We start from the raw sequence: 55,336 nt of genomic DNA on the forward strand, positions 1-55,336 counted from the left end.
GACCCGCCCACCCCCTCTATCAAACCCGCTACTGTTACACTCTTTCCATACCCCCCGCTCTTCCGCTGTGGGGGGGGCGCGTTGGGGGGGGGGGGGACCGCCGCTTCGCGGCGGAGTTTTGCCCACCCGACCCGCCCGTCTCGCCGGGTTGGTTTGCGAGGAACAGGCGGCCAATTCGTCCGTCTCGCCGCGTTCGGTCCCCTGAGGGTGGTCAGGTGCGGGTGATGTTTCGTTCGTAGACCAGGCGGAGCCCTATCAGGGTCAGCCACGGTTCGTGTTCGTCGATGACCGCCGCCTCGCCCAGGACCATCGGCGCGAGGCCGCCCGTCGCGATGACCGTCACGTCGTCGGGGTCGCCGCCCGCGCCCGCCAGCTCCCGCGCCATGCGGTTCACGACGCCGTCGACCTGGCCCGCGAAGCCGTACAGGATGCCGGCCTGCATGGCCTCCACGGTGTTCTTGCCGATGACGCTGCGCGGCCGGGCCAGCTCGATCTTGCGGAGCTGTGCGCCGCGTACGCCGAGCGCCTCCACGGAGATCTCGATGCCGGGGGCGATGACGCCACCGGCGTACTCCCCGCGCGCGGAGACCGCGTCGAAGGTGGTGGCCGTGCCGAAGTCGACGACGATGGCCGGCCCTCCGTAGAGCTCCACCGCCGCGACCGCGTTGATGATGCGGTCGGCGCCGACCTCCTTGGGGTTGTCCATCAGGATCGGGACGCCGGTCTTGATGCCGGGCTCGACCAGGACGGCGGGGACGTCTCCGTAGTAGCGGCGGGTGACTTCGCGCAGCTCGTGCAGGACCGAGGGGACCGTCGAGCAGATCGCGATGCCGTCGATGCCGTCGCCCAGCTCCTCGCCGAGCAGCGGGTGCATGCCCATCAGGCCGTTGAGCAGGACGGCCAGCTCGTCGGCCGTGCGCCGCGCGTCGGTGGAGATGCGCCAGTGCTCGACGATGTCCTCGCCGTCGAAGAGGCCGAGGACGGTGTGGGTGTTGCCTACGTCGATCGTCAGCAGCATCAGTCGCGCACCGCTTCCCGCAGGTCGAGGCCGACGTCCAGGATCGGGGAGGAGTGGGTCAGCGCGCCCACCGCGAGGTAGTCGACGCCCGTCTGCGCGTACGCGCGGGCGTTGTCCAGGGTGAGGCGGCCCGAGGACTCCAGGAACGCGCGACCGTCCACGATCGCCACGGCCTCCGCGGTCTCGCCCGGCGTGAAGTTGTCCAGGAGGATCAGGTCGGCGCCCGCGTCCACGACCTCGCGCAGCTGGTGGAGGGTGTCGACCTCGACCTCGATCGGCACGTCCGGGAAGCGCTCGCGCACGGCCGCGAAGGCCTGCGCGACGCCGCCCGCGGCGACCACGTGGTTGTCCTTGACCAGGGCGGCGTCGGAGAGCGACATGCGGTGGTTGACGCCGCCGCCCATGCGCACCGCGTACTTCTCCAGGGCGCGGTAGCCGGGCGTCGTCTTGCGGGTGTCGCGGACCTTCGCCTTGGTGCCGTCCAGGGCGTCGGTCCACGCGCGCGTGGCCGTCGCGATGCCGGAGAGGCGGCACAGGATGTTCAGCGCGCTGCGCTCGGCGGTGAGCAGGTCGCGGGTGCGGGTGGTGATGCTCAGCAGCGTGTCGCCCGCCTCGACGCGGTCGCCGTCCTCGACGTGCCGCTCGACCTCGAACTCCTCCTCGCACACCACGGACATGACGGCCTCGGCGATGCGCAGGCCCGCCACGGTGCCCGCCTCGCGGGCGGTGAAGTCGGCGGTGGCGACGGCGTCCTCGGGGATGGTGGCGACCGTGGTGACGTCCACGCCGCCCGCCAGGTCCTCCTCGATGGCCATGTGCGCGATGTCCTCGACCTGGAGGGGGTCGAGGCCCGCCTCGGCCAAGAGGCGGGCGAGAGCGGGGTCGAGACCGCACTCCAGGGGGTCGAAGGTGTTGTCCCCGCCGCAGCCGCAGGCGTCGCCGCAGCCACCGCCTGCGGCTGAGGGGGCGGCGAGGTGGAGGTCGTCGGGGGTGCTCACGGTCACTGCTCCTGGGGACTGGGGCGGGTGGGAGGGAAGTCGGCGGTGCGGGTGGTGTGGGTGGCCAGGGTCCTGTCCGGGTTCAGGCGTACGACGATGTGGCGCCGCCAGGAGGCGTCGTCGCGGTCGGCGTGGTCCTCGCGCCAGTGGCAGCCCCGGGTCTCCTCGCGGCGCTGGGCGGCGGCCACCAGGACCCGGGCCACGCACAGGAGGTTGGTGGTCTCCCAGGTGTCGACGCCGGGCTCGGCGGTCTTGCCGTCCACGGCGAGGGCGCCCGCCGCCTCGGCGTGGATCCGGGCGAGGCGGGCCGCGGCCTCGCTGAGGGATTCGGCGGAGCGGAGCACGCCGGCGCCCTCGGTCATGACGCGCTGGATGGTGAAGCGGGCCTCGGGCGGCAGCAGGGGGTGGGACGGCGTCTCCGGCTGGGCGACGGGCTGCGGCACGCGCGCGTGCAGGGTGTTCCGCGCGTGCTTCGCCGTGATGTCGGCGACGATGCGCTCGGCGTAGACGAGGCCTTCGAGCAGGGAGTTGGAGGCGAGGCGGTTGGCGCCGTGCACGCCGGTGCAGGCGACCTCCCCGCAGGCGTACAGGCCGGCGACGGTGGTGCGGCCGTGGAGGTCGGTGCGGACGCCTCCGGAGGCGTAGTGCGCGGCCGGGGCGACCGGGATCGGCTCGGTGACCGGGTCGATGCCGTGGGCGCGGCAGGCGGCGAGGATCGTCGGGAAGCGGTGGGCCCACATGTCGGCGCCGAAGTGCCGCCCGTCGAGGTACATGTGCTCGGCGCCCTGTTCCTGCATGCGGCGCGTGATGCCCTTGGCGACGATGTCGCGGGGGGCCAGCTCGGCCAGTTCGTGCTGTCCGACCATGAAGCGCACGCCGTCGGCGTCCACGAGGTGCGCGCCCTCGCCCCGCACGGCTTCGGAGACCAGCGGCTGCTGTCCCTCGGCGTCCGCGCCGAGGAAGAGCACGGTGGGGTGGAACTGCACGAATTCGAGGTCGGAGACCTCGGCGCCCGCGCGCAGGGCGAGCGCGACGCCGTCGCCCGTGGAGACCGACGGGTTGGTGGTCGCCGAGAAGACCTGGCCCATGCCGCCGGTGGCGAGGACCACGGCGGGGGCGTGGACGGCGCCCACACCGTCGTGCTGGCCCTCCCCCATGACGTGCAGGGAGACGCCGGCGGTGCGGCCGTCGGCGTCGGTGAGCAGGTCCAGGACCAGGGCGTTCTCGACGGTCGGGATGCCGCGTGCGCGGACCGCCTCGACCAGGGCGCGGGAGATCTCCGCGCCGGTCGCGTCGCCCCCGGCGTGCGCGATGCGGCGGCGGTGGTGGCCGCCCTCGCGGGTCAGCTCGATGGCGCCCCCGGGGCCGGTGTCGAAGCGGGCGCCGGTCTCGATCAGGCGGCGCACGGCGTCGGGGCCCTCGGTGACGAGGGTGCGCACCGCCTCCTCGTCGCACAGACCGGCGCCCGCCACGAGGGTGTCCTCCTGGTGCTGTTCGGGGGTGTCGCCCTCGCCGAGGGCCGCGGCGATGCCGCCCTGGGCCCAGCGGGTGGAGCCGTCGTCCAGGCGGGCCTTGGTGACCACGACCGTCCGCAGGCCGGCGGCGGCGGCGCGCAGTGCCGCGGTCAGGCCCGCGACCCCGGAGCCGACGACGACGACGTCCGCGTCCAGGGACCAGCCGGGGGCGGGGGCGTGCAGCCGTATTCCGGTGGCAGTCATACGGCGGCTCCGAAGGTCAGCGGGATGTTGTCGATCAGCCTCGTGGAGCCGACCTTGGCGGCCACCGCGAGGATGGCCTCCCCGGTGTGGCCGGGGCGGACCTCGGTGAAGTCGGCCGGGTCCACCAGCGCCACGTAGTCCAGCTCCAGCGGGGGGCGCAGGCGGGCGGCCTCGTCGAGGAGCTGGCGGGCCGCGGCGACGACGGCGGCGGGCCCGCCGGACGCGGCGGGTGCCGCGGACTGGGCGACGGCGTGGGCGTCGGCCGCGGCGCGGGTCTCGCCGAGCGCGCTGAGGGCGGCGGCGCGCGCGTGGGTGGCGGGCTCGCCGGCGGCACGCGCGCGCAGCGCCTCCTGCGCGGCATGCCGGTCGCGGCCCGCGAAGAGGGCCTGGGAGAGGGCGAGGGCGGTGTGCCGCTCGTCCGGGGAGAGGTAGCGGTTGCGGCTGGAGAGGGCCAGGCCGTCGTCCTCGCGGACGGTGGGGACGCCGACGATCTCCACGGGGAAGTTCAGGTCGCGGACCATGCGGCGGATGAGGGCGAGCTGCTGGGCGTCCTTCTGGCCGAACAGCGCCACGTCGGGCCGGGTGAGGTGCAGCAGCTTGGCGACGACGGTGAGCATGCCGTCGAAGTGGCCGGGGCGGGTGGCTCCTTCGAGGACCGTGCCCATGGGGCCGGCGCTCACCCGCACCTGGGGTTCGCCGCCGGGGTAGACCTCGTCCACGCCGGGGGCGAACACGGTGTCCGCGCCGGCCTGTTCGGCGATCTTGAGGTCGGCGTCGAGGGTGCGGGGGTAGCGGTCCAGGTCCTCGCCCGCCCCGAACTGCAGGGGGTTCACGAACACCGTGACGACGACCTCGCCGTCGGGGCCCGCGATGCGGCGCGCGGCGCGGATGAGCGAGGCGTGCCCCTCGTGCAGGGCGCCCATGGTCATGACGACGGCCCGGCGGCCTTCACGCGCGCGCGTGCGCAGCGGTTCGGCGGTGTGCAGGAGGGTGGTGGTCATCGGCTGCTGCCTCCTTCGGTTCCGCCGGGTCCGCCGGTGCCGCCCGCGCCGGGGACCCCGCCGGAGAGGACGCCGAGGAGGTCTTCGGCCAGCTCCGGCTTGAGCAGGCCGTGGGCGAGGGCGCGGTCGGCGGTGGCGCGGGCCATCGCGAGATAGCCGGGGACGGTCTGCGGGGCGTGCGCGCGCAGCTCGGCGACGTGGGCGGCGACGGTGCCCGCGTCGCCGCGCGCGACGGGGCCGGTGAGGGCCGCGTCGCCCGAGCGCAGGGCGTTGTCCAGGGCCGCGCCGAGCAGCGGGCCGAGCATCCGGTCGGGGGCGGCCACGCCCGCGGCGCGGAGCAGGTCCATGGACTCGGCGACCAGGGTGACCAGGTGGTTCGCGCCGAGGGCGAGCGCCGCGTGGTAGAGCGGGCGCATCTCCTCGGCGATCCACTCGGGCTCGCCGCCCATCTCGATGACCAGCGCTTCCGCGGCGAGCCGCAGCTCCTCGGGCGCGGTCACGCCGAAGGCGCACCCGGCCAGGCGCTGGACGTCGACGGGGGTGCCGGTGAACGTCATGGCGGGGTGCAGCGCGAGCGGCAGGGCGCCGGCCCGCAGGGCGGGTTCGAGGACCTTGGTGCCGTGCCGCCCGGAGGTGTGCACGAGGAGCTGGCCCGGGCGCACCGCGCCGGTCTCCGCGAGGCCTTCGACCAGGCCCGGCAGGGCGTCGTCGGGCACCGTCAGGAGCACCAGGTCGGCGCGGTCCAGCACGTCGGCCGGGGGGACGAGGGGGACGTCGGGCAGCAGGGCGGCGGCCCGGCGCACCGAGGTGTCGGACACCCCGGACACGGCCACCGGGCGGTGCCCGGCGAGCTGGAGCGACGCGGCGAGCGCGGGGCCCACGCGGCCCGCTCCCACGACTCCCACCGTGAGCCTCGCGGGGCGCTCCCGCGGGTCCGGCTGATGCGATGCGTTCACGCGATGACGCCTTCCGTTCCAGTCCGCTCGGGGTACCGGACGATTTCTCGTCATGCTAACGCGATCGGCCTCCGCCGCGTCCCGCGCTGTCCACAGGCTGTGGTTATTCATATGACTGGCGGGAGCGGGCGGGCCATGCTCGGGGGATGACTGCCGATGACACGGACCAGACGCGCCCCGAGGAGCCGGCCACGTCGCCGGGCGAGGAGGCGGACCCCCGGGCCAGACGGGTGGCGGCCGCCCGGGGCGCCACCCGGATCCTGCACCGCTCCCCCCTGCACCTCCCGCTCGTCGAACGCCTCGCGGCGCTCGCGGCGGCGGCCCCCGAGGTCGTCGGCGCGGACGAGCCCGTCGACGTCTACGGAGACGGCGTCGTCGCCGCCTTGGAGGAGGAGGTCGCGCGGCTGCTCGGCAAAGAGGCGGCCGTCTTCTTCCCGACCGGCACGATGGCCCAGCAGGTGGCCCTGCGCTGCTGGGCGGGGCGCACGGGCAACGCGACCGTGGCGCTGCACCCCCAGGCACACCCCGAGCTGCATGAAGGCGGCGCCTTCGGCGCGGTCAGTGGTCTGCGCCCGGTGCACCCGACGCGTGAGCCGCGCCTGCCCACGGCCGGTGAGGTGCGGGACTTCCCGGAGCCCTTCGGGGCGCTGATGCTCGAACTGCCGCTCAGGGAGGCCGGCTTCGTCCTGCCGACGTGGGAGCAGCTCGAAGCCGTCGTGGAGGCGGCGCGGGAACGGGACGCGGTCGTGCACGTCGACGGCGCCCGGCTGTGGGAGTGCACGCGGCACTTCGGCCGCCCGCTCACGGAGATCGCGGGGCTCGCGGACAGTGTGTACGTGTCGTTCTACAAGTCTCTGGAGGGGCTGAGCGGGGCGGCGCTCGCCGGGCCGCGGACGCTCGTCGAGGAGGCGAGGGTGTGGCGCCACCGGTACGGCGGGCAGTTGTTCCAGCAGTTCCCGGCCGCCGTGTCCGCCCTGCTCGGCCTGGAGCGCGTCCTGCCGCGGCTGCCCGATTACGTCGCCCACGCGCGCGTGGTGGCCGAGGCGCTGCACGAGGGATTCGCGGCCGCCGGGGTGCCCTGGTCGCGCGTGCACCCGCGCCCGCCGCACACCCATGAGTTCCAGGTCTGGCTGCCGTACGCGGCCGACGTGCTGGACGAGGCGTCGGTGGGGCAGGCCGAGGAGACGGGCACCTGCCTGTTCGGCCGGTGGTTCGCGGACGGGCCGCCCGGCCTCTCGGTCACGGAGGTCACCGTGACCGAGGAGGGCCTGAAGTGGACGGCGGCCGACGTCAAGGAAGCGGTCGCGGAGTTCGTGCGACGGCTCCCGCGCTGAGGCGGCCGCCGTGCAGGAGGCGGGCCAGGGCGGCGCGGACCCTGCCGTGGGCGGGGCGTTCCTCGACGACGGCACGGAAGCGGCCGTAGTCGCGCACCTCGCGGACGGCCTGCCAGTCCCGCAGGCCGGGGGCGGGCGGCGTCCGCTCGCCGTGCTGGGCGGCGCGGTAGGTGTCGAGCAGGTACTGCTGGGTGACGCTCATGACGTATCGCCTCTCGGGATAAAGGGTACTTTCCGGGCGCCATAGGGGCACGGGGTCCCAGCGGCGCGGGATGCGGAGGCGGCGGGGGATGTGGTGGTCGTCCGGAGGCTTCGGCGGCTCCGGACGATGACCTCAGCCTGCTCCCGCGGGGCCGCCCCCGTCGCGTCGATTGACGGTGCTCGTCAATCGGCGGCGGCGCTGTCGGTGGCGCGGTGCACCATGGGGCCATGAGCGTGAGCATCGACATCAGCGGGCTGTCCCACCAGCGGATCCACGTCGTGCCCTCGCCCCTGGCGGAGCTGGGCATGGCGCTGCACGCGCTGTCCGAGCCGGGCCATCATCCGGGCCTCCAGGGCTGGGCGACGGCCGTCTCGGCCCGCCTGGACCCCTGCCTGGCGGACCGCTTGTGCGAGGCCGACTTCCTGTGGCGCTCGACGTTCTCGGACGTGTTCGCGCCCTTCGCGGGCCTGCCCGGGCAGAGCGCGCTGCCCGGGGCCACGCTCGCCGAGGAGCTCGACCAGCTGGACAAGCTGACGGACGAGCAGTTCGTGGACGCCGCGCTGGAGTTCACCTGCCAGTCGACATACTCCGAGCCGGAGCGCGACATCCTGGCCGATCCCGCCGTGCAGCGGCGCGCGCTGGACCTGGCCGCCGCCCGCGGCCCGCAGCAGGTGCGGTTCACCCGGCGGCTGTTGGAGGAGCCGCCCGCCGTGCGCGCGTGGCTGCGCCAGCTGCTGCAGGACTGCGACGAGGCGTTCTTCGCCGACACCTGGGCCCGGCTGAGCCACCAGCTGGCCGCGGACGCCCGCCACAAGACCGAGCTGCTGCGCCGCAAAGGCCTGGCGGAGGCCCTCAAGGCGATCTCCGGGGCGGTGTCCCTGGACGAGAGCGGCCGGCGCATCGTCGTCGACAAGATCTCCACGGGGCACACGACCACGGGCGCCGGCGGACTGGTGCTCGTCCCGACCAGCCTCGGCTGGCCGCATCTGATGGTGCTGCACCGCAAGGGCTGGCAGGCCGCCATCACGTACCCCGTCAGCGCTCCGGGCCTCACCGCCCCGCCCACCGTGGAGCAGCTGACCCGCCGCATGTCCGCGCTCGCCCACCCGGTGCGGATGCGCCTGTGCCGCCACCTCGCGCGCGGGGCGTACACCACGAGCGAGCTGGCCGACGCGCACGGCATGACGGCGCCCGAGATATCCCGGCACCTGAGCGTCCTGAAGAAGGCCGAGCTGATCACCACGCGCCGCCGCGGACGCTATGTGCAGCATCAGCTGGACATCGGCGTGGTGTCCCGTCTGGGCAGCGACTTCATCGAGGGAGTACTGCGCTAGGACGCGCTTCGTGAGCCCCGCCGCGGGACCCTCGGGTCACGCTTTCAGGAACCGCCCCCGGCCCGTACGAGCCCCGTCTCGTAGGCGAGGACGACGACCTGCACGCGGTCCCGCAGGTCGAGCTTGGTCAGGATGCGGCCGACGTGCGTCTTGACCGTGGCCTCCGAGAGCACGAGCCGCGCCGCGATCTCGCCGTTCGACAGGCCCTGCGCGACGAGCACCATCACCTCGCGCTCGCGGCTGGTCAGGCGCTCCAGCCGCTTGTGCTGCGGCTGGCCGCCCGCGTTCGGCAGCATCGGCGCGAAGCGGTCCAGCAGGCGCCGTGTGGTGGACGGCGCGACCACCGCGTCACCGCTGTGCACGGCGCGGATCGCGGCGAGCAGGTCCCCCGGGGGCACGTCCTTGAGCATGAAGCCGGAGGCGCCCGCCTTCAGCCCCGAGAAGGCGTACTCGTCCAGGTCGAAGGTGGTCAGGATCAGCACCTTCGGCGGGTTCGGGTCCTGGCAGACGCGCCGGGTCGTCTCGACGCCGTCCAGCTTCGGCATGCGGACGTCCATGAGCACCACGTCGACCTTGGTGGCGCGGAGCACCTCAAGGGCCTCGACCCCGTCACCCGCCTCGGCGACCACCTCCATGTCCGGCTGCGCGGCGAGCACCATCCGGAACCCGGTGCGCAAGAGCGCCTGGTCGTCGACGAGCATGACGCGGATCGACATCTTGGGGTGTCCCTTCGAGGGTCAATGCGGGGGGAAAGCACCGGTGACAGGTGTCATCGCCGGACATGATCGAGTTCAGTGTGCCGGTTTGAGGGGCAGCAGCGCGCTGATCCGGAAGCCGCCGCCCGGGCGCGGACCGGCGTCCAGGGTGCCGCCGACCATGCCGACGCGCTCCCGCATGCCGATCAGCCCGTGCCCGCGGCCGTCGGCGCCGCCGTCCTCGTACAGCTCGTGGGGGGCGCCCTTGCCGTCGTCCTCGACGAGCAGCCCGAGGCCGTCGTCGAAGTAGACGAGGCGCACGCTCGCGCCGGCGTGCTCGCCGCCGTGCTTGCGGGTGTTCGTGAGCGCTTCCTGCACGATGCGGTACGCGGTCAGCTCCACGCCGCTGGGCAGCGGGCGCGGGGTCCCCTCGACCTTGTAGTCGACGGGCAGGCCCGCCGTGCGCACCTGCTCGATCAGCTCGTCGAGCTGCTCCACGTCGGGCTGCGGGACGTACTCGGAGCCCTCCTCGGGCTCTCCCGTGCGCAGCACGCCGAGCAGGCGGCGCATCTCGGCCAGCGCCTGGCGACCGGTTCCCGAGATGGTCTCCAGGGCCTTCTTGGCCTGATCGGGCGCGGCGTCCATGACGTAGGCGGCGCCGTCCGCCTGGACGACCATCACCGAGACGTTGTGCGCGACGACGTCGTGCAGCTCCCGCGCGATGCGGGCCCGCTCGGCCGCCACCGCGACCTTCGACTGGGCCTCGCGCTCCTTCTCCAGGCGGGCGGCGCGCTCCTCCAGTTCGGCGAAGTACGCGCGGCGGGTGCGGATGGAGTCGCCGAGGACCCAGGCGAGCGCGAAGGGGACGATCTGGAAGATCGTGTAGAAGACGTTGCCGAGGACGGAGGTGCCCGTCACGGGCCAGCGCAGCGACGCCAGGGGGGCCGCGCACAGGCCGCCCACCAGGGCGAACCGCGAGGCCCACTGCGGCCCGTCGGCGGCCGCGGTGTAGATGACCACCAGCATGGCGAAGTTCGCCGGCATGATCTCCAGGTCGATGACGAGCTGGCAGGCGCCGAGGACCGCGGCGAGCACGAGCATCGGCCCGGTCATCCTCCGGCGCAGCGCGATCACCAGGGAGTAGCCGAGGACGAGCGGGATCGCCGGAATGACCGGCAGGTCGTCGTCCACACCGGACATGGACACCAGACCGATACCGGAGACGCCGAGGAGGACGACGGCCCAGAAGGCGTCGACCCATGTCGGGTGTCTGCGGAGAAAGTCATAGAGGCGCTGCACGTAACCCAGCGTAGGCAGGCCCGCGGTGCCCCGGGGTCAACCGGAGGGGCGATCCGCGGGGAGCACGTGTACTCCCCAAGGTGGAGGCCCCCTTAGCCTGCGGTCTGTGACGAACGACGAGCACGGTGACGCGGCGGGCGGTCCGCGCGGCTGGCGCGAGGCCGCCGAAACGGCCCTGTACGGCCCCGGGGGCTTCTACCGCCGCCCCGAAGGGCCCGCCGGCCACTTCCGCACGTCCGTGCACGCCACGCCCCTCTACGCGGCGGCGGTGGCCCGCCTCCTGTGCCGGGTGGACCGGCGGCTCGGCCACCCGGAGGAGGTCGCCTTCGTCGACATGGGCGCGGGGCGCGGCGAGCTGACGGCGGGCGTTCTCGCCGCGCTCCCCGCCGACGTGGCGGCACGCGTGCGCGCGTACGCGGTGGAGCGCGCGGAGCGCCCCCGGGGGCTCGATCCGCGCATCGCCTGGCGGGACACGCCCCCGGCCGGCGTGAGCGGCCTGCTCTTCGCCAACGAGTGGCTGGACAACGTCCCCGTGGACGTCGCCGAGGTGGCCGCCGACGGAACAGTGCGCCATGTCCTCGTGCGCGAGGACGGTTCCGAGGCGCTGGGCGGGCCCGTGGCCGGGCCGGACGCGGCGTGGCTGGCGCGCTGGTGGCCGCTGGCGGACGAGCCCGGCCTGCGCGCGGAGATCGGCCGCCCGCGCGACGAGGCGTGGGCGGCCGCCGTGGCGTCCTTGGCGCGCGGCCTCGCCGTCGCCGTCGACTACGCGCACGCCAAGGGGAACCGGCCGCCCTTCGGGACGCTCACGGGCTTCAGGGCGGGCCGCGAGACGCCTCCCGTGCCGGACGGCAGCTGTGATCTCACGGCCCATGTGGCGCTGGACGCCTGCGCCGGGGAAGGCGCCGAGCTGCTCACCCAGCGGGCGGCGCTCGCCGCGCTCGGGGTGAGCGGCGGCCGCCCCCCGCTCGCCCTGGCCTCCACCGACCCGGCGGCGTACGTGCGCGCCCTGTCGCGCGCGGGGCAGGCCGCCGAACTGACGGCGCCCGGCGGCCTCGGGGACTTCGGGTGGCTGCTCCAGCCGGTCGGCCTGCCCGGCGGCGCGGCGCTACTTGTCGATGTCGCCGACCACGAAGAAGAGTGACCCGAGGATCGCCACCATGTCCGCCACGAGCTGCCCCGGCAGCAGTTCGGCCAGCGCCTGGATGTTGTTGTACGACGCCGAGCGCAGCTTCAGGCGGTAGGGGGTCTTCTCGCCCTTGGAGACCAGGTAGTAGCCGTTGATGCCGAGGGGGTTCTCCGTCCACGCGTACGTGTGGCCCTCGGGGGCCTTCAGGACCTTCGGCAGGCGCTGGTTGATCGGGCCCCGCGGGAGTTCGACGAGCCGGTCCAGGCAGGCGTCGGCGAGGTCCAGGGCGTTGTGGGTCTGCTCCAGGAGGCACTCGAAGCGGGCCAGGCAGTCGCCCTCCTGGCGCGTGACGACCTTCAGGGTGTCCTGGAGTTCGCCGTAGGCCAGGTAGGGCTCGTCGCGGCGCAGGTCGAAGTCGACGCCGGAGGCGCGGGCGATGGGGCCGCTCACTCCGTAGGCGTGCACCGCCTCGGCGCTCAGGACGCCGACGCCGCGCGTGCGGCCCCGGAAGATCTCGTTGCCGAGCACGAGCCGGTCGTAGACGTCCATGCGCGAGCGCACCGAGGCGACGGCCGCACGCGCGCGGGAGGGCCAGCCGGCGGGCAGGTCCTCCTTGAGGCCGCCCACGCGGTTGAACATGTAGTGCATGCGGCCGCCGGAGATCTCCTCCATCACGTTCTGCAGCTCCTCGCGCTCGCGGAACGCGTGGAAGACCGGGGTGATGCCGCCCAGCTCCAGGGGGTAGGACCCGAGGAACATCAGGTGGTTCAGCACGCGGTTCAGCTCCGCGAGCAGGGTCCGCGTCCACACCGCGCGCTCGGGGACCTCCATGCCCAGCATCCGCTCGACGGCCATCACCACGCCCAGCTCGTTCGAGAACGCCGACAGCCAGTCGTGGCGGTTGGCCAGCATCACGATCTGCCGGTAGTCCCGGGCCTCGAAGAGCTTCTCCGCGCCACGGTGCATGTAGCCGATCACCGGCTCCGCGTGCTGGATGCGCTCGCCGTCCAGGACGAGGCGCAACCGGAGCACGCCGTGCGTGGACGGGTGCTGGGGGCCGATGTTGAGCACCATGTCGGTGCTCTCGGCCGCGCCGCCGATGCCGAGCGTGGTCTGCGTGGTGGTCTCCGCCGTGGGACTCATGCGCACAGTCTCTCGTACGCGCTCTCGTACGCGCTCCCCGCGCGGACGCGGCCATCGGGCCTACGCGGCTGTCGGAGGGCGTACGTACGCTGGGGGCATGGAAACGGGGACGGCAGGGACCGCTGGACCGGCGGGGGCACGGGTCGAGCAGGTGTGGACGGGGCTGCCACGGGGCCTGCTGAGGATGCGACGGCTGCTGCTGGTGGCCTGGCTGGTGCCGCTCGCGGCGGCGACCGGCGTACTGCTCGGCCTCTTCGCGGGCCCGGTGTGGGCGGCCTGCGCGCTGCTGCCGCTCGCCGTCGTGGCGGGCGGCTGGCCGCTGCTCGGGCGCAACTGGCGCTCGTGGCGCTACGCCGAGCGCGCCGACGACCTGCTCATCAGCCGGGGCGTGCTGTGGCGCGAGGAGACCGTGGTGCCCTACGGGCGGATGCAGCTCGTCGAGGTGACGTCCGGGCCCGTGGAGCGGCACTTCGGCCTGGCGAGCGTGCAGCTGCACACCGCGGCCGCCGCCACCGACGCCCGCATCCCCGGGCTGCTCCCCGAAGAGGCCGAGCGGCTGCGCGACCGTCTGACGGAGCTGGGCGAGGCCCGATCGGCGGGGCTGTGAGCGGCGAGGGGGCGGCCGAGGGCGGCGCGGCGCCGCACGACGCACGGGACGCCCCGGACGCCGGCGGGCCGGTGGAGACCGGGGCCGTGGCCGAGCGGCGGCTGCATCCCGTGACGCCGCTGCGGCGCGCCTGGGCGCCCTTCGCGGTCCTGGTGGGCTGGTCCGTCCACGACCCGAACGGCACCCAGCAGCGCCTGACCGAACTGACCGCCACCACGCTGCTGCTGGGCTGCCTGGCCGTGGTCCTCGGGGGCGCCGCGTACGGCTTCCTGAGCTGGTGGTTCACCCACTTCGCGGTCACCGAGACCGAACTGCGCATCCGGACCGGGCTGTTCTTCCGGCGCACCGCCCACATCCGGCTCGACCGGCTCCAGGCGGTCGACGTGACGCGGCCGCTGCTGGCCCGGATCGCGGGGGTCGCCAAGCTGAAGATGGACGTCGTCGGGGCGGACACCAAGGACGAGCTGGCCTATCTCGGCGAGCGCGACGCCGCCGAACTGCGGGCCGAACTGCTCGCGCGCGCCGCCGGTTTCACCCCGGCGCGGGCCCGCGAGGTCGGCGAGGCGCCGGTGCGGGGCCTTCTGCACGTACAGCCGCGCATGCTGGCCCTCTCCCTGATGCTGACCGGCGCCCCCTGGGCGATGCTCGTCGCCGCGGCCGTCGTACCGGCCTTCCTGTGGTTCGCCACCCACAACCTGTGGACAGTACTCGCCACCGGGCTGCCGATCCTGGGCGGCGCGTTCGCCGGCAGTGTCGGCCGCTTCGTCAAGGAGTACGACTGGACGGTGGGCGAGTCCCCCGACGGCCTGCGCATCGACCGCGGGCTGCTCGACAAGGCGCACGAGACGGTGCCGCCGGGCCGCGTGCAGACCGTGCACATCGTGCAGCCGCTGCTGTGGCGGCGGCGCGGCTGGGTGCGGGTGGAGCTGGACGTGGCGGGTTCGGCGGGCGGGGTGCTGGTGCCGGTGGCGCCGCGGGAGCACGCCGAGGCGGTCATCGGGCGGATCCTGCCGGGCACGCGCGTGCCGGACCCCGCGGAGCTGTCCCGGCCTCCCGCGCGGGCGGCGTGGTGCGTGCCGCTGTGGTGGAAGGGCTACGGCCTCGCGGTGACGGACACGGTGTTCGCGGCGCGGCACGGTCTGTTCAAGCGCCGCCTGTCGCTGGTGCCGCACGCCAAGGTGCAGAGCGTACGGCTGTCCCAGGGGCCCTGGGAGCGGTTCAGGGGCGTGGCCGACGTACGCGTCGACACCGGGGCCGACAAGACGGTGACGGCCCGCCTGCGGCCCCTCGCCGAGGCGGCCGAACTCCTCCACTCCCAGGCGGACCGCTCCCGCACGGGCCGCAAGGAGGCCCGCGCGGACCGCTGGATGACCCCCTAAGGGGCGCCTGCCTCGTGCGGAGGCCGGGCCCCGCAAGACCGACGAGGCCGGTACCCCGCACGCTGCTCGACGGATCCCTGCCCCGCCGCGAGGCGCCCCCGCACCATCAGCGAAGCGCCTACGCGCGAAGCGCCGTCCGCAGGCCCGCGACGTCGATCTGTTCCGTCTCGTCGTGCGCGGTCAGGTCGATGACCTGGCCGACGCCCCGCGCCGCGTCGTCCTCGGGCGCGTCCTTGAACTCCGCCTCGGTCTGCGCCTTGTGGACCGCCAGGGCCTCCTCGCCCACCACATCGGCGAGGTCCTCGTTCTGCACCGACTCCAGCGCGGCCGGGGCCGCGCCCTTCGTGCCGAAGAAGTCGAACTCTCCCTGGGGCGCCGTGCGCCGCGCCGGTACGGGCGGCGCGACGGCGACCGCGCGCTCGTGCCCGCCGAATCCATCGGCCGCCCCGGACTTCCCCCGCGACTCGTCCTCCGCTTCCCGCCGCGCCTCGGGCACCGGTGCCGCCCTGGGCGCCAGCCGGTCGAGGGCCGCGTTGGCCCGCAGGAAGAGCGACGCCGCCGGACGCGCGTCCGCCCCGGCGGCGGACGGCCCTGCGGCACGACCACCGCGCGCACCGGCACCCTCATCCCGCGAGGCCGACCTGCCGGCGGCACTCGTGGCGCGCCCCGCCGGCACCGGCGCTCCCGCCCGTACGGCGGGCACCAGTTCGGACGCTCCCGTACCGCCGCCCTCGGCAGGACCCTCGTCGGACGCCGACAGTTCGGGCGTGGCCGAGGTCGCCTCGATGGCGAGCAGCCGCCGCCCCTCCAGGGCGCTGGCCCGCTCGGTCTCGGCGGTCGCGTACCGCCGCAGCAGCGCGGCGTGTTCGTTGCGCAGCGCGGCCAGCTCGGCCCGCTTGGCGCGGAGCTTGGTCTCCAGCCTGCCCCGCAGCTCGCGGGACTCCTCGAGGTCGGACTCGGCCTCGGCCAGCCGCTCCTCGTAGCGCCACTCGTCGCTCGCTCGCGCGCGCGTGAGTTCGGCGACGCGCCGTCCTGCCGCCTGGTCCCAGCGGCGCATGACGACCGAACCGACGACGGCGGCGGCCGCCGCGGCCGCGACGAGCCCGCGGAGCACGACCGGTTCCGCGAACATCCAGGCGCCGCCGGCGCACAGAACGGAGACGCCTGCGACCGTCGAAGGGGGAAGCAGCCTGTGCAGGGGTGGGGAATGGCGGTGACGTCCACGTGGCATGGCCAGAAACTTACCGCGCGTAGGCGAAGTATGGTGCCCCGCCCGCCAAAAAGCAGGTCTCTCCTCGGTGACTCGCCGCAACTCCCCGCCCCTTCCCCGGTTTACCGCCGTCTGATCGACTTCCTGATCCAGATCCTGATCGGGTTGCTGACCGGGTGCCTGATCAGGATCTCGACCGGGTTCCTCGTCAGCCTTCGATCAGACCCTTGGACTTCAGGTACTCCTGGGCGACATCCGCTTCCTTCTGCCGCTCCTCGTCGACCTTCCGGTTGAGTTCGACGAGGTCTTCCGTCGTGAGCGTCTTCGTCAGCTTCGCGAGCGCGGCGGCTATCTCCTTGCCGCCCGCCTCCTCGGCGTTGACCACGGGAAGGATGTTGTCCGCGTTCTGCAGCTTCTTGTCGTCCTCGAGGATCACGAGGTCGTAGTTCTTCAGGGTCGCGTCGGTCGTCGTGGTCAGCACCAGCTGGTCCGTGCCGTTCTTGACGGCCTGCTTGGACTGCGTGGTGCCGACGCCCTTGGGGTCGATTCCGGCGACATCGATCCCGTACTTCTTCTTCAGGCCGGGCGCGCAGAACGGCCGCGACTCGCATTCGTCGCCCGCCGCGATCTTGACCTTCTCGCCCGACCTGCCGAGATCCGAGAGCGTCTTGAGCTTGTGCTTGTCGGCGTATTCCTTGGAGACCGCGAACGCGTTCTGGTCGACCGCCTCGCCCGCCGGCAGGACCTTCAGCCCCTGCGGCTTCGCGAGCTTCTCCAGGGCGCTCACCGTGGCGTCGAGATCACTGGAGGCGACGGCCTCGGCCTTCGGGCCGTTCTTCTCCAGGTTGAGGAATTCCGCGAGGGTCGCCGCGTATTCGGGTGCGACGTCGATCGAGCCCTTCTTCAGTTCGGGCTTGTAGATCTCGCGGTTCTGCACGGTCTTGACCTGCGTGTCATATCCGGCGTCCGCGAGAACGCCCGCGTACAGCTCGGCGAGCACCTTCTGCTCGGTGAACCGCGCCGAACCCACCACCAGCGAGCCCTTCTTGCCCCCGCCCACCTTGTCCGCGCCCTTGCCGTCGTCCTCCAGGCTGTCCCCGCCGCACGCGGCGAGCCCCGCGGTCAGCGCCACGACGGCCACGGCCGCCCCTGCCATCCGTCGCGCGCGACGCGTTGTGCTGTTCATCGGTGAACCACCATTTCGAAAAGGAGAGAAGTCGGTACTCGGGTAGTCGGAACTCGGGTAGTCGGAACTCAGGCGGACGGCACTCAGCGGGTCGCCCCGCCCGACCGCCGCATGGGGTCGAAGACGCGTCCCGCCAGCGCGAGGACGCCCTCCACCAGGAGCGCGAGCAGCGCCACCAGGAAGGCACCCGCGACCACTTGCGGGGTGTCCTGGAGGTTGAACCCGGCGGTGATGATCCGGCCGAGGCCGCCCTCGCCCGCCATCGCGGCGAGCGTGGCCGTCGCGACGACCTGCACCCCCGCGGACCGCACCCCCGTCATGATCAGCGGATACGCGAGCGGCAGCTCTACCCCCACGAACAGCTGCCGGCCGCTCATGCCCATCCCGCGCGCGGCCTCCACCACCGCCCGGTCCACCTCGCGCATGCCGAGGTAGGCGTTGGTCAGCAGCGGCGGCACCGCGAAGAGGACCAGCGCGATCAGCGTCGGGGCGTCGCCGTGCTCACCGAGCGGGGTGAGCGTGAGCAGGATCAGCAGGGCCAGCGTCGGGACCGCGCGGCCGACGTTGGAGATGTTGACCGCGAGCGCGCCGCCCTTGCCGATGTGCCCGAGCCACAGCGCGAGGGGCAGCGCGATCAGGCAGGCGACGGCGAGGCAGACTCCGCTGAAGTAGAGGTGCTCGGCGAGGCGGTGCCACACGCCCTTCTCGCCCTGCCAGTTGGCGCCCGTGGTCAGCCAGTCGTACGCACCGGTGATCGCGTTCATGCGGGTTCAGCCACCTTGGCCGCGCCCGCGTCGCGCGCGGGGCGGTTCGTCCGTATGTGATGGACCCGCGTCCATGGCGTCAGCCAACGCTGGAGTCCGAGCAGCAGCAGATCGGCGACGACGGCGAGGAGCACGCACAGCACGGAGGCCGTGAGCACCTGGGCCTTGAAGGTCGTGTCCAGGCCGTCGAGGATGAGGGTGCCGAGCCCGCCGTAGTCCACGATGGCGCCGACCGTGGTCAGCGCGACCGTGGAGACCGTGGTGATGCGGACGCCGGCCAGCAGCGCGGGCAGCGCGAGGGGCAGTTCCACCTCCCACAGCAGGCGCAGCGGGCCGTACCCCATGCCCCTGGCGGCGTCACGCGCCTCGTCGGGGACGGCCTCCAGGCCGGCCAGGATGTTGCGCACGAGGACCGTGAGGGAGTAAAGCACCAGGCCCGTGACGACCAGCGAGGCGGAGAGGCCGAAGAACGGCAGGAGCAGCGAGAACATCGCGAGCGAGGGGACCGAGTACAGCACGGTCGTCACGCCGAGGATCGGGCCCGTCAGGAAGCGCCAGCGCCGGGCGAGGAGCGCCAGCGGCAGCGACACGGCGAGGCCGATCGCCACCGAGGCGAGCGTGATGCCCACGTGCTGGAGGGTCGCGTCGGTCAGCTCCTGGCTGCGGGTGCGCAGGTACTCCCCGCAGATCCAGTCGTTCGTCACGAGACAGTTCCGCTCGGCCACGCGCCCACACCTCCCCCGAATACGCGAACGTATGCCGCACACACGTCCCCCCGTGTCTGGCGACCCTAACGCGCGGCACCGACAATCGCCGAGAGTCGTCGTACGGCCGCAACACCGCCGTCACGCGCAGCCCGCCGCCGCCCGCCACAATGGGGAAACATGATCCGGTTCGAGCACGTCACCAAGCGCTATGCGGACGGCACCACCGCCGTCGACGATCTGTCCTTCGAGGTCGCCGAGGGCGAACTGGTCACCCTCGTCGGCCCTTCGGGCTGCGGCAAGACGACCACCATGAAGATGGTGAACCGGCTCATCGAGCCGAGCGAGGGCCGGATATCCGTCGACGGCGACGACATATCCGCGATCGACCCCGTGCGGCTCAGGCGCCGCATCGGCTACGTCATCCAGCAGGTGGGCCTCTTCCCGCACAAGACCGTCCTGGAGAACACGGCGACCGTCCCGCACCTCCTCGGCGTCAAGCGCGGCAAGGCCCGCGAGCGCGCCGCCGAACTCCTCGACCTCGTCGGCCTCGACCCCGCCGTCTTCGGCGACCGCTACCCCGAGCAGCTCTCCGGCGGCCAGCGCCAGCGCGTCGGGGTGGCCCGCGCCCTGGCGGCCGATCCGCCGGTGCTGCTGATGGACGAGCCGTTCGGCGCGGTCGACCCGGTGGTGCGCGAGCACCTGCAGAACGAGTTCCTGCGGCTCCAGCAGGCCGTGCGCAAGACCGTGCTCTTCGTCACGCACGACATCGAGGAGGCGGTCCGCCTCGGTGACCGCATCGCCGTCTACGGCCAGGGCCGCATCGAGCAGTTCGACACCCCCTCGACGGTCCTCGGCGCCCCGGCCAACGCGTACGTGGCCGACTTCGTCGGCGCGGACCGGGGCCTGAAGCGGCTCTCCGTGACGCCCATCGAGGAGGGCGACCTGGAACAGCCCCCCGTCGTGCACCTGGACGACGCGCTGCCCAGGGAACTCGACGCCCGCTGGGCGGTCGTCCTGGACGGTGCCGACAACCTGCACGGCTGGATCTCCGCCGAGCACGCGCGCGCGGGCAAGGGCACGGTCCGCGAACACGCCCGCCGCATGGAGGCGTGGCTGCCGGTGGGCGCGAGCCTGAAGCAGGCGTTCGCGACGATGCTCCAGCACGACGCGGGCTGGATCGCGGTCATCGACAAGGACAGCGAGGGCCGCTTCCTCGGCGTGCTCACCCCGGCCCGGCTGCACGAGGCGCTGCGCCGCTCGACGGCGGCGGACGCGCGGGACATCGCACGGGCGGAGGTGGAACTGGAGACGATCGCGGCCATCGCCGCCGACTGACCGCCGCTCACCTCGGCCGCCCGGCGCGTCAGTTGTCGTTCAGGCGCCCGCTCAGCCACTGCAGGGTGGCGGGGATCTCCCTGCGCCAGGTGTTGAAGTTGTGCCCGCCGCTGTTGAGCGTGATCGACGACACGCGCGTGGGCGCCTTCACCTTGTCGATGAACCTCAGGGTGTCGCGGTAGTTGTCCTCGCCCTTCTTGCTGCTGGTCACCAGGAGGGACGTCTTGGGCGCCGGCTTGTGGTCGAGGTACCACATGAGGTCGGCGTCGCGCTCCAACTGCTCGTCGCCGTGGAAGAGATCACCGGTGGTGACGTCGATGGGCGCCTTGTAGTACGCGGACAGGCCCGCGGCGGCGCCGTACCGGTCGGGGTGGTGGACGGCGAGCTTCAGGGCGCAGTAGCCGCCCGTGGAGTCACCGATGACGCCCCAGTTCTGGGCCTTGGTGCCCACCCTGTAGTGCTGCGAGATCGCGTCGGGCAGGTCCTTGGCGAAGAACGTCTCGGTCTGCGGGCCGCCGGGGATGTCCACGCACTCCGTGTCGCGCGGCGGTGCCACGGTGGGCCGCATCATGATCAGGATCATCGGCTGCATCCTGCCCTCGCCGGCCAGCCGGTGGGCGGTCTGGGGGTAGTGCAGCCCTTTGATGAGCGCCTCGGCGGTGCCCGGGTAGCCGGTCAGGGCCACGGTCGCGGGGAACGTGCGGTTGCGGTACTGCGGCTGGAAGTACTCGGGGGGCAGGTAGACGTAGGCGGGGCTGCCTATCTTCGACTCCCGGCCGCCCACCTCGATCTTCTGGATCTGGCCCCCGGTGACGGGCCGGTTGCCCCCGGGCACGTTCACCGTCTGGGTGTCGACGACCTTCACGGGGCCCGAACCCCCTTTGGCCGGATCGTGGTCCACCACTATCCCCGGACTCGTCTCCTGCCCGAAGAGGTCGGCCCAGGTGGCGTAGAAGCCGAAGGCCTGGTTGGCCGCCAGGCCCACCGCGGCGAAGACCATGACCTGGGTGGCCAGGAGCAGGCCGACCCGGCCCGTGACCGCCTTCCAGGTACGGCCGGCGAGCCGCGGCCAGAGCCAGATGGTGCCGACGAAGAGCACTACGGCCAGCAAGACCGCAAGGGCGAGGACCTTGTTGCTCGTGAGACCCATGGGGTGTTCCTGCCTGCGCTTTCTACGTGCCGTCGCCCCGGGCGGACCGCGGCGTCACTTACCGTCGCCACGGACGTGCCGCGGCGTCACCTATCATTGCCCCGGGCCTGCCGCGGCTTCTCCTCACGATGCCCCGGGCCTGCCGTGGCGCGACCGACCGGAGCCGAGGCCTCGTCGGCACCCGCCGAAGGCCGTGCCCTACTTTTCCAGCGGTTTCCGGTCGGGAATGAACCCGTTCCCCTGAAGGACCGTCCTAGAGGGCGCAATGGTGCCGGATGCCGCTTTGGCACCGGATTCAAGCTCTCTCGCACAACTACGGGATGCGATGTCTGTCAGGATAGATGGGGAAATGTCGGGTGGGGTTCCGGGCGGTGACACCCGCCACCGCGACGGCCGCCTCCACCGGATCACGCGCGGCCCGCGCCCCGAGGCCGTGCCGACCCTCGTCGCCAGAGCCTGCACGCTCGTAGGGCTGCTGAACGTCGCGGCGGGTGTCTTCCCGCGCTTCAGGTACAGCCGCATGCACGCCCTCGCCGAGGTGCTCCCCGGCGCGCTCGGCCCCTTCGCCGCCGCGCTCGCGCTCAGCTCCGGCATCCTGCTGCTGCTGCTCGCGCACGGCCTGCGCCGCCACAAGCGCCGCGCCTGGCGGGCCGCCGTGGTGCTGCTGCCCGCGGGCGCCGTGGCGCAGTTCGCCTACCGCCACTCGGTGATCGGTGTGGTGATCTCACTGGCGCTCCTCGCCCTGCTGCTGCGCCACCGGAGTGAGTTCACGGCCCTGCCCGACCCGCGCAGCCGCTGGCGGGCGCTCGCCAACTTCGTGCTCCTCGGCGCCGGGTCGATCCTGCTCGGCCTGGTGATCGTGAGCGCCCACCCCGGCAAGGTCATCGGGGACCCCAGCATCACGGAGCGCCTGGAGCACGTCCTGTACGGGCTCTTCGGCTTCGAGGGCCCGGTCGGCTATTACGGCAACACGTCCTGGACCGTCGGCTTCTCGCTGGGCGCCCTCGGCATGCTCACCGCCCTCACCACCATCTACCTGGCCTTCCGCCCGGAACACCCGGCCGCACGCCTCACCGAGGACGACGAGACGAAGCTGCGCGCGCTGCTCGACAAGCACGGCGCGCGCGACTCGCTCGGCCACTTCGCGCTCCGCCGCGACAAGGGCGTCGTCTTCTCCCCCAGCGGCAAGGCCGCCGTCACCTACCGCGTCGTCTCCGGGGTGATGCTCGCCAGCGGTGACCCCATCGGCGACGTCGAGGCCTGGCCCGGCGCCATCGAGCGCTTCATGGACGAGGCCAAGGCCCACTCCTGGACGCCCGCCGTCATGGGCTGCTCCGAGACGGGCGGCGAGGTCTGGACCCGCGAGACCGGTCTGGACGCCCTCGAACTGGGCGACGAGGCGGTGGTGGACGTCGCGGATTTCTCCCTGTCCGGGCGTGCGATGCGCAACGTACGCCAGATGGTCAAGCGGATCGAGCGCAATGGCTACGAGACGCGCGTACGGCGCATCCGTGACCTCGGTGAGCGGGAACTCGCCAAGATCCAGCGGGCCGCCGACGACTGGCGCGGCACCGACACCGAGCGCGGCTTCTCCATGGCGCTCGGCCGCATCGGCGACCCCAACGACGGCGACTGTCTGATCGCCACCGCCCACAAGGCCGACGAGGCACCGGGGCCCTACGGAGACCTCAAGGCCGTCCTCCACTTCGTCCCCTGGGGCAAGGACGGCGTCTCCCTGGACCTCATGCGCCGCGACCGCTCCGCCGACCCCGGCATGAACGAACTGCTCATCGTGGCCGCCCTCCAGGCCGCCCCGAAACTGGGCATCACGCGCGTGTCCCTCAACTTCGCGATGTTCCGCGCGGCCCTGGCCCGCGGCGAGAAGATCGGCGCGGGGCCGGTGCTGCGCGCCTGGCGCGGCCTGCTCGTCTTCCTCTCCCGCTGGTTCCAGATCGAGTCCCTGTACAAGTTCAACGCGAAGTTCCGGCCCCACTGGGAGCCCCGCTTCGTCGTCTACCGCTCCAGCAAGGACCTGCCCCGCATCGGCTTCGCCGCCATGCAGGCCGAGGGCTTCGTGACCCTCGCGCTGCCCCGCTTCCTGCGCCGGGGCACCCCGCAGCGCCGCCCCTGCCCGCACCAGAGCGCGGAACGCGAGATGCAGGCGGCGTAACCCGCCGCCGTACGGGCCTACGCTGGAGGCATGAGTACGTTGAGCGGGCGGGGAACGGTCCAGGGGCTGCCGGAGTGGGACCGCTGTGCGGTGATGGGCGTCGTGAACGTCACGCCCGACTCCTTCTCCGACGGCGGCCGCTGGTTCGACACCACGGCCGCCGTCAAGCACGGGGTCGACCTCGTCGCCCGGGGCGCCGACCTGGTCGATGTCGGCGGCGAGTCGACCCGCCCCGGCGCCACCCGTGTCGACGAGGACGAGGAGCTCAGGCGCGTCGTCCCCGTGGTGCGGGGCCTGGCCGCCGAGGGCGTCACCGTCTCCGTGGACACCATGCGCGCCACCGTCGCCGAGCAGGCGCTCGCCGCGGGCGCCGTCCTGGTCAACGACGTCAGCGGCGGCCTCGCCGACCCCCGCATGGTCCCCGCGGTCGCCGCCGCCGGCGCCCCCTTCGTCGTCATGCACTGGCGCGGCTTCCTCACCGACATCCACGCCGAGCCGGTGTACGAGGACGTGGTCAGCGAAGTCGTCGACGAGCTGCACGCGCGCGTGGCGGCCGCCATCGAGGGCGGCATCGCCCCCGAGCGCATCGTGGTGGACCCCGGCCTCGGCTTCTCCAAGGAGGCCGAGCACGACCTCGCGCTCCTGGCCGGTCTGGACCGGCTGCGCGGACTCGGCCACCCCGTCCTGGTCGCCGCCTCCCGCAAGAGGTTCCTCGGCCGTGTCCTCGCGGGCCCCGAGGGCGCCCCGCCACCGGCCCGCGAACGGGACGCCGCCACCGCCGCCGTCTCCGCCATCGCCGCCCACCAGGGCGCCTGGGCGGTCCGCGTGCACGAGGTGCGGGCCACGGCGGACGCCGTGCGCGTCGCCCAGGCCGTGACGGACGCCGGCGGCCACCGGTGACCGGGACGGCGCGCACCGACGTCGAGCAGGTCGAGCTGGCCAACACCGCCTTCTACGAAGCGCTGGAGCGCGGTGACTTCGACAAGGTCTCCGAGCTGTGGCTGGACTCCCCGCCGGACCCCGGGAGCGAGACCCCCTCGGCCGACGACATCGCCGACGAGAGCGCGGACGACGGCGACGGGGACGCGGTCTCCTGCGTCCACCCCGGCTGGCCGGTGCTCACCGGCCGCGGCGAGGTCCTCAGGTCGTACGCGCTGATCATGGCGAACACCGAGTACATCCAGTTCTTCCTCACCGACCTCAGGGTCGGCGTGTTCGGGGACACCGCCCTGGTGACCTGCACCGAGAACATCCTGAGCGGCGGTCCGCCCCCGGCGGGCGGCGGTGAGCTGGGCCCGCTCGTGGGGCAGCTCGTGGTCGCCACGAACGTGTTCCGGCGCACCCCCGACGGCTGGAAGCTGTGGTCGCACCACGCCTCGCCCGTCCTGGCCGAAACCGACGACGAGGAGAGTGACGAGACTCCCTCCTGAATGGGTAGGGGCGAGGGGAGAGCGGGGACCAGGGGGCCGGCGGGCCTCTTCGCGAGGCCCCGCGGGCGGGCGCTGTCAGTGCCCGCAGGTAGATTCCATCGAGGCCGGTGTGCCGACCGCACTCGGCGCAGGCCTGCCGATACCGACGATTGCAGGAGTGATTCGCGTGGATCGTGTCGCGCTGCGCGGCCTCAAGGCCCGCGGGCACCACGGTGTCTATCCGCGGGAGCGCGAAGAGGGTCAGACCTTCATCGTGGACCTGGTTCTCGGCCTGGACACGCGAGCGGCCGCGGCCGACGACGACCTGGCGAAGACCGTGCACTACGGCATCGTGGCCGAGGAGGTCGTGGCCGTCGTCGAGGGCGAGCCCGTCGACCTCATCGAGACCCTCGCCGAGCGCATCGCCCAGACGTGTCTGAGGCACGAAGGGGTCCTGGAGGTCGAGGTGTGCGTGCACAAGCCGGACGCCCCGATCACCGTGCCCTTCGACGATGTGACCGTCACCATCACCCGGAGCCGAGTATGACCGCGCCTTTCACGGGTCAGAGCGACCCGACCGTCCAGCCGGTGCCCACCTCCGTGGTCGAGCAGGTGGACGCCGCGGACAGTACCCTGTCCAACCCCCAACGTGCCGTGATCGCCCTCGGCAGCAACCTCGGCAACCGCCTGGAGACCCTCCAGGGCGCCGTCGACGCCCTGGAGGACACCCCCGGCCTGCGGGTCAAGGCGGTCTCCCCGGTGTACGAGACCGAGCCGTGGGGCGTCGACCCCGGCACCCAGCCCTCGTACTTCAACGCCGTCGTCGTGGTGAAGACGACCCTGCCGCCCGCCTCGCTCCTGGAGCGCGCGCAGGCCGTCGAGGAGGCCTTCCACCGCGTCCGCGACGAGCGCTGGGGCCCGCGCACGCTCGACGTGGACATCGTGGCGTACGCGGACGTCGTCTCCGACGACCCGGCGCTCACGCTCCCCCACCCCCGCGCGCACGAGCGCGCCTTCGTCCTCGCTCCCTGGCACGACGTCGAGCCCGAGGCCCGGCTGGCCGGCCGCGGCCCGGTGGCCGAGCTGCTCGCCACGCTCACGCGCGAGGGCGTCGCGCCGCGCGCCGACCTGGAACTCCGGCTGCCCGAATAGTCGTTAGGGTCTACAAGATCCGTACGACGATGAAGGCGCCGAAGGCAATGAAGGGTCACCCGTGAAGCAACTGCGCATCAGGACACTGGCCGGCCTCTTCGTCGTGGCCGCGGTGCTGTCCTGGTCGGGCGCCCGGCTGTGGGACTCCGTCGGCACCCTGCCCCGGGTCCCACTGGCCGCGCCCGTCGTGCTCGCGGTGATCGCCGCGGTGCTCCTGGCGACGGCGCTCTCGCTGCGCTCGCGCCTGCGCGCCCAGCGTGAGCGCCGCCCCGGCGCGAAGGGCGTGGAGCCGCTGATGGCGGCCCGCGCCGTCGTCTTCGGCCAGGCCAGCGCCCTGGTCGCGGCGCTCGTCGCGGGGATGTACGGCGGCGTGGGGGCGTTCCTGCTGGAGTTCCTCGACCTGCCGCCCCGCCGCGACCAGGCGATCTACGCCGGGCTCTCGGTCCTGACCGGCATCGCGGTGATAGCGGCGGCCCTGTTCCTGGAGCGGGTCTGCCGACTCCCCGAGGACGACGACGAGAGCGGCGGCGGCCAGGCGGCCCCGGCGGCGTAGAGCCACCGAGGACCGCCCTGGGGGCCGTGGGCGCGGTTCAGAGCAGCGTTCCGCCCTCGACCTCGTATCCGAGCGCGGAGACCTCCAGGCCGCCGAGCATGCGGGTGGGCAGCGGACGCTCGCCGGCGGGCGACTGTGTGTTCGCATTCGTCATGCGCACAGTCTTTCGGCCGGAGCCGACGGGCGTCCGGGCATTCCGCGACAACGTCCGATCACCCGGGGGAAGTTGAGCGGATCAACCGAATCCGGGGCCGTTCAGCGGGCCATGATCAGACTCATCGCCTCATTGCGGGTGGCGAGGTCCCTGAGCTGACCGCGCACCGCCGAGGTGATCGTCTTCGCGCCGGGCTTGCGCACCCCGCGCATGGTCATGCACATGTGCTCGCACTCGACGACCACGATCACTCCGCGCGGCTCCAGTATCTGCATCAGGGAGTCCGCGATCTGCGTGGTCAGCCGCTCCTGGACCTGCGGGCGCCGGGCGTAGACGTCCACGAGCCTGGCCAGCTTCGACAGGCCGGTGATCTTGCCGTCGGTGGACGGGATGTACCCGACGTGGGCGACGCCGACGAAGGGGACCAGGTGGTGCTCGCAGGAGCTCATGACCTCGATGTCCTTCACCAGGACCATCTCGTCGTGCCCCAGGTCGAAGGTCGTCGTCAGCACCTCCTCCGCCGTCTGCCGCAGCCCGGAGAATATTTCGCGGTACGCCCGCGCGACGCGTGCCGGGGTCTCCACCAGGCCTTCCCGGTCGGGGTCCTCCCCCACGGCGATCAGCAGCTCGCGCACGGCGTTCTCGGCCCGCTTCTCGTCGAACTCGCCGATCGAGTGCCCGCCGTCCAACGTCACCGGGTCGGTCATGTTGTGCCTCGTTCCTGTGCGTCCCACGCGGGAGTACGAAAGTGCCGCGCCCCCCAAGGCTAAAACCTGGGGGGCGCGGCATTCATTCCGGGCCTGACGAGGCTCGCGGATCAGCTCTCGGGGCGGTCCTCCGGGGCCACCTCGAGGGACTTCTCCGGGCCACTCGACGTCACCGAGGGGGTGGCGCCGTTCGCACCGTTCGTCAGTGACAGCTCCTTGGGGGAGAGCACCGGCGGGCGGGTCGAGGGCGTGCGCCGCGAGGAGCCGGTCCACGCCGGGCGGGCCGGGCGCTTCACGATCCCCGCGAAGACCTCGGCGATCTGCTCCTTGCCGAGGGTCTCCTTCTCCAGGAGCTGGAGCACCAGGTTGTCGAGGATGTCGCGGTTCTCGACGAGGATCTCCCACGCTTCGTTGTGCGCGGTCTCGATGAGCTTCTTGACCTCTTCGTCGACCAGCGCGGCGACCTCTTCCGAGTAGTCCCGCTGGTGCGCCATCTCGCGCCCGAGGAACGGCTCGGTGTTGTCCCCGCCGAACTTGATCGCGCCGAGCCGCTCGGTCATGCCGTACTGCGTGACCATCGCGCGAGCGGTGGCCGTGGCCTTCTCGATGTCGTTCGCCGCGCCCGTCGTCGGGTCGTGGAAGACGAGCTCCTCGGCCGCGCGCCCGCCCAGCATGTACGCCAGCTGGTCGAGCATCTCGTTGCGCGTGGTGGAGTACTTGTCCTCCTCGGGCAGGACCATGGTGTAACCCAGGGCCCGGCCGCGGGACAGGATCGTGATCTTGTGGACCGGGTCCGAGTTCGGCAAGGCCGCCGCGACCAGGGCGTGTCCGCCCTCGTGGTACGCGGTGATCTTCTTCTCCTTGTCGGACATGATCCGGGTCCGCTTCTGCGGGCCCGCCACGACGCGGTCGATCGCCTCGTCCAGCGCGTGGTTGTCGATGAGCTTCTTGTCGCCGCGCGCCGTCAGGAGCGCCGCTTCGTTCAGCACGTTCGACAGGTCGGCGCCGGTGAAGCCCGGCGTGCGACGGGCCACCGCGCCGAGGTCCACGTCCGGGGCGACCGGCTTGCCCTTCTGGTGGACCTTGAGGATCTCCAGACGGCCCTGCATGTCCGGGCGGTCGACGGCGATCTGCCGGTCGAAGCGGCCGGGGCGCAGGAGCGCGGGGTCGAGGATGTCCGGGCGGTTCGTGGCGGCGATCAGGATGACGCCGCCCTTCACGTCGAAGCCGTCCATCTCGACGAGCAGCTGGTTCAGCGTCTGCTCGCGCTCGTCGTGGCCGCCGCCGAGGCCGGCGCCGCGGTGGCGGCCGACCGCGTCGATCTCGTCCACGAAGACGATCGCCGGGGCGTTCGCCTTGGCCTGCTCGAAGAGGTCGCGCACCCGGGAGGCGCCGACACCGACGAACATCTCGACGAAGTCGGAGCCGGAGATCGAGTAGAACGGCACCCCGGCCTCGCCGGCGACGGCGCGGGCCAGGAGGGTCTTGCCCGTACCGGGCGGGCCGTACAGGAGCACGCCCTTGGGGATCTTGGCGCCGACGGCCTGGAACTTCGCCGGCTCCTGGAGGAACTCCTTGATTTCGTGGAGCTCCTCGACGGCCTCGTCCGAACCGGCCACATCGGAGAACGTCGTCTTCGGGGTGTCCTTGGTGATGAGCTTGGCCTTGGACTTGCCGAAGTTCATGACCCGGGAGCCGCCGCCCTGCATCTGATTCATCAGGAACAGGAAGACGACGACGATGAGGACGAAGGGGAGGAGGGAGAGCAGGATGCCGACGAAGGGATTCTGCTTCGACGGGGAGACGGTGTACCCGTCCTTGATCTGCTTGTTCTCGAACTTGGCCTGCAACAGCTTGGCGAGGTCGACGCCCTGGTCGCCGATGTAGCTCGCCTGGATCTTGCTGCTGTCCTTGACCTTCTGGCCGTCCTTGAGCTCCACCTTGACGATCTGCTCGTCACCGGTGGTGAGCTTGGCCGATTCGACCTTGTTGTCGTTGATCGCCTGGACGACCTCGCTGGTGTCCACCGTCTTGTAGCCACCGGACGAGCCGACGACCTGCATCAACACGACCACGGCAAGGACGGCCAGCACGATCCACATGACTGGCCCACGGAAGTATCGCTTCACGTCCATCCATACGGAGCGAAGACGCCCCGTCCCTCCTGCCATAGTGAGTTTGATAAAGACTGTTCTTCGGACGGTACCCCAGCATTGTGACCCGAAGCCGCACGGGACGGCTGGCAAACCCGCCTTCGCAGTGTCCAACGCCGGGAAACGGGTGAGGGTTCCCCGGCGCCGTACGCACTCCCGCGGCCCGTGGCCCCGGCGGGGTCAGCCGCCGTAGACGTGCGGGGCCAGCGTGCCGACGAAGGGGAGGTTGCGGTACTTCTCCGCGAAGTCCAGGCCATAGCCCACGACGAACTCGTTGGGGATGTCGAAACCGATCCACTTCACGTCGATCGCGACCTTCGCCGCCTCCGGCTTGCGCAGCAGCGTGCACACCTCCAGGGAGGCGGGCTCGCGCGAGCCGAGGTTGGACAGCAGCCAGGACAGCGTCAGACCGGAGTCGATGATGTCCTCGACGATCAGGACGTGCTTGCCCTTGATGTCCGTGTCCAGGTCCTTGAGGATCCGCACCACGCCGGAGGACTGGGTGCCCGCGCCGTACGACGAGACCGCCATCCAGTCCATCGTGACGGGGGTGGACAGCGCACGCGCCAGGTCCGCCATGACCATCACGGCGCCCTTGAGCACACCGACGATCAACAGGTCCTTGCCCGCGTACTCCGTGTCGATCTTCGCGGCCAGCTCGGCCAGCTTCGCGTCGATCTCTTCCTTGGTGATGAGCACCGACTTGAGGTCGGTGCCCATGTCTTTCGCGTCCACCCGCATCACTTTCGGTCGTCCCACCGGCCGACCGGCCCGCGACGAGCACGGGCCTCCGGTCAGCCTTGCCGGATCACCAGTCTGCCACCCTGGCGCCGGGCCACGACTTTGCCCGGGAGATTGATGGCTCCCTGGCCCCGCCACCCGGTGATCAGACGGTCGACCTCTTCGATGTGCCGGGCGAAGAGCGAACCGGCGGGCGCCCCCGCCTCGATGGCGGCTCTGCGCACGACGCGGCGGCGCACGGCGGGCGGCAGGGCGTAGAGCCTGGCGCACTCCAGGCCGCCGGTCTCGTCCCGTACGGACGCCTCGGCCCGGGCGGCCCAGGCGTCCAGCGCGTCGGCGTCGTCCCGGGAGAGCTGGGCCGTGCGGGCGAGGGCTTCGACGACGCCCTTGCCCAGCGCCTTCTCCAGGGCGGGCAGCCCTTCGTGGCGCAGCCGGGAGCGGGTGTACGCCGGGTCGGCGTTGTGCGGGTCGTCCCACACGGGCAGCGACTGGACCATGCACGCCTTGCGGGCGGTCTGGCGGTCGATGTGCAGGAAGGGGCGGCGGTAACGGCCCGCGACCCCCGAGGTCGCGGCCATTCCGGACAGGGAGCGGATGCCCGAGCCGCGGGCGAGGCCGAGCAGGACGGTCTCCGCCTGGTCGTCGCGGGTGTGCCCGAGCAGGACGGCGGCCGCCGCGTGCCGTTCGGCGGCGGCGTCCAGGGCCGCGTAGCGGGCGTCGCGGGCGGCGGCCTCGGGGCCTCCGTCACGGCCCACGTGCACGGTGACGGCCTCGACCGGTTCGAGGCCGAGGGCCGTCATGCGCACGGCGACCTCGGCGGCGCGCAGGTCGGAGCCGGGCTGCAGGCCGTGGTCGACGGTGACGCCGCCGGCGCGGATGCCGAGCTTGGGGGCTTCGAAGGCGAGGGCGGAGGCGAGCGCCATGGAGTCGGCGCCGCCGGAGCAGGCGACGAGCACGAGCGGCGCGGGGGGGTGCTCGCTCGCGGCACGTGGGGGGACGTGTTCGGAGCTGCGCTGTACGTCGGTCAGTACGTCATGGAGCACGCGGCGGACCGCCAGGCGTATCGCCGCGACCGCAGGATGGGGACCCATGTCCGGTTCCCTTCGTGAAATTCGGGGGGTGAGCCTCGGACCAATCACTCAGGACCCACTCCGGAGACCGGGTCCGGTCGCCCGGACCCCGGAAACCCGAGCGTTCAGTCACTCAGAGTGTGTCGATGGTGACAGAGCCGAGCCGTTCCCCGAGCATTGCACGCCTACCCCTCGCCCACGGTCCCTCGGACGGGTGATTACGGGGGCGTCCTCCTGCCATCGGCCGCATCCGGACCCTCAGTCTCCCTTACGGTGCACCCTCGCGACCCAGTCCGCCGGTTTGGCGATCTCCGCCTTCGTGGGCAGGGTGTTCGGCGAAGTCCACACACGGTTGAAGCCGTCCATCCCGACCTCCCGCACGACCGCCCGCACGAAGCGCTCGCCGTCGCGGTATTGGCGCAATTTCGCGTCGAGGCCCAGGAGCTTGCGCAGGGCCTGGTCGAGGCGGCCCGCGCCGCGCGCCCTGCGCTCGGCGAACTTCTCCCGGATCTCCGCGACGGAGGGCACCACGTCGGGGCCGACGCCGTCCATCACGAAGTCCGCGTGGCCCTCCAGGAGGGACATCACGGCCGTCAGGCGGGCGAGGATCTCGCGCTGGGCGGGGGTCTGCACCAGCTCCACGAGGGAGCGGCCCCCCTCGGCGGCCTCCTCGTCCTGCGCCTCGGAACGACCGCCGGCGAACGTCTGGGCGGCCTCCCTGACGCGCTCCAGGACCGTCATCGGATCGACCTCGGTCTCGCCGAGGAACGACTGGATCTCGCCTTCGAGGTGGTCGCGCAGCCAGGGCACGGCGGTGAACTGGGTGCGGTGGGTCTCCTCGTGCAGGCAGACCCAGAGCCGGAAGTCATGGGGGTCCACTTCCAGTTCGCGCTCGACGTGCACGATGTTCGGCGCGACGAGCAGGAGCCTGCCGCCGCCGTTCTCCCCGGCGGGCAGGTCGCGGGTGGCCGGGGCGAAGGTCTCGTACTGCCCGAGGACGCGGGAGGCGAGGAAGGACAGGAGCATCCCCAGCTCCACGCCCGTCACCTTGCCGCCGACCGCGCCGAGCACCGCGCCGCCGGGGCCGGAGCCCCGCTTGTCCTGCATCTTCTCCAGGAGGGGCTTGAGGATCTCGCGGAAGCCCGCGACGTTCGCCTTGATCCAGCCCGCTCTATCCACGACGAGCACAGGGGTGTCGTGGGTCTGCTCCGTGCCCATCCCCGTGAAGGAACGGACGTGCTCCTGCGAGGACTTGGCATGCCGCCGCAGCTCGGCGACGACGGCGCGCGCCTCGTCCCGGCTCACCTCCGGGCCCGGCCGCACGAGCCGGGTCGCGGTCGCCACCGCGAGATTCCAGTCGACCATCTCCGCACCACCGAGGCTCGTCATGCGTCAACGGTACGTGCTCCCCCTCCCGTGCGGAGGGTGTTGACCCCCCAGATTGCCCCGGTCCGGGCCCCTAGGGGGCCGGGAGTCAGCGGCAGCCGCAGTTCGCCACCGTCGAGGCCATCTGGTCCAGGGCCTTCTGGGCCCCCTGGGCGTCCGTGGTGCCGGTGGTCATGAAGGCGAAGAGCAACAGGCGGCCGTCCGCGTCGACGACCGTGCCGGCGAGGGTGTTCACGCCGGTGAGGGTGCCCGTCTTGGCGCGTACGAGGCCGGTGCCCGGGGAGTCCTTGGGGTAGCGGTCGACGAGCGTGCCGGTGAAGCCCGCGACGGGCAGGCCCGTCACCACGGAGCGCAGCTCGGGGTGGGAGGGGTCCGCGGCGCGCTCCAGGAGGGCGGCGAGGAGTCCGGCGGAGACGCGGTCGGCGCGGTCCAGGCCGCTGCCGTCGGCGAAGCGGGTCCCCGAGAGCGGCAGTTTCAGCTTGCCGAGCCGGGCGGCGACGGCCCGTCCGGCGCCGTCGAAGCTGGCCGGCTCCTTCGCGGCGAGGGCCGTCTGGCGGGCCAGGGCCTCGGCGATGTCGTTGTCGCTGTGCGTCAGCATCCGCTCGACCAGGGCGGACAGGGGCGGTGATTCGACCTGGGCGAGGGTCCGGGCGCGCGGGGAGGCCTTGGTGGGGCCGGGGTCGGCCGCCGTGGTGATGCCGTGGTCCTTCAGGAGGTCAGCGAACTTCCGCGCCGCGTCGCCCGCCGGGTCCCCCGCGCGCGGGGCGGGGCCGCTGGTGGAGTCGTCGAGGCGGCCCTCGTCGATCATCAGGGCGCTGACCTGGGTGATGTTCTCGTTCGGGCCGATGGGGTGCTGCGGCGGCCCGGAGTACAGCGAGGTGTCGTAGGAGAGCGTCACCTTGTCGATGTCGCGGGCCTTGAGGGCCCGCGCGGTGTCGGCGGCCAGCGCGCGCAGGCCGGCGGCGGTGTCGGTGTAGCGGCCGTCCTTGCGGGCGGTCAGGGTCGGGTCGCCGCCGCCGACCAGGACGACGTCCTCGGAGTCCGGCTCGACGACCGCCCGGGTGGCGATGCGGTGGTCGGGGCCGAGCGCCGACAGCGCGGCGACGGCAGTGGCGATCTTGATCGTGGACGCCGGCGTCAGGCCGTCACCCGCGGCCTTGCCGTAGACCCGCTCGCCGGAGGTCGCGTCGAGGACGACGGCGGAGCGCTGCGGGCCGAGGGCCGGGTCCGCGAGGAGCGGATCGAGTACGTCGGCCAGGGCGCGGTCCGTCGGTCTCGGGGCCGTGCCGGCGGGCGCGCCGAGTCCGGCGAGCACGGAAGGGGCGCTCGGGGCGGCCTCGGGGCCCTGTCCGGACGTGCGGCCGCCGTGATCTGCGCCACCTGCGGCCTCCTGGGCGGCGGCCCGGTCCCGCTCCGCCGTACGCTGACCGGAGGAGTCCCAAGGGCCGGCCGCGGCCACCGCCCCGGCCGAGATCACCAGGCCGATGGCGGCGGCACCCGCCGTGAGCTGCCAGGTCGTGAGCTTCCCCGACATCCGGGGGAGCTTGCCGGCGGAGGGCTTGGGCAGCTGTTCCCACAGCTGCCGAGGCCGCCGCCAAGGCTTGAGCTCCGGCATGACGACCAGCCCCTTTCGCGATCACACATGTGCGTGAGGGACACTTAATCACCCGAAGTATGTGCTGATCATGGAGGAGCCACCCGTGGAGTTCGACGTCACCATCGAGATTCCGAAGGGTTCGCGGAACAAGTACGAGGTGGACCACGAGACCGGTCGGATCCGTCTGGACCGTCGCCTCTTCACGTCGACCAGCTACCCCGCGGACTACGGCTTCGTCGAGAACACCCTCGGCGAGGACGGTGACCCGCTGGACGCCCTGGTCATCCTGGACGAGCCGACCTTCCCCGGCTGCCTCATCAAGTGCCGCGCGATCGGCATGTTCCGGATGACCGACGAGGCGGGCGGCGACGACAAGCTGCTGTGCGTCCCGGCGTCGGACCCGCGGGTGGAGCACCTGCGTGACATCCACCACGTCTCCGAGTTCGACCGCCTGGAGATCCAGCACTTCTTCGAGGTCTACAAGGACCTGGAGCCCGGCAAGTCCGTGGAGGGCGCCGACTGGGTCGGCCGCGCGGACGCCGAGGCCGAGATCGAGAAGTCGTACAAGCGCTTCGAGGCGCAGGGCGGCCACTGACCCTGCCGCCTCATCCGGGCCGCGCGATCCGATCACCGGGCCGCGCGGCCCGTTCGTGTATCTGTGCCCATACTGGCCATACGGGAGGGTGCGTCAGAGTCGTATGAGAAGTGAGGGCAGTAGTGGCCGAGCACGAGGCCGAGGACCAAAAGCCTCAGTCGGACGAGGCCCGCAGCGCGTTCGTGCAGCCCAGCGGGGTGGCGACGCAGCCGGTGGCGTCCGAGGAGGAGTCCCAGACCACCTCTGAGTTCGCCCTCCCGACCGGTCTGGCCGCCCCCTCGCCCTCGACGACGCAGGAGGCGGAGAGGTCGGCGAAGTCGGCCTTCACGACCCCGAACACCTACAGCGCCCGCAACGCGCCGCCGGCCTTCACGCCCGCCCAGGGCATCCCCCTGGTGAAGCTCACCAAGGAAGCGCCCTGGCAGGACCAGATGCGCACGATGCTGCGGATGCCGGTCACGGAGCGGCCCGCTCCGGAGCCCGCGCAGAAGCAGGAGGACGAGAGCGGGCCCGCCGTGCCGCGCGTCCTGGACCTGACGCTGCGTATCGGGGAGCTGCTGCTGGCCGGCGGGGAGGGCGCCGAGGACGTGGAGGCGGCGATGTTCGCCGTCTGCCGCTCCTACGGGCTCGACCGCTGCGAGCCGAACGTGACGTTCACGCTGTTGTCGATCTCCCACCAGCCCTCGCTGGTGGATGACCCGGTGACGGCCTCGCGCACCGTGCGCCGCCGGGGCACCGACTACACCCGTCTCGCGGCGGTCTTCCATCTGGTGGACGACATCAGCGACCCGGAGCTGGAGGTCTCCCTGGAGGAGGCCTACCGCCGCCTCGCGGGCATCCGGCGCAACCGCCACCCCTACCCGGGCTGGGCCCTGACGGCGGCCAGCGGGCTGCTGGCGGGCTCCGCGTCCGTCCTGGTGGGCGGCGGGGCCCTGGTCTTCGTGGTGGCCGCGGTGGGCGCGATGCTCGGCGACCGCCTGGCGTGGCTGTGCGCGGGGCGCGGGCTGCCGGAGTTCTACCAGTTCGTGGGGGCCGCGATGCCGCCGGCCGCGATGGGCGTCGCGCTGAGCTTCGCGCACACCGAGGCGACGATGGCCTCCGCGGTCATCACCGGTGGGCTCTTCGCGCTGATTCCCGGTAGAGCCCTGGTGGCGGGCGTGCAGGACGGGCTGACCGGTTACTACATCACCGCGGCCGCCCGCCTGCTGGAGGTCGGGTACCTGATCGTGGGGATCGTCTGCGGTGTGCTGTTCGTGCTCTCGCTCGGCGTGATGCTGGACGCGACGAACCTGACGCCGGAGACGGCCTTCGGGGTCTCGTCCTCGCGCCCGGTCATCCAGATCCTGGCGTCGATGGCGCTCAGTCTCGCCTTCGCGATACTGCTCCAGCAGGAGCGCAACACCGTCCTGATCGTGACGCTCAACGGCGGCATCGCCTGGGTGATGTTCGGGGCCCTGGCGCACACTCCGCTGGAGCTGTCGCCGGTCGCGGCGACCGCCGTCGCCGCCGGTCTGGTCGGCCTGTTCGGGCAGCTCTTCTCGCGCTACCGCTTCGCGTCCTCGCTGCCGTACGTGACGGCCGCGATCGGGCCGCTGCTGCCCGGCAGCGCGACGTACTTCGGGCTGCTCGCGCTCGCGCAGAACGACCTGAACACCGGCATCAACTCGCTCACCAAGGCCGTCGCGACGGCGCTGGCCATCGCGATCGGCGTGAACCTGGGGAGCGAGGTGTCCCGGCTGTTCCTGAAGGTGCCCGGGGCCGCCAGCGCGGCCAACCGCCGTGCGGCGAAGCGGACCAGGGGGTTCTGACCCCGGGTCCGGCCGGTCCCGTCAGCGCTTCGCGTGCCTGCCGCGCTGGGCCGGGGGGGCGCCCTGTGCCGACGCCGCCTTCTTGGACTTGCCGCGCGCCCGCAGGAACTCGATGGCGATCGGGATCACCGAGATGAGGACGATCAGGATCAGGATCGCCTCGATGTTCTTGTGGACGACGTCGATGTTGCCCAGCCAGGCGCCGAGCAGCGTGACGCCGGCGCCCCACAGGACGCCGCCGATGATGTTGAACGTGATGAACGAGCGGTACCGCATGCCGGAGACGCCTGCGATGATCGGCGTGAACGTCCGGACGATCGGCACGAAGCGGGCCAGGACCAGGGACTTCGGGCCGTACTTCTCGAAGAAGTCGTGCGCCTTGACCACGTTCTCCTGCTTGAAGAGCTTGGAGTCCGGGCGGTTGAAGAGCGAGGGGCCGACCTTCTTGCCGAAGAGATAGCCCGCCTGGTCGCCGAGGATGGCCGCGAGGCAGATGAGCAGGCAGGCCAGCCACAGCGGGGTGTCCAGCTTGTGGGTGGTGATCAGCAGGCCCGTGGTGAACAGCAGCGAGTCGCCCGGCAGGAAGAAGCCGATGAGCAGGCCCGACTCGGCGAAGACGATCACCAGCAGGCCCCAGAGACCGAACTGGTTGAGCAGGTGGTCCGGATCCAGCCAGCTTGGTCCGAGCGCAAGCGTCGTCACGGTTCCGGGCTCCTGAGGGTGAGGGGGCGGTGCGGCGGCGGGGTGCAGCCGCCCAAAGTTATCAACGCCAGGCGGCCCGGCCGGGTTCCACCGGGCGCGAAGGCACCGCGGCAAGGGGCGCTTCCCCCCGAAAGCGCCCCTTACCGGTCAGCTGTTCCGCGCCGTGTTCGCCAGGATCGCGTCCCGCATGTACACCGCGAGCCCCGGCCGGATGGCCTCGTAGAACGCGGTGAACCGCTCGTCGTCCACGTACATCCGCCCGAGGCAGGCGTGCATCTCGTGCGGGCACTCGTAGTGGTGCCGGCAGATGTGGCGGCGGTGCTCCTCGGCGCCGTCCATGGCCGCCACGGAGTCCGCCGCGACGCCTTGGGCCAGCAGGTCCGCCAGGTGGGCGTGGACCGCCGCCAGCTCGTCGTTGATCCGCTTCCAGTCGTCCTTGGTGTACGAGGCGGACCTGCGCCGCGACTCGCGGTAGGCCTCGGTGTCGCCCCAGCGCTCCTCGACCTCCTGCGCGTACTGGTCGGGGTCGTGGTCCCCGAAGACCTCGAACTTCTCCTCGGGCGTGAGGTTGATGCCCATCTTCTTCGCCTCCATGGCGCTCTCGACGGCGGCGGCCATCTTCTGGAGCCTCTCGATGCGGGAGGTCAGCAGTTCGTGCTGACGGCGCAGGTGCGCGCGCGGGTCCGCGTCCGGGTCGTCCAGGAGGGCCGCCACCTCGTCGAGGGGGAAGCCGAGCTCGCGGTAGAACAGGATCTGCTGCAACCGGTCCAGGTCCGCGTCGCCGTAGCGCCGGTGGCCCGCGTGGCTGCGCTCGCCGGGCACGAGCAGGCCGATCTCGTCGTAGTGGTGCAGCGTGCGCACCGTCACCTTGGCGAAACCGGCGACCTGTCCCACGGAGTAGCTCATGGCTGCCGCCCCTCTCTTCTCGGTACGCGGATCAGCCTGGGCCCTCACGTCGCGTGAGGTGCAAGCCCGGCTCGCCGGGAGCGCCCGCCCCCCTCAGTCGCGGTCCCCCGCGTGCCGCTCGCCGGTCGCGTACGGGTTCTGTTCGCCGTCCGCGAGCACCGCGACGAACGGCTCGCCCTCACCGGCGAAGGTGTACGCGCCGCCCCGGATCCGCTCGATCAGGCCGCGCGTCCACTGGGCGCCGCCGTCGGCCTGGTGCACCCAGAGGTTCATGATCTCGCCGATGTGCCCGAGCTGCCCGGGGCCGCCCTCGGGCGTGTAGTACTCCGTGACGGACGCGCGCCACGCCTCGATGCGCTCCACCCGCTCCGTCAGGAGGGCGAGCGCCTCCTCGCGCGGCAGGTCGACGATGAAGCCGAGGGCGGCCGTGAGCATGTCCGGCTTCTGGCCGTGCTCGACGAGGGCGCCGCGCAGCAGCGTCAGATACTCCTCGGTGCCCTGGTCCGTCACCTCGTACTCGGTGCGCGGCGGGCCGCCCGCCGTGGACGGGGCGATCTCGTGGGCCAGCAGGAGGCCTTGCTTGGCGAGCTGCTTCAGCGCGTGGTAGATCGAGCCGGGCTTGGCGTTGGACCACTCGTGGGCGCCCCAGTACTCCAGGTCGTTGCGGACCTGGTAGCCGTGGGCGCGGCCGTGCTGGCGCACGGCCCCGAGAACCAGTAGCCGGATCGCTGACATGTACCGCGCCCTTCGCCAGTCCCCCAGTCATCAATTTTGACTAGGGTAGCCCCGTTCCTGCGCCACCAGCTCGAAAGCCGTCTTTCCGTCCAGGGACTCGCGGATGATGTCGGCGTGGCCCGCGTGCCGGGCGATCTCCTCGACCAGGTGCAGCATCAGCCAGCGCATGGACACCTCGCCGTCCTTGGGGAACCACGGCGCCTCGGGCAGCGGGAAGGTGTCGTCCAGGCTCGGCACCGCGCGCAGGAACTCCTCGGTCTCGTGGGCGACCCGGTCCCAGAAGGCCAGGGTCTCGGCGAGCGTCTCGCCCTCCACCAGCCGGAAGCTCTCCCCCCAGGTCTCCTGGGTGCGGGCCTTCTCGTTGGGCTTGCGCTGGGCCATGCGCAGCCAGTTCAGCTCCGTCTCGGCGACGTGCTTCACCAGGCCGGACAGGGACAGTTCGCTGGCGCTCGGCCGCCGGCCGGCCTGCTCGTCGGTGAGCCCGAGCACCGAGCGGCGGATGCCGCCGCGCTGGGCCTCGACGAAGGCGAGGAGGGCGCCGCGCTCGTCGCCGCGGGCCTCCGAACTGACGTGGGTGACCATGTGTTCCGCCTCTCTTGGGCCTGCCGCTCGCAGGCTGCCCTCGCGGGCTCTTCCCCGACACCTCACACGCTACGGACCCTTGCGGTCAGGTTCTGTCCGCAAGGGTCCGGGGAAGCACCGTGGAATGCGAGAGGGGGCGGCGGTTCAGAACGGGAAGCGGGAGCGCCCGTGCTGCACCGAGATCCACTTCTGGGTGGTGAAGGCGTCCACCGTCGCCTCGCCGTTCAGCCGGCCGACGCCGGAGCTCTTCTCGCCGCCGAACGGCACGATCGCCTCGTCGTGCACCGTGCCGTCGTTCACGTGGATCATGCCGGTCCTGATGCGCTTGGCGATCCGCACACCGCGCTCGATGTCGCCCGTGTGCACGGCGCCGCTCAGGCCGTACGGGGTGTCGTTGGCGATGCGCACCGCCTCGTCCTCGCCGTCGAAGGGCAGCAGGAGGGCCACGGGGCCGAAGATCTCCTGGGCGAGGACCGGGGAGTCGGCCGGCAGGCCGGTCAGGACGGAGGGGGCGACGACGTTGCCCTCGGTGCGGCCGTGCAGGAGCGCCGTGGCGCCCGCGGCGACGGCCTGTTCGACGACGGCCGTCACGGCGTCCGCCTGCGAGGAGTTGATGAGCGGGCCGATGTGCGTGCCGGGCTCGGCCGGGTCGCCGACCTTGAGCGAGGCGGCCTTGGCGACGAACTTCTCGGTGAACTCCGCCTCCACCGACCGGTCGACGAGGATGCGGTTGGCGGCCATGCAGACCTGGCCCTGGTGCACGAAGCGGCTGAAGACCGCCGCGTCCACCGCGTAGTCGAGGTCGGCGTCGTCCAGGACGATCAGCGCGCTGTTGCCGCCCAGTTCCAGGATCGAGCGCTTGAAGTGCGAGGCGCAGACGGTGGCGACGTGCCGTCCGACGCGGTCCGAGCCGGTGAAGGAGATCAGGCTCGGCACCGGGTGTTCGAGCAGCGCGTCGCCGATCTCGGCTATGTCGGTGATGACGACGTTCAGCAGGCCGGCCGGGAGTCCGGCGTCCTCGAAGACCTTGGCCACCAGGCTGCCGCCGAGCACCGGCGCGTTCTGGTGGGGTTTGAGGACGACCGCGTTGCCGAGGGCGAGCGCCGGGGCGACGGACTTGATCGACAGCAGGAACGGGAAGTTGAAGGGGCTGATGACGCCGACCACGCCCACCGGGACGCGGTAGAGGCGGTTCTCCTTGCCGTCGTCCGGGGAGGGCAGGATGCGGCCCTCGGCCCGCAGCGCGAGGTGCACGGCCTCGCGCAGGAACTCCTTGGTGAGGTGCAGCTCGAAGGCCGCCTTCAGCCGGGTGCCGCCCAGTTCGGCGACGATCGCGTCGGCGATCTCCTCCTCGCGGTCCTCGATGATCCGCAGGGCGCGCTCGAAGACGGTGCGCCGGGCGTAGGGGTTGGTGTCGGCCCATTCCCGCTGGGCGCGCTCGGCGGCGCGGTAGGCCTGGTCGACCTCGTCGGCCGTGGCGACGGTGATGGACGCCAGCTTCTCGCCGTTGTACGGGTTGAAGTCGATGATGTCCCAGGAGCCCGATCCGGCCTTCCACTCCCCGTCGATGTACTGGTGAGCCAGATCAGTGAAGAAGGACATCGGACGGACCCCTTGCCGGCAGCGGACGGAAGCAGATATCCGAACGGCGTCAGACACCTGAGGTCACGTCATAGTACTGACGTTTCAGGTGAGTTGCAGGAGTCCGCGCAGCAGGTCCCGGCTGTCCGCCGGGTCCGGGCTGTCCTGGTGCAGCTGCGCGGCCACGCGCTCGTACTGCGCGACCTCCTCGGCCTTGTCGAGGTAGAGGGCGCCGGTGAGCTGCTCCACGTACACGACGTCGGAGAGGTCCGACTCCGGGAAGCTCAGCATGGTGAAGGCGCCGCTCTCGCCCGCGTGGCCGCCGAAGCTGAACGGCATGACCTGGAGCGTGACGTTGGGCCGCTCGGAGATCTCGATGAGGTGCTGGATCTGCCCGCGCATCACCTCGCGGTCGCCGTACGGGCGGCGCAGCGCGGCCTCGTCCAGGACGCAGTGGAAGCGGGGCGCGTGTTCGGAGGCGAGCAGCTTCTGGCGCTCCAGGCGCAGGGCGACGCGGCGGTCGATCTCGGCCTTGCTCGCGCCCTTCATGCCGCGCGCGACGACCGCGTGGGCGTAGTCCTCGGTCTGCAACAGGCCGTTGACGAACTGCACTTCGTAGACCCGGATGAGCGAGGCCGCGCCCTCCAGGCCGATGTAGGTCTGGAACCAGCCCGGCAGGACGTCGGAGTAACTGTGCCACCAGCCGGTGAGGTTGGCCTCCTTGGCGAGCGAGAGGAGAGCGCCGCGCTCGGCCTCGTCCGTGACGCCGTAGAGCGTCAGAAGATCCTCGATGTCCCTGGACTTGAAGCTCACCCGTCCCAACTCCATGCGGCTGATCTTCGATTCGGAGGCGCGGATCGAGTAGCCGGCCGCTTCGCGGGTGATGCCCCGGGATTCTCTGAGGCGCCTCAGCTGCGAGCCCAGCAGGATGCGCCGTACCACCGAGCCACTCGACTCCCCTGCGGTCACTTCGCTCAATCCTCCCCATCGACTGGAAGCCAGCAGTCTGCCATTAAACGCTTCGGCCCGTACACGCCCGGTTACAGAAACGGAAAGCCTCCGAAAGCTCCTCACAAGAAGTCCGGGGAAGAAATGGGCGGAAGGTAGCACGGGAAGCAACAAGTCGGTCGCGTGCACGTGCATCTGCCCTTGCATCTGCTGTGCGCATTCGGAACCATGGTCCGCGCGCCACCGCTGTACCGACCGCGTACCACCGCACCATCGGCGACCGACCGCGCCACCGCTCCATCGCTATGTACCGCGAAACCGGGGAGTGCCTCGCATGGGGACGAATGGATCGACCATGCTCGAGCCGTTGAGGCAGGGCCTTCCTCCACTCGACCCCTCGGCGGTCTCCAGCGCGGCCTCCTGCGCGCTGCCCGCCCGCTACGAAGCGGTCGGCAGCGCCCGGCAGTTCACCCGTAAGACCCTGGGGCAGTGGGACCTGGACGAGCGCTTCGACGACATCGCGCTCGTCGTCTCCGAACTCGTCACCAACGCCCTGCGGCACGCGCTGCCCGCCGACACCCCGCGCGAGCGGCTCGACCCGCCCGTGCGGCTCCATCTGATGCGGTGGGCCTCGCGTCTGGTGTGCGCGGTGCGCGACCCCAGCGACGACAGTCCGGTGACGCGTGACGCCGACGACGACTTCTCCGCCGAGTCGGGCCGGGGCCTGTTCCTTGTGGAGTCCTTCAGCGACGGCTGGGGCTGGCACCCGCTGGCCGGCGCGGTGCGCGGCAAGGTGGTCTGGGCGCTGTTCCAGCTGCGCTGAGCCGGGGGCTCCGCCCGGGGCGCGGACGCGGACGGTGCGTTCGCGTACTCAACCGGCTATCAGGTGGTCGAACTCCCCGTCCTTCATCCCGAGGAGCATCGCCTCTATCTCCGCGCGGGTGTAGACGAGCGCGGGACCGTCCGGGAAACGCGAATTGCGCACGGCGACATCGCCGCCCGGAAGTTTCGCGAACTCCACGCAGTTGCCCTGCGAGTTGCTGTGTCTGCTCTTCTGCCAGACCACCCCGTGAAGCTCCGTGGCCGCCATGCCGTTAAACGCGTGGTGCACAGATCGCTCCCCGGTGGTGCAGTGCCTGTAGTGGCCCTAGAGGCGGTCGCTCTAGATGCAGTGGTCAACTGTCCCGGATCATAGCTGTGTTCACATGCAGATGCATGGGCAGATGCACGTGCACGCGCGGTGGTGCCTTGATTACAGCTCTGCCGGTCCGCCGTGTGCCAGGTCGTGCTCTTAGAACAGACGCGCACCGCGCCGGATGTGTTCCGTCCGAAAGGCGGAAAACAACCGGCGCGGTGCGGCCCGGGGAGGGGGGAGGGAGAAGTGGTGCGGTTGCGGAAGAAGAGGTTTCAGCGTCCGGCGCCGTAGGGCAGGAGCGCCATTTCGCGCGCATTCTTGATCGCCGCGGCGATCCGCCGCTGTTGCCGTGCGGTCACCCACGTGACCCGCCGGGCGCGGATCTTTCCGCGGTCCGAGAGGAATTTCCGGAGCAGATCCGTGTCCTTGTAGTCGATGTACGTGACGCCGCTTCGCTCCAGCGGGTTGGGGCGCGGTTTCGGCGCACGGGGCGGGGGCTTGCGCGGGGACAAGGGTCAGACCTCCAGGAGGGTGTCGAAGGCGGGCGGCAGATCGCGCCAGGCGGCGCGCCCGGCGGCGTACTCCTCGTCGGTCAGCAGGCAGGACTCCAGGAGCCGGCGGAGGTTCTCGCGGTCCAGGCCGGGCGAGGTGAACACCAGGTGGTTGCGGCGGTCGCCGTGCTCCGGGTGCCAGTCGAGGGCGGCGGCCGCGCGGCGCGCCGGCGGGACCAGCTCCCACGCGGCGTCCGGCAGCGCGGCGAGCCAGGGCCCGGCGCTCTCCACGCACAGCGCGCCGCCCGCCGCGTCCCAGCCGAGCAGCGTGTCCGGGTGGTCGGCCAGCCAGAACCGGCCCCGGCTGCGGGCGGCCGCGCAGGTCAGGTCCTCCAGCGCGGCATGGAGCCGCTCCGGGTGGAACGGCCGCTCCCGGCGCCATACGAGGGTGGCGACACCGCACGCCTCGGCCGCCACCGGGAGCAGTGCGCAGGACGGGTGCTGGGCCGCGGCGGCGGCCTCGACGTCGAAACCGGCGAGGGCGGCGACGGCGAGGGCGCCGCCGCCCCCGGGCCCCACGGGGGTGGTGGGGTCGGCGGGGTTGACGGGGCTGATGGGGCTGATGGGGCTGATGGGGATGTGGCGGGCCGTCGGGTGGAGCTGGGCGAGCAGTGCGCGGTCCTCGTCGTCGGCCTCGGCGGACTCCATGACGGCGAGGACGGGCGCGTACTCCAGTTGGCGCGCCCAGGTGTCGGCGACGGTCCGCTGATCCGTGGGGGCCGCGGCGAGGCCGGCCTCGATGAGGTCGTCGCCGTTGCCGAGGCAGGGCAGGACCAGGGCGGGGTCGACCGCCGTCACCACGCCGCCGAGTCTGACGCCCTCGCCGGCGTGCGCGACGATCACCTCGGCCATCGCCTTCGGCTCGACGGAGTCCCACAGCTCGACGACCGCGAGCCGGGTCAGGCCGGCGTCCGCGAGCCGCCGCAGCTCGGGCACCAGGTCCTCGCGGAGCGCGCAGCACGCGCAGTCGTCGACCAGGGGTGCCTCGTCCACGCAGAGCACGCCGGTGCCGTCACGCAGGGTGCGTACGACCGTGCCCCGCTCGGCGCCCGACAGGTCGTGGTGGAGGGCGACGCTGCCGGGGACGGCGGCCAGGAGGTGGGCGACGGCCGCTCGGCGGGCGTCCGCGTGGAGGCCGCCGACGATCACGGTGTCCATCGGGCGGGCGGTGTGCCCGCCGTGCCGGTCGTCCATCAGCGCTTGCCGAAGCGTCGTTCGAAGCGCTCGACGCGGCCGGCGGTGTCCATGACGCGGGCGGTCCCCGTGTAGAAGGGGTGGCTCGCGGAGGAGACCTCGACGTCGATGACGGGGTACGTGTGCCCGTCCTCCCACTCGACCGTCTTCCCGCCGGTCGCGGTGGACCGGGTGAGGAAGGCGAAGCCGGCGGCCTTGTCGCGGAAGACGACGGGGGCGTACGGGGGGTGGATGTCCTTGCGCATGGGGGTCAGCGCTCCTCTCGGAAGTCGACGTGGCGGCCGGCCATCGGGTCGTACTTGCGCAGCGTCAGGCGGTCGGGGTCGTTGCGGCGGTTCTTGCGGGTCACGTACGTGTAGCCCGTTCCGGCTGTGGAGCGGAGCTTGACGATCGGGCGGAGTTCGTTGCGGGCCATGTGGGTAGTATATGAAAACGACTCCCGTTTTCAATAGGGGTCCCCCTCCGTCGACCGAGAGGTGCGTCACGATGTCCGCCCACTGCCAGCTGACCGGGGCCCGGCCCGGCTTCGGCAACCACGTCTCCCACTCCCACCGGCGGACCTCGCGCCGCTTCGACCCCAACGTCCAGCGCAAGCGGTACTGGCTGCCGAGCGAGGGGCGGTACGTCCGGCTGCGGCTCGCCGCGAAGGGGATCAAGACCGTGGACGCGCTCGGGATCGAGGCGGCCGTCGCGAGGATCCGGGCGCGCGGCGGGAAGGTCTGACCGATGGCGAAGAAGAGCAGGATCGCGAAGAACGAGCAGCGGCGCGAGATCGTCGCGCGGTACGCCGAGCGGCGGGCCGAGCTGACGCGGATCGTGCGCGGGCCCGGCACCGGCGCCTCCGAACGGGCTGCCGCTCAGCGGGAGTTGGCGCGGCAGCCGCGTGACGCGAGTGCCACGCGGGTGCGGAACCGGGACAGCGTCGACGGGCGCCCGCGCGGCTATCTCCGGGCGTTCGGCCTGTCGCGGGTGAAGTTGCGCGAGCAAGCGCATGCCGGATTTCTTCCGGGGGTGCGCAAGTCGTCCTGGTAGCTCGGCGCGGCTTGGCGGGAGCCCTTGGCTGTCCGGGGGGCACGGTCCTGGCGGCCGGCGTCGGGCTGCTCCCGCAGTTGTCAGCGGGTCGGGGGGTCTTCTTGGTCGTTCGGGGTGCTCTTGCCGTTTGGGGCGTTCGGGGCGTGCGGGCCGCTTTGGCCGTTCGGGCCGCTTTGGCCGTTCGGGGCGCTCTGGCCGCTCGGGGCGTTCGGGGCCTTCGGGGCGTGCGGGGCGCTCTGGCCGCCCGGGGCGCTCGGGCCGTTCGGTCGGCTCTGGTCGCTCGGGCCGTTCGGTCGGCTCTGGTCGCTCGGGCCGTTCGGTCGGCTCTGGTCGCTCGGGCCGTTCGGTCGGCTCTGGTCGCTCGGGGTGCTCGGGTCAGTCGGGGCGTGCGGGGCCTTCGGGTCGCTCGGGATGCTCGGGTCAGTCGGGTCGCTCGGGGCGTTCGAGCCGCTCGGGCCGTGCGGGGCCTTCGGGCTGTGCGGGGTCTCCGGGGCGCTCGGGCCGTTCGGGGTTTGTGAGCCGTCCACGAGCATCGGGGGCGGGGTCGTGTCGAGGGCGTCGGAGAGTTCTTCGAGGGTGTCGAGGAGCAGGCCCGCGCCCCTGCGGACGACGCGGTCGGGGACGCCCTCGCCGTCCCACTCCTCCAGGGCCTCGCGGACCGCGTCCCAGCGCGGGACGCGGCGTTCGCGCATCGCCTTCGCGCCCTGTTCCGTCGACTTGCGCAGCGCCTCTGCCAGGCGGGCCGCCGCGGGGACGGGCGTCGCGTCGCGCTCCGGCAGATGCGCCTCCATCAGCATCGCGACGCGGCCCAGCTGGGCCAGGGCGTCCTCCGCGTCGGCGGCCACGGCGCGGGACAGGCCCCGGTGGCGCACCGGCTCGTTCTTCGCGCGGGCCGTCGCCTCCTGCCAGGCGACGCGCGCGTCCCGGGCCGCGAGCAGTGCCTCGCGCACGTCGGGGCAGGCCTTGCCGGCCGGATGCGCGTAATGGTCGACGACGGCGGCCGCGTACCGGCCGTCCTCGATCAGCCAGTCCGCGAGGCGGGTGCGCAGGCGCGGGGTCTCCCAGGCCGGGTACACCGCGTACGCGATCATCGCGAGGACGCCGCCGATGAGCGTCAGGACGACGCGCTCGGGGACCGTCTGCGTCCACTGCTGGCCGCCCATGCCGAGCAGGAACACGACGTACGCCGCCACGCAGGCCTGCGCGACCACGTGGCCGGTGCGCATCAGCAGGTACATCATCCCGGCGCAGAGCACGGCGAGGGCGGCGGACAGGCCGGTGCGGGGGTGCACCACCTGCACCAGGCCGGTGGCGAGCGCGACACCGACGAGGGTGCCGCCGAAGCGGGCGACCGCGCGGGAGTACGTCTGGGAGAAGTCCGGGCGCATCACCATGACCGCGGCCATGGGCGCCCAGTAGCCGTGGCCGAACGGCAGCCAGGTCCCGAGCAGATAGCCGGCGGCCGCCACGCAGGTGACCCGGATCGCGTGCCGGGTGACGGGGGACTCGTGCCGCAGGGCGGCGCGCATGGCACGCAGGCCGGCGGGGACGAGGGCGGGGAAGGTGGGGCGGAGGCGGGGGTTGTGGGCCGGCGCGGGTTTCCGGGACGGCTGGGGGGTTTGGGCGTCCTGGGAGTCCTGGGGGCTGCGGGAGTCCTGGGGGCTGCGGGAGTCCTGGGGGCTGCGGGAGTCCCGGGGGCTGCGGGAGTCCCGGGGGCTCTGGGAGTCCTTGGGGCTTTCGGAGTCCTGAGGGCTTTGGGGGCCGCCCGCTGTTTCCAGGACGTCTTTGAGGAGGGCGCCGAGGCGGGTGGCCGCGCGGTGGGCGGGGCCCGTCAGGATCGCGCCGGTGTCCGGGGAGCCGAGGGCCGCGAGGGCCGCCGAGGGGATCCGCACCGGCTCCCCGTGGCGGATCGCCCGCGCCGCCGCGTCGAGCACCGCGCCCGCCGCGGCGAGCAGCTCGCGCACCCGGTCGCGTTCCTCGCCCTCCGGCGGGACGCCGACCGCCGGGTCGGCCAGGGAGGCGAGGACCGGGCGGATGCGTTCGGCGATGCCCCGCGCGCCGTGCAGTTCCGCCGGACGGCGGCGGGCCTGGCGCGGGGTGATCGCCGCCGCGTCGCGGGCCGCCATCAGGGGTGAGGGGTCGAAGGGGGCGACGGGGTCGTGCCGGAGCCTGCGGGCGTAGTCCGCCTCGGCGGCCAGCGCGTCGGCGAGGGCGTCCCGGTGCGCGCCCCATCTGCGTACCGGGAGCAGGATCACCAGGCCCGCCTGGACGCAGCCGCCGACGACCATCATCGCCGCGTGGCCGGCGGCCGCGGCGACCGAACCCGGGATGGTGACCGTCACCAGCATGATCGCGACGTTCGAGGAGGCGATGATGCCGACGGTGGGGCCGGCGGCCCAGCTCAGGCCCGCCAGGAAGGTCCACAGGCACAGGAGGGCGAGGAAGAGGAGGAGATGGGAGCCGGTGAGGTAGCCGAGGAAGGTGGAGACGGCGAGGCTCGTGCCGGAGGCGAGGGCGAGCTCGGGGCGGGGGCGCCAGCTGCGCTGGAACGTGGCGATGGCCGCCTGGAAGGCGCCGAACGCGGAACTCGCGGCGACCGCGGGACCGAAGAGGGCGAGGCTGAGACCGATCACGAGGGCCAGACCCACGGCGCCACGGGCGGCCACCAGGGGTTCGAGGCGCTTGCGCTCGACGGTCAGGCCTGAGCGGGCTGTCTCTCTCAGCGCGCGAAGCCAGGTCACTCTGTGATGATACGGGGCATATGGGACGCCCTGGCTTCGGGGGCGGGTCGTCGGGGGTACGTCCGCCGGGTCCCCGGGGGCGGAGAGCGGCAAGGGCTTCACCCAAGGCCCGGCGCGGGGTGATCTCGGTGTGGGGGCGTCGTACGGGGCATCGGCCCAGGGCCGGACTGTCGCGGGGCACGTCCGCCAGATCCCCCAGGGCGGGCCGTGGCGGAGGTTCCGCCCGGCGGCAGGGGCGGGGTGGTCTCAGTGGGGCGCGGGGCCGTGCGTGCGTACGTCAGGGCAGTGCCGGACCCTCGGGGCGGCGTGGCAGGTGGGCGCGGTCGGCCGCCGCTGTGCCGTGGGTCCAGCCCTCGCCGTCCGTCGCGCCGCGCACGCGGGTCGTGGTCGTCTCCGGGAACATCCGCTCCGCCCGCTCGCCGACGGCGACCTCGCGTGCCGCGAGGACGGGGAGCAGCGAGTCCCTCGCCGCCACGCCCTGCGCCGCCGCCTCGCTCACCGCGTGCTCCCCCGCCTCCGCCAGCCGCGCGCCGATCCGGTGCGCGTACGCCAGCAGGAACGTCTGCCGGAACGTCTTCGTGCGCTTGCGGCCCGCCGCCCGCTGCCCCGCCTCCGCCTTCGTCATCGCCGCCGTGCCCTGCACGAGCAGCGAGGTGTACAGCAGTTCCACGGCCTCCAGGTCGGCTGGGAAACCGACGACCGTCGAGAACCCGTACGCCTCGTTCCACACCGCGCGGCAGCAGTTCGCGGCGGCCACGGAGTCCAGCAGGATCGCCTTCACCGTCTCGTACGGGGCGTCCACGCCGACGCGGCACGCCCCCGGGGTGTCCCGCGCGTGCGTGCGGGCGGCCAGCAGCGCCTCGTCGAGCGAGTGCCGCGCCATCAGCTCCTGCGCCTTCGCGGTGAGCGCCTCCGCCTCCTCGGGGTAGCCGGTCGCCTCGGCCTTGGCCAGCAGGGCCCGGATGCGGGTGAGCGCGCGGGGCTCGCCCTCGACCGGGCCCGGCACGGTGTCGCCGGGCGGCGGGCCCACCGGCTCGATCCGGGGCAGGCGCAGGAGCAGGCGGTACAGCTCCAGGTGGACGGTGGCGTCCGAGAAACGGTCCCGGGGACGGGGCGCGGCCGCGCCGGCCGGGGCGAGGTCGGCCAGCTGGGCCGTCCAGCGGGGCGGCAGGTGGGCGTAGCCGGCGGTCTCGGCGCGGATCAGGGAGACGGCCAGGTGGACGTGGGCCTCGTCCAGGTCGCGGCGGACCAGCCGTACGACGTCGGCGGGCTGCCAGCCGTCGCGCCAGGCCCGGCGCAGGAACTCCTCGCCCCTGCGGCGCAGCTCGGGGTCCGCGCCGGGGGCGGCCGCGAGGAGGGAGGCGCCGGTGTCCAGGCCCTCGTGGCCGTCGCCGTACAGCGCCGCCGCGAACGCCTTGTCGATCACCGAATCCATGGGGAAAGGGTATGTGCGTCGCCGAGCGGGCCCGGCTGCGGGACCGCGGTGCGGGCGCCCCCGGTCACCCGCAGTCGCCTCCCGTCGCCCCCGGTCACTTAGGCGAAAGCTTCCTGATCTTCGGCCGAATCCTTTGGGGCGGCCCGATCCTCTTATGTACGTGCCGTCGGACGTCGCCGGCACGGAATCTGGAGGTAGTCGTGGTCATCGGAATCGCCGGCGCGGTCGTCGTCCTGGTGCTGCTCTGCACCTGCCTGCTCCTCGTGAAGCGCAGGCGGGCCGGACGTGGCTGACTTCGCCTGGCCGGACGAGCGACTGGTCACCGCCGCGCGCGGCGGTGACCTCGACTCGATCACCGCGTTGGTGTCGGGCTCGCACCCGAACGTGCAGCGGTTCGCCCACTCCCTGTGCGCCACCCCGCAGGACGCGGAGGACGCGGCCCAGGAGGCGCTGATCATCCTGTACCGGAAGATCGGGATGCTGCGGGCCTCCGGCGCCCTGGCGTCGTGGATGTTCCGCGTCGTGCGCAACGAGTGCGTGCGGCGTGCGCGGGCCCGGCTGCGGGACCACGCCGCGCCGTTGCGGCAGGACACCCCTGTCGCCTCGGCCGAGGACGAGGTCATCCAGCGCCTGGAGGCGGGCAGGGTGGCGGCCGCTATCGCCGCGCTGCCGCCCGACCAGCGTCGCGTGCTGATCATGCGGGACATCCAGGGCCTCAGCGGCCGGATGGTCGCCGACGCGCTGGGCGTCAGTACGGCGGCGATGAAGTCCCGCCTGCACCGGGCCCGCGCCTCGGTCCAACGGGCCCTGCGGGAGGGCCCCGTACCAACCCCTGAATCAACCCCTGCATCAGCCCCTGAATCAGCCCCTGTGTCAGTTCCTGTGTCAGTTCCTGGAGGCAACGATGAGTGAGACAGGACCCCGCGCCGGCACCGCTCCCGGCGGCCCCGACTTCGCGAGCAAGTCCCTGCCCGAGCACATCGCGCGCGGGGTGGTGGGGTTCGCCTCGCTGGTCGCCTCGGTCGCCCTCATCCCGGTGGTCGGCCTGGTCAGCCTGGCGCTGCTGCCGCTCGGCCTGCTCGCCCTGCGCGGCTGCCCGACGTGCTGGGCGGTCGGCCTGACGCAGACCATCTCGCGGGGCCGCCTGCGGCGCTCCTGCGAGGACGGCCGGTGCAGACTGACCGTGGGACCGGGCACCTGACGGCTGCGCCTCCGCGCTCGATACGGGTGCTCGTACGGGCGAGTCGGGCAGCGCCTCCGGCCCTTGGGGCAAGGCCCCCATGGCGCCCCCGCCCGATTGTCGGTGCCGGATGCGAGACTCCCCGCATGACCGAGCGCTGGGCCATCGCCGCGACCGAGGGGGGCGGGGCCGACCTCGTGCCCCTCGGGGGCGACGGGCTGCCCGCGGGGCCCGTCGTCCACGAGGCGGACCTGGCCGGCGCCGTGCGCCGGCGGGGGCACGTCGACCGCTGGGTGTGGCGCTCCACCCCCGACCTGTACCCCCGCCTGCTCGCCGCCGGCGCCCGCGTGGAGCGGTGCTACGACGTCGAGGCCGCCGAGCTGCTCCTCCTCGGTCACGAGGGGCGCCTCGGCGAGCCCCGCTCGGCGGCCGCCGCCCTGGCCCGGCTCCGCGACGCCCCCGTACCCCCCGATCCGCCGCCCCGCGCCGCCGAGCCCGGCTCGCAGGACTCACTCTTCGAGCCGCGTCCGGGCGGCGCGCCGGTCACGCTCGAAGAGCTGGCCGAGGTGTACGCGCGGCAGCAGCGCAGGCACGACGCCACCGCCCACCCCGGCCGCATGCGCCTGCTCACCGCGTCGGAGTCGGCGGGCATGCTGGTGGCCGCCGAGATGAACGCGGCGGGCCTGCCCTGGCGCGCCGACGTGCACCGCGCGCTCCTGACGGAGCTGCTCGGCGAGCGGTACGCGGGCGGCGGCGAGCCCCGCCGCCTGGCCGAGCTGGCCGACGAGGTGTCGGCGGCGTTCGGCCGCCGCGTCCGCCCGGACCTGGCCGCCGACGTGGTGAAGGCCTTCGCGCAGGCCGGCATCAGGGTGAAGTCGACGCGGCGCTGGGCGCTGGAGGAGATCGACCATCCGGCGGTGCGGCCCCTCATCGAGTACAAGAAGCTGTACCGGATCTGGACGGCGCACGGCTGGAGCTGGCTCCAGGCCTGGGTCCGCGACGGCCGCTTCCGGCCCGAGTACACCCCGGGCGGTTCGGTCAGCGGCCGCTGGACGACCAACGGGGGCGGGGCGCTGCAGATCCCCAAGGTGATCCGCCGGGCGGTCGTCGCCGATCCCGGGTGGCGGCTCGTGGTGGCGGACGCCGACCAGATGGAGCCGAGGGTGCTGGCCGCGATCTCCCGCGACCCGGGACTGATGGAGGTGGCGGGCAGCGAGGAGGACCTCTACACGCGGCTTTCGGACCGCGCGTTCTCCGGCGACCGCGACCACGCCAAGCTCGCGCTGCTCGGCGCGGTGTACGGCCAGACGTCCGGCGACGGCCTGAAGAACCTGGCCGCGCTGCGGCGCCGCTTCCCGCTGGCCGTCGCCTACGTGGACGACGCGGCGAAGGCGGGCGAGGAGGGACGGCTCGTACGGACCTGGCTGGGGCGGACGAGCCCGCCGGCGGCGGGCGCCGGGGAGGACGACGAGGCGGGCATCCCCCAGGAGGACCCGGCCGCGCCGTCCGGACCGGCCGCGCCGGGCGCGGAGTTCACTCCGGGGTACGCCTCGTCGGACGCGCGGGCCCGCGGCCGCTTCACGCGGAACTTCGTGGTGCAGGGCAGCGCGGCGGACTGGGCGCTGCTGATGCTGGCCGCGCTGCGCCGCACGCTCTCCGAGGCCGGGATGCGGGCCGAGCTGGTCTTCTTCCAGCACGACGAGGTCATCGTGCACTGCCCCGCCGAGGAGGCGGAGACCGTGGCACGGGCGGTGCGCGCGGCGGGTGACCTGGCGGGGCGGCTCGCCTTCGGGGAGACGCCGGTCAGGTTCCCGTTCACGACGGCCGTGGTGGAGTGCTACGCGGACGCGAAATAGCGGACGCGAAATAGGGGGCGGTCCTGAGGGTGTACCGAGGGCTGTAACGGGGTCAGGGCCGGGGCCAGGTCCGGGGCCGGGGCCGGAGCCAGGTTCGGAGCCAGGGCCTGGCCAGGGCCGGGGCCAGGCCAGGGCCAGGGCCGGGGCCAAGTCGGGGCCGGGGCCGGGGCCAGGTCGGGGCTTTCAGCCTGTCGGGAGCAGGGTGCGCAGTTCGTCGGCCACCTTGCTGTCGGTGCCGTCCAGGGCGTCCAGCGCCGCCCGCCACTGCTCGTACGCCTCCTCCTCGCGCCCCTCGTCGCGCAGGAGCAGCCCCCGCTGGTGGCGGGCCAGGCCCGTCGTATGGGTGTCGCCGCGGTGTTCGGCGCGCTCCAGGAGGCCGGCGCACTCGCGGGTCGCGTCCTGCGCGCGGGCGAGGCCGCGCAGCGCCCGGACCAGGCCGAGGCGTGCCTGGGACTCGCCGTGCCAGTCCTCGTACTCGCCGTGGATGCGCAGGCTCTCCTCGAAGTGCGCGAGGGCGGCGGCCGGTTCGCCCAGGGTGAGGTGGGCGTAGCCGATGTTGCAGTGGGCGGACTGGCGGACGATGGCGTGCCCGAGGGCCTCGCCGATCGCGAGGCTGCGTTCGTGGTGGTCGATGGCGGCGCGGGCGTCCGTGTGTTCGTAGAGGTTGCCGAGGTGGCTGAGGGTGATGGCCTCGCTGAGCGGGTCGGCGAGGTCATCGGCCAGCGCGAGGCTCTGCCGCAGGGTCTCGGCGGACTCCTCGTGGTGGCCGAGCCCTTCGAGGAGGAGGCCGCGGTTGTTGAGGCCGCGCCGTACGCAGGACACGAGCCCGAGGTCGCGCCAGAGGGCGAGGGCCCGGTCGTTGAGGGCGAGCGCCTCGCGGCTGCGGCCCGACATGAAGTGCATGCCGGCGAGGTCGTTGAGGGCCTGCGCCTCGGCGGCGCTGTCGCCCTCGTGGCGGGCGGCGTCCAGGGCGAGGGCGCCGAGGACGGCCAGTTCGGTGAGGCGGCCCCGGCGCTGGAGGTAGGGGAAGAGGCAGCGGACCAGTACGGGCAGCAGCTCGTGGGCGCCGCCGTGCCGCTCGGCGAGGGCGACGACGTTCGCCAATTCGGCGTCGCCCCAGGCGAAAGCGGCGTCCAGGGAGAAGGCGGCGTCCGGTGAGGGGGGCGGGGTGTGCCGGTGGGCCCGGGTGGTGCCGCGCCTGCCCGGGCGGGTCAGGCGGGACTCCACTCCCCGGAGGCGGTCCGCCCTGTCGAGGCCCTCCGGAAGGATCGCCAGCAGGGTGCGGCGGGCGGACTCCGCGTACCAGAGCAGGGCCTCTTCCACGACGTCCATGTCGTCCTCGTCGTCCGCCATGCCGTCCGTGTCGTCCGTGTCGTCCGCGTCGTCCGCGTCGGCGGCAGCTGTTTCGCGGGCGAAGTCGCGTACGAGGTCGTGGGGGGTGTAGCGGCCGTAGGCCGTCTCGTCGAGGAGAGCGACGTCGACCAGGCGGTCGAGGGCCGCACCGGCGCGCAGTTCGTCGACGCCCAACAGGCGGGCCAGGAGCGGCATTCCGTACGTGGGGAGGTCGAGCGCGCCGATCCTGGCGAGGGCGCGGGCGGCGTCGCGGTCGGCGCGGCGCTCCGAGGTGCGCAGGGCCTCCAGGGCGACGGCGAGGGAGCGGCGCACGCTCAGATCGTCGTACTCCAGGTGGTGCAGCCGGCCGCCGCTGACGGTGAGGAGTTCGGCGAGGGCGTCCGGGGTGAGGGCGCGGCGCGCGGCGAGGCGGGCCGCGATGATGCGCAGCGCCAGCGGGAGGCGGCCCGCCAGTTCGACCAGGGGGTGCCCGGCGTCGAGCCCGTCCCGCCCGGAGACGGCCCGCAGGAGCGCGGCGCTGTCCCCGTCGGAGAGGGGCTCCAGCGGGAAGCGGGCCGCGCCGTCGAGGGTCGTCAGCGGCGAACGGCTGGTGACGACGACCGCGCACCCGGGGCCCGCGGGCAGCAGGGGGCGCACCTGAGCGGCGGTGGCGGCGTCGTCCAGGACCATGAGGGTGCGGGTGGGCGCGAGCAGGGTGCGCAGCAGGGCGGCGGCCGCCGAGGGGTCCTCGCGGGTCTCGGGGGCGGGG

Annotated in this window: 53 protein-coding genes and 1 pseudogene (1 of these 54 cut by a window edge); 20 read left to right on the forward strand and 34 right to left on the reverse strand. The window is 72.8% G+C overall.

Annotation, left to right across the window (positions count from 1 at the left end; genetic code table 11):
• Positions 1 to 211: 211 nt before the first annotated feature.
• Genes ABZ385_RS02720 through ABZ385_RS02740 form a run of 5 tightly spaced genes read right to left on the reverse strand, consistent with a single transcriptional unit; the run spans position 212 to position 5,691 of the window.
• A complete protein-coding gene (locus tag ABZ385_RS02720) occupies positions 212 to 1,018 on the reverse strand; it encodes a type III pantothenate kinase (protein WP_358590524.1) in 807 nt (268 codons plus the stop codon).
• Positions 1,018 to 2,016: a carboxylating nicotinate-nucleotide diphosphorylase gene (gene nadC / locus ABZ385_RS02725; RefSeq protein ID WP_358590521.1), complete on the reverse strand. Its 999-nt coding sequence runs from the start codon at positions 2,014 to 2,016 to the stop codon at positions 1,018 to 1,020. Before nadC ends, ABZ385_RS02720 begins: the two co-directional genes overlap by 1 nt.
• Positions 2,017 to 2,018: 2 nt before the next feature.
• Complete coding sequence (locus ABZ385_RS02730) at positions 2,019 to 3,734, reverse strand: L-aspartate oxidase (RefSeq protein ID WP_358909326.1); 1,716 nt, start codon at positions 3,732 to 3,734, stop codon at positions 2,019 to 2,021.
• Positions 3,731 to 4,735 carry a pantoate--beta-alanine ligase gene (gene panC / locus ABZ385_RS02735; RefSeq protein ID WP_358909328.1) on the reverse strand — a complete coding sequence of 335 codons (1,005 nt, stop codon included), beginning with the start codon at positions 4,733 to 4,735 and terminating at the stop codon, positions 3,731 to 3,733. The genes ABZ385_RS02730 and panC overlap by 4 nt, the downstream gene beginning before the upstream one ends.
• Entirely contained in the window at positions 4,732 to 5,691 is a 960-nt protein-coding gene (locus ABZ385_RS02740; protein ID WP_358909330.1) for a DUF2520 domain-containing protein, read from the reverse strand. Before ABZ385_RS02740 ends, panC begins: the two co-directional genes overlap by 4 nt.
• A gap of 146 nt (positions 5,692 to 5,837) precedes the next feature.
• Here ABZ385_RS02740 and ABZ385_RS02745 point away from each other — a divergent pair, with 146 nt between their 5' ends.
• Entirely contained in the window at positions 5,838 to 7,025 is a 1,188-nt protein-coding gene (locus ABZ385_RS02745; protein ID WP_358909332.1) for a beta-eliminating lyase-related protein, read from the forward strand.
• On the opposite strand, the gene ABZ385_RS02750 is transcribed toward ABZ385_RS02745, so the two are convergent.
• Positions 6,982 to 7,227, reverse strand: coding sequence for a hypothetical protein (locus tag ABZ385_RS02750; RefSeq protein WP_358582886.1), 246 nt, complete (start codon positions 7,225 to 7,227; stop codon positions 6,982 to 6,984). The genes ABZ385_RS02745 and ABZ385_RS02750 overlap by 44 nt on opposite strands.
• Positions 7,228 to 7,454: 227 nt before the next feature.
• Here ABZ385_RS02750 and ABZ385_RS02755 point away from each other — a divergent pair, with 227 nt between their 5' ends.
• Complete coding sequence (locus ABZ385_RS02755) at positions 7,455 to 8,561, forward strand: DUF5937 family protein (protein WP_358582888.1); 1,107 nt, start codon at positions 7,455 to 7,457, stop codon at positions 8,559 to 8,561.
• Between the two features lie 44 nt (positions 8,562 to 8,605).
• Here ABZ385_RS02755 and ABZ385_RS02760 read toward each other — a convergent pair whose 3' ends face one another.
• Positions 8,606 to 9,277 (reverse strand): response regulator transcription factor, encoded by a 672-nt coding sequence (locus ABZ385_RS02760; protein WP_358582891.1) that lies wholly within the window; start codon positions 9,275 to 9,277, stop codon positions 8,606 to 8,608.
• Positions 9,278 to 9,352: 75 nt separating this feature from the next.
• Positions 9,353 to 10,555 carry a sensor histidine kinase gene (locus ABZ385_RS02765; RefSeq protein ID WP_358582894.1) on the reverse strand — a complete coding sequence of 401 codons (1,203 nt, stop codon included), beginning with the start codon at positions 10,553 to 10,555 and terminating at the stop codon, positions 9,353 to 9,355.
• 106 nt (positions 10,556 to 10,661) lie between these two features.
• Between ABZ385_RS02765 and ABZ385_RS02770 the strand changes: the two genes are divergently transcribed.
• Positions 10,662 to 11,696, forward strand: coding sequence for an SAM-dependent methyltransferase (locus tag ABZ385_RS02770; protein ID WP_358909334.1), 1,035 nt, complete (start codon positions 10,662 to 10,664; stop codon positions 11,694 to 11,696).
• Here ABZ385_RS02770 and ABZ385_RS02775 read toward each other — a convergent pair.
• Positions 11,661 to 12,824, reverse strand: a complete 1,164-nt coding sequence (locus ABZ385_RS02775) for an NADH-quinone oxidoreductase subunit D (protein WP_358909336.1) — start codon at positions 12,822 to 12,824, stop codon at positions 11,661 to 11,663. The two genes, ABZ385_RS02770 and ABZ385_RS02775, sit on opposite strands and share 36 nt — an antisense overlap.
• 97 nt (positions 12,825 to 12,921) lie before the next feature.
• On the opposite strand from ABZ385_RS02775, the gene ABZ385_RS02780 reads away from it, so the two are divergent.
• The gene (locus tag ABZ385_RS02780) at positions 12,922 to 13,431 is read left to right on the forward strand and encodes a PH domain-containing protein (RefSeq protein ID WP_358909338.1); all 510 of its coding nucleotides are present in this window, start codon (positions 12,922 to 12,924) and stop codon (positions 13,429 to 13,431) included.
• 71 nt (positions 13,432 to 13,502) lie between these two features.
• Positions 13,503 to 14,810 carry a PH domain-containing protein gene (locus tag ABZ385_RS02785; protein WP_358909754.1) on the forward strand — a complete coding sequence of 436 codons (1,308 nt, stop codon included), beginning with the start codon at positions 13,503 to 13,505 and terminating at the stop codon, positions 14,808 to 14,810.
• A 118-nt stretch (positions 14,811 to 14,928) separates the two neighbouring features.
• Here the strand turns inward: ABZ385_RS02785 and ABZ385_RS02790 are convergent, their stop codons facing one another.
• From ABZ385_RS02790 to ABZ385_RS02805, 4 genes are all read right to left on the reverse strand, one after another.
• Positions 14,929 to 16,041 carry a hypothetical protein gene (locus ABZ385_RS02790; protein ID WP_358909340.1) on the reverse strand — a complete coding sequence of 371 codons (1,113 nt, stop codon included), beginning with the start codon at positions 16,039 to 16,041 and terminating at the stop codon, positions 14,929 to 14,931.
• A 187-nt stretch (positions 16,042 to 16,228) separates the two neighbouring features.
• Positions 16,229 to 17,206 (reverse strand): ABC transporter substrate-binding protein, encoded by a 978-nt coding sequence (locus tag ABZ385_RS02795; RefSeq protein ID WP_358909342.1) that lies wholly within the window; start codon positions 17,204 to 17,206, stop codon positions 16,229 to 16,231.
• Between the two features lie 83 nt (positions 17,207 to 17,289).
• Positions 17,290 to 17,970: an ABC transporter permease gene (locus ABZ385_RS02800; protein ID WP_358909344.1), complete on the reverse strand. Its 681-nt coding sequence runs from the start codon at positions 17,968 to 17,970 to the stop codon at positions 17,290 to 17,292.
• Positions 17,967 to 18,695 carry an ABC transporter permease gene (locus ABZ385_RS02805; protein ID WP_358909346.1) on the reverse strand — a complete coding sequence of 243 codons (729 nt, stop codon included), beginning with the start codon at positions 18,693 to 18,695 and terminating at the stop codon, positions 17,967 to 17,969. The genes ABZ385_RS02800 and ABZ385_RS02805 overlap by 4 nt, the downstream gene beginning before the upstream one ends.
• Before the next feature lie 159 nt (positions 18,696 to 18,854).
• On the opposite strand from ABZ385_RS02805, the gene ABZ385_RS02810 reads away from it, so the two are divergent.
• Positions 18,855 to 20,012 carry a betaine/proline/choline family ABC transporter ATP-binding protein gene (locus tag ABZ385_RS02810; protein WP_358698213.1) on the forward strand — a complete coding sequence of 386 codons (1,158 nt, stop codon included), beginning with the start codon at positions 18,855 to 18,857 and terminating at the stop codon, positions 20,010 to 20,012.
• 28 nt (positions 20,013 to 20,040) lie between these two features.
• Here the strand turns inward: ABZ385_RS02810 and ABZ385_RS02815 are convergent, their stop codons facing one another.
• Positions 20,041 to 21,162 (reverse strand): alpha/beta hydrolase-fold protein, encoded by a 1,122-nt coding sequence (locus ABZ385_RS02815; RefSeq protein WP_358698214.1) that lies wholly within the window; start codon positions 21,160 to 21,162, stop codon positions 20,041 to 20,043.
• 349 nt (positions 21,163 to 21,511) lie between these two features.
• On the opposite strand from ABZ385_RS02815, the gene ABZ385_RS02820 reads away from it, so the two are divergent.
• The 6 genes from ABZ385_RS02820 to ABZ385_RS02845 all read left to right on the forward strand — a co-directional run bounded on the left by ABZ385_RS02820 (position 21,512) and on the right by ABZ385_RS02845 (position 26,446).
• On the forward strand, positions 21,512 to 23,332 hold the full coding sequence (locus ABZ385_RS02820) for a phosphatidylglycerol lysyltransferase domain-containing protein (protein ID WP_358909348.1): 1,821 nt from the start codon (positions 21,512 to 21,514) through the stop codon (positions 23,330 to 23,332).
• Positions 23,333 to 23,362: 30 nt separating this feature from the next.
• Positions 23,363 to 24,232, forward strand: coding sequence for a dihydropteroate synthase (gene folP / locus ABZ385_RS02825; protein WP_358909350.1), 870 nt, complete (start codon positions 23,363 to 23,365; stop codon positions 24,230 to 24,232).
• Positions 24,229 to 24,762: a nuclear transport factor 2 family protein gene (locus ABZ385_RS02830; protein ID WP_358698568.1), complete on the forward strand. Its 534-nt coding sequence runs from the start codon at positions 24,229 to 24,231 to the stop codon at positions 24,760 to 24,762. Before folP ends, ABZ385_RS02830 begins: the two co-directional genes overlap by 4 nt.
• Before the next feature lie 166 nt (positions 24,763 to 24,928).
• Positions 24,929 to 25,288, forward strand: a complete 360-nt coding sequence (gene folB / locus ABZ385_RS02835; RefSeq protein WP_358698564.1) for a dihydroneopterin aldolase — start codon at positions 24,929 to 24,931, stop codon at positions 25,286 to 25,288.
• Entirely contained in the window at positions 25,285 to 25,893 is a 609-nt protein-coding gene (gene folK / locus ABZ385_RS02840; protein WP_358698562.1) for a 2-amino-4-hydroxy-6-hydroxymethyldihydropteridine diphosphokinase, read from the forward strand. The genes folB and folK overlap by 4 nt, the downstream gene beginning before the upstream one ends.
• Positions 25,894 to 25,954: 61 nt before the next feature.
• Positions 25,955 to 26,446 carry a DUF3180 domain-containing protein gene (locus tag ABZ385_RS02845; protein WP_358582932.1) on the forward strand — a complete coding sequence of 164 codons (492 nt, stop codon included), beginning with the start codon at positions 25,955 to 25,957 and terminating at the stop codon, positions 26,444 to 26,446.
• 255 nt (positions 26,447 to 26,701) lie between these two features.
• Here the strand turns inward: ABZ385_RS02845 and folE are convergent, their stop codons facing one another.
• The 6 genes from folE to dacB all read right to left on the reverse strand — a co-directional run bounded on the left by folE (position 26,702) and on the right by dacB (position 34,272).
• Positions 26,702 to 27,307, reverse strand: a complete 606-nt coding sequence (gene folE / locus ABZ385_RS02850) for a GTP cyclohydrolase I FolE (protein ID WP_358698560.1) — start codon at positions 27,305 to 27,307, stop codon at positions 26,702 to 26,704.
• A 110-nt stretch (positions 27,308 to 27,417) separates the two neighbouring features.
• Entirely contained in the window at positions 27,418 to 29,442 is a 2,025-nt protein-coding gene (gene ftsH / locus ABZ385_RS02855; RefSeq protein WP_358582936.1) for an ATP-dependent zinc metalloprotease FtsH, read from the reverse strand.
• Positions 29,443 to 29,640: 198 nt separating this feature from the next.
• On the reverse strand, positions 29,641 to 30,201 hold the full coding sequence (gene hpt / locus ABZ385_RS02860) for a hypoxanthine phosphoribosyltransferase (RefSeq protein ID WP_358698566.1): 561 nt from the start codon (positions 30,199 to 30,201) through the stop codon (positions 29,641 to 29,643).
• 53 nt (positions 30,202 to 30,254) lie between these two features.
• Positions 30,255 to 31,292: a tRNA lysidine(34) synthetase TilS gene (gene tilS / locus ABZ385_RS02865; protein ID WP_358909352.1), complete on the reverse strand. Its 1,038-nt coding sequence runs from the start codon at positions 31,290 to 31,292 to the stop codon at positions 30,255 to 30,257.
• Positions 31,293 to 31,529: 237 nt separating this feature from the next.
• Positions 31,530 to 32,660: a zinc-dependent metalloprotease gene (locus ABZ385_RS02870; protein ID WP_358700326.1), complete on the reverse strand. Its 1,131-nt coding sequence runs from the start codon at positions 32,658 to 32,660 to the stop codon at positions 31,530 to 31,532.
• A gap of 85 nt (positions 32,661 to 32,745) precedes the next feature.
• On the reverse strand, positions 32,746 to 34,272 hold the full coding sequence (gene dacB / locus ABZ385_RS02875; RefSeq protein WP_358909354.1) for a D-alanyl-D-alanine carboxypeptidase/D-alanyl-D-alanine-endopeptidase: 1,527 nt from the start codon (positions 34,270 to 34,272) through the stop codon (positions 32,746 to 32,748).
• 85 nt (positions 34,273 to 34,357) lie between these two features.
• Between dacB and ABZ385_RS02880 the strand changes: the two genes are divergently transcribed.
• Both ABZ385_RS02880 and ABZ385_RS02885 read left to right on the forward strand, forming a co-directional pair.
• Positions 34,358 to 34,849 carry an inorganic diphosphatase gene (locus ABZ385_RS02880; protein WP_030785786.1) on the forward strand — a complete coding sequence of 164 codons (492 nt, stop codon included), beginning with the start codon at positions 34,358 to 34,360 and terminating at the stop codon, positions 34,847 to 34,849.
• Between the two features lie 122 nt (positions 34,850 to 34,971).
• On the forward strand, positions 34,972 to 36,657 hold the full coding sequence (locus ABZ385_RS02885; RefSeq protein WP_358582945.1) for a threonine/serine exporter family protein: 1,686 nt from the start codon (positions 34,972 to 34,974) through the stop codon (positions 36,655 to 36,657).
• A 21-nt stretch (positions 36,658 to 36,678) separates the two neighbouring features.
• Here ABZ385_RS02885 and ABZ385_RS02890 read toward each other — a convergent pair whose 3' ends face one another.
• The 6 genes from ABZ385_RS02890 to ABZ385_RS02915 all read right to left on the reverse strand — a co-directional run bounded on the left by ABZ385_RS02890 (position 36,679) and on the right by ABZ385_RS02915 (position 42,132).
• The gene (locus tag ABZ385_RS02890; RefSeq protein WP_358582947.1) at positions 36,679 to 37,359 is read right to left on the reverse strand and encodes a VTT domain-containing protein; all 681 of its coding nucleotides are present in this window, start codon (positions 37,357 to 37,359) and stop codon (positions 36,679 to 36,681) included.
• A gap of 147 nt (positions 37,360 to 37,506) precedes the next feature.
• Positions 37,507 to 38,265 (reverse strand): MerR family transcriptional regulator, encoded by a 759-nt coding sequence (locus ABZ385_RS02895; RefSeq protein WP_358909356.1) that lies wholly within the window; start codon positions 38,263 to 38,265, stop codon positions 37,507 to 37,509.
• Positions 38,266 to 38,358: 93 nt separating this feature from the next.
• A complete protein-coding gene (locus ABZ385_RS02900; RefSeq protein ID WP_358582952.1) occupies positions 38,359 to 39,000 on the reverse strand; it encodes a PadR family transcriptional regulator in 642 nt (213 codons plus the stop codon).
• A gap of 30 nt (positions 39,001 to 39,030) precedes the next feature.
• Entirely contained in the window at positions 39,031 to 39,582 is a 552-nt protein-coding gene (locus tag ABZ385_RS02905; RefSeq protein WP_358582954.1) for a DinB family protein, read from the reverse strand.
• Between the two features lie 144 nt (positions 39,583 to 39,726).
• Complete coding sequence (locus tag ABZ385_RS02910) at positions 39,727 to 41,184, reverse strand: aldehyde dehydrogenase family protein (protein ID WP_358582957.1); 1,458 nt, start codon at positions 41,182 to 41,184, stop codon at positions 39,727 to 39,729.
• Positions 41,185 to 41,268: 84 nt separating this feature from the next.
• A complete protein-coding gene (locus ABZ385_RS02915; protein ID WP_358582959.1) occupies positions 41,269 to 42,132 on the reverse strand; it encodes a helix-turn-helix transcriptional regulator in 864 nt (287 codons plus the stop codon).
• Positions 42,133 to 42,445: 313 nt separating this feature from the next.
• Here ABZ385_RS02915 and ABZ385_RS02920 point away from each other — a divergent pair, with 313 nt between their 5' ends.
• Positions 42,446 to 42,934, forward strand: a complete 489-nt coding sequence (locus tag ABZ385_RS02920; protein ID WP_358582961.1) for an ATP-binding protein — start codon at positions 42,446 to 42,448, stop codon at positions 42,932 to 42,934.
• Between the two features lie 48 nt (positions 42,935 to 42,982).
• Here ABZ385_RS02920 and ABZ385_RS02925 read toward each other — a convergent pair whose 3' ends face one another.
• From ABZ385_RS02925 to rpmG, 5 genes are all read right to left on the reverse strand, one after another.
• Positions 42,983 to 43,222, reverse strand: coding sequence for a DUF397 domain-containing protein (locus ABZ385_RS02925; protein WP_358582964.1), 240 nt, complete (start codon positions 43,220 to 43,222; stop codon positions 42,983 to 42,985).
• A 296-nt stretch (positions 43,223 to 43,518) separates the two neighbouring features.
• Positions 43,519 to 43,758, reverse strand: coding sequence for a 30S ribosomal protein S18 (gene rpsR, locus ABZ385_RS02930; protein ID WP_358909357.1), 240 nt, complete (start codon positions 43,756 to 43,758; stop codon positions 43,519 to 43,521).
• A gap of 3 nt (positions 43,759 to 43,761) precedes the next feature.
• Complete coding sequence (locus tag ABZ385_RS02935; protein WP_358909359.1) at positions 43,762 to 44,991, reverse strand: GTP-binding protein; 1,230 nt, start codon at positions 44,989 to 44,991, stop codon at positions 43,762 to 43,764.
• Positions 44,991 to 45,236, reverse strand: coding sequence for a type B 50S ribosomal protein L31 (locus ABZ385_RS02940; protein WP_358909361.1), 246 nt, complete (start codon positions 45,234 to 45,236; stop codon positions 44,991 to 44,993). Before ABZ385_RS02940 ends, ABZ385_RS02935 begins: the two co-directional genes overlap by 1 nt.
• 5 nt (positions 45,237 to 45,241) lie before the next feature.
• The gene (gene rpmG / locus ABZ385_RS02945) at positions 45,242 to 45,406 is read right to left on the reverse strand and encodes a 50S ribosomal protein L33 (RefSeq protein ID WP_358582974.1); all 165 of its coding nucleotides are present in this window, start codon (positions 45,404 to 45,406) and stop codon (positions 45,242 to 45,244) included.
• A 71-nt stretch (positions 45,407 to 45,477) separates the two neighbouring features.
• On the opposite strand from rpmG, the gene rpmB reads away from it, so the two are divergent.
• Positions 45,478 to 45,714, forward strand: a complete 237-nt coding sequence (gene rpmB / locus ABZ385_RS02950) for a 50S ribosomal protein L28 (protein WP_358582975.1) — start codon at positions 45,478 to 45,480, stop codon at positions 45,712 to 45,714.
• A 3-nt stretch (positions 45,715 to 45,717) separates the two neighbouring features.
• Complete coding sequence (gene rpsN / locus ABZ385_RS02955) at positions 45,718 to 46,023, forward strand: 30S ribosomal protein S14 (RefSeq protein ID WP_358582977.1); 306 nt, start codon at positions 45,718 to 45,720, stop codon at positions 46,021 to 46,023.
• Positions 46,024 to 46,559: 536 nt separating this feature from the next.
• Here the strand turns inward: rpsN and ABZ385_RS02960 are convergent.
• Positions 46,560 to 48,764, reverse strand: a pseudogene (locus ABZ385_RS02960) (FUSC family protein); the annotation flags it as partial.
• A 277-nt stretch (positions 48,765 to 49,041) separates the two neighbouring features.
• Entirely contained in the window at positions 49,042 to 50,199 is a 1,158-nt protein-coding gene (locus ABZ385_RS02965; RefSeq protein WP_358909363.1) for a DUF2786 domain-containing protein, read from the reverse strand.
• Between the two features lie 285 nt (positions 50,200 to 50,484).
• Between ABZ385_RS02965 and ABZ385_RS02970 the strand changes: the two genes are divergently transcribed.
• The 3 genes from ABZ385_RS02970 to ABZ385_RS02980 all read left to right on the forward strand — a co-directional run bounded on the left by ABZ385_RS02970 (position 50,485) and on the right by ABZ385_RS02980 (position 53,235).
• Positions 50,485 to 51,111, forward strand: a complete 627-nt coding sequence (locus ABZ385_RS02970; protein WP_358909365.1) for an RNA polymerase sigma factor — start codon at positions 50,485 to 50,487, stop codon at positions 51,109 to 51,111.
• Positions 51,104 to 51,400: a hypothetical protein gene (locus ABZ385_RS02975; RefSeq protein ID WP_358582982.1), complete on the forward strand. Its 297-nt coding sequence runs from the start codon at positions 51,104 to 51,106 to the stop codon at positions 51,398 to 51,400. The genes ABZ385_RS02970 and ABZ385_RS02975 overlap by 8 nt, the downstream gene beginning before the upstream one ends.
• Before the next feature lie 125 nt (positions 51,401 to 51,525).
• Positions 51,526 to 53,235, forward strand: coding sequence for a bifunctional 3'-5' exonuclease/DNA polymerase (locus tag ABZ385_RS02980; protein WP_358909367.1), 1,710 nt, complete (start codon positions 51,526 to 51,528; stop codon positions 53,233 to 53,235).
• A 183-nt stretch (positions 53,236 to 53,418) separates the two neighbouring features.
• Here the strand turns inward: ABZ385_RS02980 and ABZ385_RS02985 are convergent, their stop codons facing one another.
• Positions 53,419 to 55,336, reverse strand: the 3' portion of a protein-coding gene (locus ABZ385_RS02985) for a BTAD domain-containing putative transcriptional regulator (RefSeq protein WP_358909369.1). The gene runs 1,532 nt beyond the window's last position; the window shows 1,918 of its 3,450 coding nt (coding positions 1,533–3,450); its start codon lies off the right edge, out of view — the gene reads right to left on this strand; it ends in the stop codon at positions 53,419 to 53,421.

Source organism: Streptomyces sp. NPDC005898 (assembly GCF_040629635.1).
Lineage (GTDB): Bacteria > Actinomycetota > Actinomycetes > Streptomycetales > Streptomycetaceae > Streptomyces.

Bases quoted from the DNA above. Each gene is read 5' to 3' on its own strand.
- ABZ385_RS02720 (WP_358590524.1), bottom strand. From the start codon at position 1,018: ATGCTGCTGACGATCGACGTAGGCAACACCCACACCGTCCTCGGCCTC.
- ABZ385_RS02730 (WP_358909326.1), bottom strand. From the start codon at position 3,734: ATGACTGCCACCGGAATACGGCTGCACGCCCCCGCCCCCGGCTGGTCC.
- panC (WP_358909328.1), bottom strand. From the start codon at position 4,735: ATGACCACCACCCTCCTGCACACCGCCGAACCGCTGCGCACGCGCGCG.
- ABZ385_RS02745 (WP_358909332.1), top strand. From the start codon at position 5,838: ATGACTGCCGATGACACGGACCAGACGCGCCCCGAGGAGCCGGCCACG.
- ABZ385_RS02750 (WP_358582886.1), bottom strand. From the start codon at position 7,227: ATGAGCGTCACCCAGCAGTACCTGCTCGACACCTACCGCGCCGCCCAG.
- ABZ385_RS02755 (WP_358582888.1), top strand. From the start codon at position 7,455: ATGAGCGTGAGCATCGACATCAGCGGGCTGTCCCACCAGCGGATCCAC.
- ABZ385_RS02760 (WP_358582891.1), bottom strand. From the start codon at position 9,277: ATGTCGATCCGCGTCATGCTCGTCGACGACCAGGCGCTCTTGCGCACC.
- ABZ385_RS02775 (WP_358909336.1), bottom strand. From the start codon at position 12,824: ATGAGTCCCACGGCGGAGACCACCACGCAGACCACGCTCGGCATCGGC.
- ABZ385_RS02780 (WP_358909338.1), top strand. From the start codon at position 12,922: ATGGAAACGGGGACGGCAGGGACCGCTGGACCGGCGGGGGCACGGGTC.
- ABZ385_RS02790 (WP_358909340.1), bottom strand. From the start codon at position 16,041: ATGCCACGTGGACGTCACCGCCATTCCCCACCCCTGCACAGGCTGCTT.
- ABZ385_RS02795 (WP_358909342.1), bottom strand. From the start codon at position 17,206: ATGAACAGCACAACGCGTCGCGCGCGACGGATGGCAGGGGCGGCCGTG.
- ABZ385_RS02800 (WP_358909344.1), bottom strand. From the start codon at position 17,970: ATGAACGCGATCACCGGTGCGTACGACTGGCTGACCACGGGCGCCAAC.
- ABZ385_RS02810 (WP_358698213.1), top strand. From the start codon at position 18,855: ATGATCCGGTTCGAGCACGTCACCAAGCGCTATGCGGACGGCACCACC.
- ABZ385_RS02815 (WP_358698214.1), bottom strand. From the start codon at position 21,162: ATGGGTCTCACGAGCAACAAGGTCCTCGCCCTTGCGGTCTTGCTGGCC.
- ABZ385_RS02820 (WP_358909348.1), top strand. From the start codon at position 21,512: ATGTCGGGTGGGGTTCCGGGCGGTGACACCCGCCACCGCGACGGCCGC.
- folP (WP_358909350.1), top strand. From the start codon at position 23,363: ATGAGTACGTTGAGCGGGCGGGGAACGGTCCAGGGGCTGCCGGAGTGG.
- folK (WP_358698562.1), top strand. From the start codon at position 25,285: ATGACCGCGCCTTTCACGGGTCAGAGCGACCCGACCGTCCAGCCGGTG.
- folE (WP_358698560.1), bottom strand. From the start codon at position 27,307: ATGACCGACCCGGTGACGTTGGACGGCGGGCACTCGATCGGCGAGTTC.
- ftsH (WP_358582936.1), bottom strand. From the start codon at position 29,442: ATGGACGTGAAGCGATACTTCCGTGGGCCAGTCATGTGGATCGTGCTG.
- hpt (WP_358698566.1), bottom strand. From the start codon at position 30,201: ATGCGGGTGGACGCGAAAGACATGGGCACCGACCTCAAGTCGGTGCTC.
- tilS (WP_358909352.1), bottom strand. From the start codon at position 31,292: ATGGGTCCCCATCCTGCGGTCGCGGCGATACGCCTGGCGGTCCGCCGC.
- ABZ385_RS02870 (WP_358700326.1), bottom strand. From the start codon at position 32,660: ATGACGAGCCTCGGTGGTGCGGAGATGGTCGACTGGAATCTCGCGGTG.
- dacB (WP_358909354.1), bottom strand. From the start codon at position 34,272: ATGCCGGAGCTCAAGCCTTGGCGGCGGCCTCGGCAGCTGTGGGAACAG.
- ABZ385_RS02895 (WP_358909356.1), bottom strand. From the start codon at position 38,265: ATGAGCTACTCCGTGGGACAGGTCGCCGGTTTCGCCAAGGTGACGGTG.
- ABZ385_RS02900 (WP_358582952.1), bottom strand. From the start codon at position 39,000: ATGTCAGCGATCCGGCTACTGGTTCTCGGGGCCGTGCGCCAGCACGGC.
- ABZ385_RS02905 (WP_358582954.1), bottom strand. From the start codon at position 39,582: ATGGTCACCCACGTCAGTTCGGAGGCCCGCGGCGACGAGCGCGGCGCC.
- ABZ385_RS02910 (WP_358582957.1), bottom strand. From the start codon at position 41,184: ATGTCCTTCTTCACTGATCTGGCTCACCAGTACATCGACGGGGAGTGG.
- ABZ385_RS02920 (WP_358582961.1), top strand. From the start codon at position 42,446: ATGGGGACGAATGGATCGACCATGCTCGAGCCGTTGAGGCAGGGCCTT.
- ABZ385_RS02935 (WP_358909359.1), bottom strand. From the start codon at position 44,991: ATGGACGACCGGCACGGCGGGCACACCGCCCGCCCGATGGACACCGTG.
- ABZ385_RS02940 (WP_358909361.1), bottom strand. From the start codon at position 45,236: ATGCGCAAGGACATCCACCCCCCGTACGCCCCCGTCGTCTTCCGCGAC.
- rpmG (WP_358582974.1), bottom strand. From the start codon at position 45,406: ATGGCCCGCAACGAACTCCGCCCGATCGTCAAGCTCCGCTCCACAGCC.
- rpmB (WP_358582975.1), top strand. From the start codon at position 45,478: ATGTCCGCCCACTGCCAGCTGACCGGGGCCCGGCCCGGCTTCGGCAAC.
- rpsN (WP_358582977.1), top strand. From the start codon at position 45,718: ATGGCGAAGAAGAGCAGGATCGCGAAGAACGAGCAGCGGCGCGAGATC.
- ABZ385_RS02965 (WP_358909363.1), bottom strand. From the start codon at position 50,199: ATGGATTCGGTGATCGACAAGGCGTTCGCGGCGGCGCTGTACGGCGAC.
- ABZ385_RS02975 (WP_358582982.1), top strand. From the start codon at position 51,104: ATGAGTGAGACAGGACCCCGCGCCGGCACCGCTCCCGGCGGCCCCGAC.
- ABZ385_RS02980 (WP_358909367.1), top strand. From the start codon at position 51,526: ATGACCGAGCGCTGGGCCATCGCCGCGACCGAGGGGGGCGGGGCCGAC.